This is a genomic window from Streptomyces sp. ERV7, assembly GCF_001653515.1.
Lineage (GTDB): Bacteria > Actinomycetota > Actinomycetes > Streptomycetales > Streptomycetaceae > Streptomyces.
This window is the reverse complement of record NZ_LYOY01000001.1, coordinates 282,443-340,113: the sequence shown is the minus strand read 5'-3', so window position 1 is coordinate 340,113 and position 57,671 is coordinate 282,443. Positions and strand designations below refer to the sequence as shown.

Here is a 57,671-nt window from a genome sequence, read left to right as displayed (position 1 = left end):
TGGCGCTCTCGCGGTCGAGCCGGGCGACGGTCGCGTCCAGGGTGGCGGTCGCCTTGGCGGTGCTCGCACCGAGCGGGCAGCCGGCGCCCTGGGCGGCGCAGTCCGAAAGGAAGGTGTCCAGGCCCTTCTGGAAGGCCGTGGCCTGGGCGAACGCGGACTGCGCCGCGTCGGCCGTCAGCGAGTCCACCGCGTCCAGGACCATCCGTCCGGTCCGCTGGGGGAACTGGGCCGCGTAGACCGCGCCGAGCCGGGTGCCGTAGGAGATGCCGAAGTAGTTCAGCTTCTTGTCGCCGAGCGCCTGGCGCAGCACGTCCAGGTCGCGCGAGGCGTTGATGGTGCCGACGTGCGGGAGGAGCTTCCCGGTGGCCTTGCGGCACTCCCGGGCCACCGTCCTCAGCTCCTCGACGAGCTGCCGCCGGCTCGCGGCGTCGTCGGCCGTGGCGCCGTCCGAGGAGCTCTCGATGTCCTGCTCGGCCTCGGCGCCGCAGTGCACGGGGGCGCTGCGGCCCACTCCCCGGGGGTCGAAGCTCACCAGGTCGTACGCGGGGGCGAGCCGCGCGGTCTCCGCCGTGAAGCCTCCGAGGCCCTTGAGGCCGGACTCACCGGGCCCGCCGAAGTTGAAGACCAGCGAGCCCTTCGGGGCGGTCGCCGAGGCCGGGCCGCCGGGTGAGGCCGTGCCCGCCGCGGTGCCCGTGCCGGTGGGGCCCTCGCCCGACTCGGCCGCCCGTATCCGGGCCACCGCCAGCGCGATCGTGCCGTCCTGGGGCCGGGCGTAGTCGACGGGCACGGTCAGCTCGGCGCACTCCATGGCCTTGGGAGCGTCCTTGACCGTGCAGCCGCCCCAGGTCAGGTGCTGGGTGTAGAAGCGGGTCAGATCGGGCTTGCCGCCGTCCGCCGCGGCCGGGACCGCCAGGGCGAGCAGCACCATCGCCGCACCGGCGGCGCCCGCTGTCGTACGTCCGCGCATGGCCGGACCTTTCGGTCGGGGTGCCCCCGCAGCAAACGTAAGCCGCCGAACGGAGTACCGCACGACGGATCGCCCGCTGTCGTCACTCCCTGTGAGAACAGCAGGTCATGGGGGCGGTGGCCCCGAGCGGTCCACCGCCCCGTCGGCTGGGGCCCGGCTACTTGCCGTGCGGGTCGGCCTGGGGTCGGCGCTGCTCCTCTCCGGGGTCGGCGTCCTCGCGTTCGGGGGTCGCGGGGGCCGGGCGGATCCGGGCGGCCTCGGCGCGCAGCATCGCGTTGAGCGCCGCGAAGGGGTCGATGGGCATGGCTGAACCACCTCGCTGTGCTGGTGAGTTGACGTACCGCTGAGCTCGTTCCGCGCGGAACGCTCAGCAGCGCAGCACCACACAGCGCAGGGCATCGAGGGAGGCGGGCCGGCCGAGCCGGCCGGTGCCGGGCCCGGCGGGCTCGCGCGAGGCGGGCCGGGGCAGCACCCCGCACTGTTTCTCCCCCCGGGAGACCCACGCCTCCCGCGTATGACATCCCCGCTGTTTCCGTGCTGCTTGAACGATCCGCCCTGGCGGCAGCGGACTCGCGTGGGCTGCCGGACATCCGAGGTGCGCAAGGCACCTCGAAACCCCGAGTGCTCCCCGCACCCGAAGCGCCGGACTCGTAGATCATTAATGGTTGCCTCGTGCCCAAGCAGCTGAAGCACGCACAATCTAGACCAGTGGAGGCGGTATGTAGAGGGGATGTGTGTAAATTGCGCTCAAGATTTGAGAATGACTCACTGGTCGATGAGCGCCGCTGGTGGAGGGGCCGCGGACAAGAACAGCTGGTGCTGGAGGTGCGGGGGCAAGCCTGAGCAAAATCTGTTTCTGCCCATGGGGCGCTCATCGACGCGCAGAGCTTGGCCGAAAGGCCGAAAACAGGGCCTGACCCGGGGCTTTGACCCACCGGAATCGAATGATCATTTCCGTCGCGTCAGGGAGGGCGGCCGGACGGTTCGGATGCCTGGCGCAACATTCGCCTCAGGCACCCGACTTGTGACGGGGAAGAAGCCCCGTTTCTTCGCCGAGCAGCTGACCAGCGGATTCCTCAACGCCTTTGACTGTTTCTCGGCTGTCGCCCCGTGGGGCGCACAGGCAACACCGCCGTGCGGATCGGCGATCCGCACGGCGGTGGAGGCCGACATCGTCCGGGACCGTCCGGAGCGTGTCGGTGATCGGATGGCGGCGAGGGGTGCCGCCGGCGTCAGGCGCGGTCGGTGAGGTAGCCGCCCATGGACGTGAAGTACTCGTCGGCGGGCAGCTCGCGGCCGTCCTCCGTGCGGACCCGGGTGATGGCCAGGCCGTGGTTGCGGCCGGTGCGGGCGTCGGCTCCGGCGACGATCACGACACCGGCGCCCTCGCGGTAGAAGACGCGGCCGGGGGTGCCGCCGTACACGCCCTCGGACACCACGGCGGAGAGCACCTCCAGGCGCTTGCCCTTGTGGAAGGTGAAGGCGGCCGGGTACGGGGCGGACTGCGCGCGGACCAGACGCTCCAGGACCTCGGCGGGCCAGTCCCAGTTGATCCGGATGTCCTCTTCGGCCCGCTTGTGGAAGAAGCTGGCCTGGGACCGGTCCTGCTTGGTGAACTCCGTCTCGCCGGAGGCGATCCGGTCGAGTGCGCCGATGGTGACCGGGGCGATCAGGTCGACCGTCTTGTGGAAGAGATCCGTCGCGGTGTCGGTGGGGCCCACGGGCACGGCGCGCTGGTCAACGATGTCGCCGGCGTCCAGTACCTCGTCCATCATGTGCGCCGTGACGCCGACTTCGGACTCGCCGTTGATGAGGGCCCAGATCAGCGGCGAGAAGCCGGCGTACTTGGGCAGCAGGGAGTCGTGGACATTGAGGGTGCCGTACCGCGGCAGGTCGTAGATGCGCGGGGGTATCCAGGTGCGCCAGTTGTTGGCGACGAGGATGTCCGGGTCGGCTTCCTTGAGCCGCTGGAAGAGCTCCTCGTCGTCGGGGCGGTTGCGGATGACGACCGGGACGCCGTGCTCCTCGGCGAGCTCGGCCACCGAGTCGCTCCAGATCTTCTCGTAGGCGTGCTCGCTCTTGGGGTGCGTCACGACCATCACCACGTCGTGCTCGGAGTCCAGGAGCGCCTTCAGGGTGCGATGGCCCCAGGTTTGGTAACCGAACATGACGACCCGCATCGGGGTTCCTCCTCAGAAGAGCGAAATAACCAGGGTTAAGTAAAGCAAGGCTTACCTAACGACGCAACGACCCCGATTCTAGGCTCGATTGACCCAGTGAATAGTGATATGTCCGCTATGCCTGGTCGACAGCCCCGGCTTGATGAGGTTAGCGTTACCTAAGTTCCGCTCGGCTGCCGGTCCCCGGTGCGCCTGGACTCCCCCTTTTCCCCACCCCCGACAGGACGCCTCGCAGGCGGCTGTCCCGCACGAATGGGAGTGACATGTCACAGGCTCTTCCTGGCGACGCACCACTGATCCACGATCTGATCGGTATCGGCTTCGGACCGTCGAACGTGGCCATGGCGATCGCGCTCGCCGAGCACAACGCGAGCGTCGGACGGCAGGAGGCGGTCACCGCTCACTTCTTCGAGCAGCAGCCCAGCTTCGGGTGGCACCGCGGCATGCTCATCGACGACGCGACGATGCAGGTGTCCTTCCTGAAGGACCTGGTGACGCTGCGGAACCCGTCCAGCGAATACACCTTCCTGCGGTACCTGCAGAGCAAGGACCGCCTGATCGACTTCGTCAACCACAAGAACCTGTTCCCGCTGCGGGTGGAGTTCCACGACTACTTCGAGTGGGCCGCGGCGAAGGTCGACGACATGGTCTCGTACGGCCACCAGGTCGTCGCCGTCGAACCCGTCATACGCGACGGTGTGGTGGAGTACCTCGACGTGACGGCCCGCGCCGGGGACGAGGTCGTCGTCCACCGCGCCCGCAACCTCATCATCGGTACCGGACTGCGCCCGGTCATGCCCGAGGGCGTCGAGCGGACCGACCGCGTCTGGCACAACTCCGACCTGCTGGCGAAGGTCGACGGCCTGAAGGAGACGGAGCCCACCCGCTTCGTCGTCGTCGGCGCCGGCCAGAGCGCCGCCGAGAACGTCGCCTATCTGCACCGCCGCTTCCCCGAGGCCGAGGTCTGCGCGGTCTTCTCCCGCTACGGCTACAGCCCGGCGGACGACAGCAGCTTCGCCAACCGCATCTTCGACCCCCAGGCGGTCGACGAGTACTTCACCGCGCCGGAGGACGTCAAGCGCCGGCTGATGGACTACCACGGCAACACCAACTACTCCGTGGTGGACATCGACCTCATCGACGACCTGTACCGCCAGGCGTACCAGGAGAAGGTGCTCGGCACCGAGCGGCTGCGCTTCCTGAACATCTCACGCCTCACGGACGTCAAGGAGACGGCCGAGGGAGTCCGGGCCACCATCAAGTCCCTTGTCACCGGCGAGGAGAGCCTGCTGGACGCCGACGTCGTCGTGTGCGCCACCGGGTACCTCCAGGCCGACGGCCTGGGCCTGCTCGGCGAGGTCGCCGGCCGGTGCCACCGCGACGAGCAGGGCCGGGTCCGCGTCGAGCGCGACTACCGTGTGTCGACCGACCCCGAACTGCGCTGCGGCATCTACCTCCAGGGCGGCACCGAGCACACCCACGGCATCACCTCCTCGCTGCTGTCCAACACCGCGATACGGGTCGGGGAGATCCTCGACTCGATCCTCGACCGGCACACCGCGGCCGCGCCCGGCGCGGCCGGGCCGGTCACGGGAGACGCCCGTCAGCCGGCCGTCTGACCGGTCCGCGGTCTCCCTGCCGTGCCTGTGGCGTGCTCGCGCGCGGCAGGCGCGGCGCCGCCGTGTCCGCCCCGGATCCACGAGAGCGGATCCACGAGAAAGGAACGTCCGTGTCCTTGGAATCCGCGCCCGCGCCGGTGGCCCGTCCGGCCGTCACCACGGGGTACCCGAGTGCCCCGGCGTCAGCGAGGGATAACGTACGTGATCATGGGCACGACGACAGTTGAACGCCCGGCGCTCTCCCGGGTCGCGGCGGCCCGGAGGCGACGGGTGGTGGGTTTGGGCGCCATCACGGTGGTCCTCATGGTCGCCGCCGTACTCTCCCTGGGAGTCGGCGCACGCGCGCTGAGCCCCGGTGAGGTGTGGCACGGGCTGTTCGGGGCCTCGGACCCCGACCAGAAGAGCACGGAAGTCAGACTCATCGTGCAGACCGTGCGAGTGCCCCGGACGGTGCTCGCGATCGTGGCCGGTATCGCCCTGGGCGTCGCCGGAGCGCTGATCCAGGGATACACGCGCAACCCCATCGCGGACAGCGGACTGTTGGGGGTGAACACCGGCGCCTCGTTCGCCGTCGTGTCGGCGATCTCGCTCTTCGGGCTCACCGACCCGTTCCAGTACGTCTGGTTCGCCTTCGTGGGCGCCGGGATCGCCGGCGTCGTCGTGTTCGGGCTGTCGAGCATCGGCAGAGGCGCCGGCAATCCGCTGACGCTCGCTCTGGCCGGGCAGGGGGTCACGGTGTTCCTCGCCGCGATGACGACGGCGGTCGCGCTGTCGGACAAGGCGGCGCTGAACGCCCTGCGCTTCTGGAACGTCGGATCGGTGGCCGGTGTGCGCTTCGATGTCATCTGGCCGGTGACCGTCTTCGTCGGGGCCGGACTGGTGCTGGCCGCGTTCACCCTGCCCTCCGTCAACCTGCTCAACCTGGGCGACGACGTGGCCCGCGGACTGGGCGTGAACATCACGCTGATCCGCACCGTCGGCATCCTCGCCATCACCCTGCTGGCGGGCGCCGCCACCGCGGCCTGCGGCCCCATCGCGTTCCTGGGACTGATGGTGGCGCACATCGCCCGGTATCTGGCCGGGCCCGACTACCGCTGGCTGGTGCCGTACGCGGGTCTGCTCGGCGCGGTCGTCCTTCTCGTCTGCGACATCGTCGGGCGCGTCGTGGTGCGGCCGGGCGAACTGGACGCGGGCGTCCTGGTCGCCCTTCTCGGAGCCCCCTTCTTCGCGGCCATGGTGTGGCTGGGAAAGTTCAAGAGCGCATGAACGAGACAGTCGTGAAGAAGCCGGTGGTGCCGGGTGTCCGGCTCGGCCGGGTGTCCTTCGTATGGCGCCCCAGGGTCGTGCTGGTCACGCTGCTCCTGACGGCGGCGGCCTTCCTGTTGTTCTGCCTCTCCATCGCCGTGGGGGACTTCCCCATCGGTCTGTCGCGGGTGGTCGCCACGCTCTTCGGCCGGGGTGACCAGGTCGACGAGTTCGTCATCATGGATCTGCGCCTGCCGCGCGCCGCGGCCGGTCTCGTGGTGGGCGTCGCACTCGGCGTCTCCGGGGCGATCACGCAGTCCATCGCCCGCAATCCGCTGGCCAGTCCGGACATCCTGGGAATCACCGGAGGCGCCGGCGCGGTGTCCGTGTTCCTGGTGACGGTGTCGGGCGGGACCGCCGCGGCGGTCGTCAGCACCGTCGGCCTGTCCGCGGCGGCACTGGCGGGCGGTCTCGGCACGGGGCTGCTGGTGTACTTCCTGGCGTGGCGACGCGGGATCGACGGCTTCCGCCTCATCCTCATCGGCATCTCGGTGAGTGCGGTGATGGAGGCGATCACCACCTGGCTGCTGGCCAGTGCGGACATCAGGGACGTGGCGCGGGCCCAGGCGTGGCTGGTGGGCTCGCTGGACAACCGGTCGTGGGACGAGGTCCGACTGGCCCTCTGGGGCACCGCCGTGCTGGTGGCCGTAGTGGCTTGCGTCGCCTTCCAGTTCAAGCCGCTGCACTTCGGCGACGACGTGGCCGCGGGCCTGGGCGTGCGGTACACCCGGGTGCGGGCGGTCCTGCTGCTGTGCGCGGTCCTGCTGGCCGCGATGGCGGTGAGCGCGGCCGGACCGGTCCCGTTCGTGGCCATGGTGGCGCCGCAGGTGGCGATGCGTCTGACGAAGTCCCCCACACCGCCGATGCCGGCCTCCGCCGCGGTGGGAGCCCTGCTGCTGACCGGCTCCGACCTGGTCGCGCGCACCGCGCTGCCGATCGCCCTGCCGGTCGGTGTCGTCACCGCCGCGATCGGCGGTCCCTTCCTCATCTACCTCCTGGTGCGGGCGAATCGCCGCTAGGTGATACAAAGGTTAGGCAAGCCTAAATTTAGGGGGAGCCTTGGCCGTTCAGTACACCACCGAGATCCAGGTCGGGACCGCTGACGTCCCGCGGTTGGCCGCCAGGGGCGTGACGGTCGGGTACGGCGACCGGACCGTCATCGACGGACTGGACGTGACGGTCCCTCAGGGCGTGGTGACCACCATCATCGGCCCCAACGGATGCGGCAAGTCCACCCTGCTGCGGACGCTTTCGCGGCTGCTGAAGCCGACGAGCGGATCGGTCGTGCTGGACGGTCAGGACATCGCCAAGCTGAAGACCAGGGACGTGGCGAAGAAGCTCGGCCTGCTGCCCCAGTCGCCGGTCGCGCCGGAAGGCCTGACCGTGGCCGACCTCGTCGCCAGGGGCCGGCATCCGCACCAGAGCTGGCTGCGGCAGTGGTCCTCGGACGACGCCTCCGTGGTGGAGCGCGCGCTGGCCATGACCGGCGTGTCCGATCTCGCCGACCGTCCCGTCGACACGCTCTCCGGAGGCCAGCGGCAGCGCGTCTGGATATCGATGACGCTCGCTCAGGGCACCGATCTGCTGCTGCTCGACGAGCCCACCACCTATCTGGACCTGGCGCACGCCGTCGATGTGCTCGACCTGGTCGACGATCTGCACGAGTCGGGGCGCACCGTGGTCATGGTGCTGCACGACCTCAATCTGGCCACGCGCTACAGCGACAACCTGATCGTGATGAAGGCGGGCTCGGTCCTGGCCCAGGGGCATCCGCGCGACGTGGTGACCGCCGAGCTGCTGGAGGAGGCGTTCGGCCTGCGCGCCAAGGTGATTGACGATCCGGTGGGGGAGCGGCCGCTCATCGTCCCCATCGGGCGGACCCATGTCCAGGGGCTGGGCGCCCGTGAGGGAAGCCTGCCTACTTAGGCTAGGCTAACCTCACTGCCCCACGCTAAGGTTTGCCTGCCCTTAGGTGGGGCCGCATTGGACAGCACGAAAGCAAGGGATCCCGGATGTTCCTCGACCGAACGACTCGTATGAAGCCCTGGCGGCGGCTGGCGGGGACCGTGTCCGCCGCGGCCCTCGGCGTGGGGCTCCTCGCGGGGTGCGGCTCCGACTCGGCGGACAAGGACAAGAAGGACGACGCCGCCAACACCCAGGCCGCCTCCGGTGCGTTCCCGGTCACCGTTGAGCACGCGTTCGGGTCCACCACGGTCACCAAGGCCCCCAAGCGGGTCGTGACCGTGGGCTACACCGACGACCAGGACGTCCTGGCCTTCGGCATCAAGCCGGTCGGCATGGTCGACCAGTACCCCAACCCCGAGGGCAAGAGCCCCGACATCAACACCCAGTGGTCGTGGGTGAAGGACAAGTGGGGCGACGCCCGCCCTCAGGTCATCATGAAGAACGGTGACTCCGGCCCCAACTACGAGAAGATCGCCGCCCTGCGGCCGGACCTGATCGTCGCGGTGTACTCCGAGATCGACAAGGCCGCGTACGACAAGCTCTCCAAGATCGCGCCGACGGTGGGACGCACCAAGGCCGAGAAGGAGCCGTTCAGCGCTCCGTGGCAGGACAACGCCCTCCACATCGCCAAGGCGCTCGGCAAGGCCGACGAGGGCGCCAAGATGGTCCAGGGCATCCAGGACAAGCTCGCCGCGGTCAAGAAGGCGCACCCCGAGTTCGCCAACCAGACGGCAGTCTCGCTGTCCTGGTACAAGGACGCGGTCGCGCCGTTCACCACCAAGGACGTGCGCGGACAGCTTCTGACAGGCATGGGCTTCAAGGGCCGGGCCGAGATCGACAAGATCGCGGGTGACAAGTTCTACACCGCGCTCTCCCCGGAGCGCGTGGACCTCGTCGACGTCGACCGGGTGTTCGTCATCAACGACAAGGCGGACACGGAGGCGCTGAAGAAGTTCGACCTCTTCACCAACCTCAAGGTCGCCAAGAACAACAAGGTCTCGTACCTCCTCGACAGCGAGGGCCCGGCGGCCGGCGCGGCCATGTCGCAGGCCACGCTGCTCTCCCTGCCGTACGCCATCGACGAGCTCGTCAAGTCGGTCGGCCAGGTGTGAGCACTACACACACGCGCGTCGCCCCGGCAACCCTGCGCACGACGACCGGACGTGAGGCGGCCCGATGGGTCGCGGCACACTGTCGCGAGATGCCCTGGCTGACAGCGGCCACCGTGTTCAGCACGGTGGCCGGGGCGGCGCTCCAGATGCTCCCGGTGCTCCTGCTCAGTCGAGTGGTGGACGGGGTGACCGAGGGCGAACCGGGTTCGGCCCTGGTCACGATCGGGGTGTGGATGGTGGCCGCCGCGCTGCTCGGCGCGGCGGCCACCGCGGTGTCGACCTACCTGATCGGGCGGCTCGGTGCCGACCTGCTCGCGCAGCTGCGCGAAGGCGCCGTCCGGGCCGTGCTGGGCATGCCCAGCGCCCGGGTCGAACAGGTGGGCCGCGGCGATGTGCTCTCCCGGGTCGGCGACGATGTCGCCGTGCTGTCCCGGGGCATCCGCTCGGCGATCCCCACGGTGTTCTCCGCGGGCGTGCTGGTGGCCATCGCCACGGTCGGCATGTTCGGGCTCGACTGGCGGCTCGGTCTGGCGGGTGCCTGTGCACTGCCCGCCTACGGGTTGGCGCTGCGCTGGTACCTTCCCCGGTCCGCCCCGCTCTACCAGAAGCAGCGGTCCGCCCAGGCCGACCGCGCGCAGGCGCTGATCAGCGGTCTGGACGGCATCGACACAGTACGGGCGTACCGCCTGGAGGAAGCCTTCCGCGAGAAGGTGTCCGTCGACTCCCGGCGGGTGAGGGACATCGGAATCGATGTCTTCCGCCTCTTCGGCCGGTTCGTCGGCAGGGAGAACCGCGCGGAGTTCATCGGCCTGGTCCTGATCCTCGTGGTCGGCTACGCCCTGCTGGAGACCGACTCCGCCACCCTTGGCGCGGTGTCGGCGGCTCCGCTGGTGTTCCACCGTCTGTTCACCCCGCTGGGCGCCATCATGTTCACCTTCGACGAGGCGCAGAAGTCGGGTGCGAGCCTGACCCGGCTCGTCGGGGTCCTGTCGGAGTCCACGGCGGAGCGCCTGGTGGGCGACTCGACGGCCGTGGTGGCGGACGACACCCGGTACCCGGTGGCGGTGGAAGGGCTCACCTTCACCTATCCCGGTGCCGAGGATCCGGTGCTGCGGGACGTCAGTCTGTCGATCCCGGCGGGCGGTTCGCTGGCCCTGGTGGGCGCGACGGGCGCGGGCAAGTCGACCCTGGCCGCACTCATCGCCGGCATCGGGACCCCGCAGGCCGGTTCGGTGCGCATCGGGGCGACCGACCTCGCCGACCTGGACGAGGCCGGGGCGAGGGCGTTGGTCAGCATCCTGACCCAGGAGACCCATGTGTTCTCCGGCTCACTCGCCGACGATCTGAGGCTGGCCGCACCCGGGGCGACCGACTCCCAGCTCATGGACGCGCTGCGCACCGTGGGCGCTCACGAGTGGGTCGAGGCGCTGCCCGACGGACTGCGCACCGCGGTCGGCGAGGGCGGTGAGCGCCTGGACGGCACCAAGGTCGCCCATATCGCCCTGACCCGGCTGGTGTTGGGCCGTGCCCCCGTGGTGGTGCTCGACGAGTCGACCGCCGAGGCGGGCAGCGAGGGTGCCGCCGCACTGGAACGGGCCGTCCTGGCCGCCTGTTCCGGGCGGACCACGTTGTTCGTGGCGCACCGGCTGACCCAGGCGGTGGCGGCCGACCGGATCGCCGTGCTGGACGCGGGCCGCGTCGTGGAACAGGGCACGCACGAGGAGTTGGTGGCCCTGGGCGGCCGCTACGCGCGCCTCTGGCGGGCCTGGAGAGATGGTAGTTAGGCAAACCTAACTTAGGTTAGGGTGGCCTTAGTACCTTGGAAGGGTGTTGAGTCTTCAATGATGGAACCGAGCGCTCGTCTCGTGCTGATCCCCCTTACGCGCCTGGCCGACGTGCGCCGGCGCGCCGGCGACCACTCCGACCGGACCATCGCCGGGGCGTGCGCCATCGGGCTGTCGTACTGGGCGACCGGCCGGAGCCCGGAGGGCCTGGACCTCACCCCGGGCACGCTGTTCGCGGACGTCCTCGGATGGGTCGGCAACGGCGGCGGCGCGCCCGGCGGTTGGGAGGTCGACGACGCGGCCCCGGACGGGGTGCGGATCTCGGTCCCCGAGGGTGTCCTGCTCTCCGACGCGCAGCTCGCGCTGGACGACCTGACGGACTTCCCGGACCGGCCCCTCGGCACCATCGGCCCGTCCGGTGCGGCGGAGCGGCTCAAGACCCTGGCCGAGTGGAACGACACCCGGGCCGACCGGGTCCGGCCGACCATCGTGGAGATGTTCCTGGAGCAGGCGCGCTCCCGGCCGGACGCGGTCGCCGTCGTGGACGAGCGCCGTTGTCTGACCTACCGTCAGACGGCGGAGCTCTCGGCCCAGCTGGCCCACCATCTGATCGGCCGCGGACTCGGCGCCGAGCAGGTCGTCGGGATCTCGCTGGGCCGCTCCGCCGACATGGTGATCGGTCTGCTCGGCGTGCTCCAGGCGGGCTGCGCCTTCGTTCCGCTCGATCCGCAGTGGCCGGCCGCGCGCCGTGCCGTCGTCATCGACGACGCGCGGGTCGTCCTGCAGCTCAACGGCTCCGGTGCGTACGACAGCGCCGAACCGGCCGCCGTCGCCGTCGACATCGACGACTGGGCGTACGGCGGTGAACCCGTCGAGGCCCCCGGGGTGACCGTCCGCGGCGACTCCCTGGCCTACGTGATCTTCACCTCCGGCTCCACCGGCCGCCCCAAGGGCGCCATGATCCGGCACGAGGCGATCAGCGAACGCCTGCTGTGGCAGTCCAGGGAGATCCTCGGCTTCGGCGACGACGACGCGTCGCTGTTCAAGGCGCCGCTGTCCTTCGACATATCCATCAACGAGGTCTTCCTGCCCCTGGTGTGCGGCGGAAAGCTGGTCGTCCTGCGACCCGGCGGCGAGCGCGACCCGCACCATCTGCTGAGCGTGATCGCCCAGGAGCGCGTCACCTTCACCTACCTCGTGTCGTCCATGCTCGACGTCCTGCTGGAGATGGCCGGCGACTCCGGGCGCCTGGACAGCCTGCGGCACGTGTGGTGCGGCGGCGAGGTGCTCACCCCGGAGCTGTACGAGCGGTTCCGCACCAAGCTCGACATCCCCATGTACCACGGCTACGGACCGGCCGAGACCACCATCGGCGTCTCCCACGTCATCTACCGGGGCGAGGCCGAGCGCCTGTCGACCTCCATCGGCAAGGCCAACCCCAACACCCAGCTGTACGTGCTGGACGACGAGCTGCGCCCGGTGCCGACCGGCGTCGGCGGCGAGCTCTATGCGGGCGGCTTCCTCCTGGGCCGCGGCTATGTGAACGCCCCCGGCCTGACCGCGTCCCGCTTCGTGGCGAACCCCTTCGCGGCCGACGGCTCCCGTCTGTACCGGACCGGCGACCTGGCACGGTTCGCCCCGGACGGGTCCCTGGACTTCCTCGGCCGGGCCGACAACCAGATCAAGATCCGCGGCATGCGGCTCGAACTGGAGGACGTCGAGGCCGGTCTCGCCGAACACCCCGCGGTGCGGCACACCTGCGTCGTCGCCAACAAGAACAGCGCGGGCGGCACCTACCTCGTGGGGTACGTGATCCCGGCCGCCGACAGCGAGGACCTGCGGGCGGACGACGTCAAGGCATGGGCCACCGAGCACATGGTGGAGTACATGGTGCCGGCCCACGTCGTCGTGATGCGGGAGTTCCCGCTCACCGCGAACGGCAAGCTGGACCGGCGCGCCCTGCCCGAGCCCGAGATCGTCACCGGCTCCTTCGTGAAGCCCTCCACCGACGACGAACGCGCCGTGTGCGCGGCCGTCGCGTCGGTGATGCGGCTGGAAGAGGTCGGCGTCGACCAGGACTTCTTCCAGCTCGGCGGGGACAGCATCCTCGCGATCTCGCTCCTGAGCGCACTGCGCGAGGCGGGCCTCTACGTCACCGCGGGACAGATCTTCACCCACAGCCGGCTGGGCGCACTGGCGGCGGTGGCGAGCCGCGAGGACGTGGCCCGGGTGGACCACGACGACATCGCCACCGGCCCCGTCAAGGGATCGCCCATCGTCCAGTGGCTCGGCGAGACCACACGGGCGATCGACGGCTTCGTCCAGTCGGTCGTCCTGAACACCCCGGCGGACCTCACCGCCGACGCCCTCGACGCCGTCCTCACCGCCGTCGTGGCACGGCACGACATGCTGCGCGCCAGACTCGTACGCGGGGAGCGCTGGAGCTTCGACATCCCGGCGGCCGGCACGGCGGCGGCCGGATGGCAGGAGAGCGACGGTTCGCCCGACGCGTGCGTGGCCCTCGCCACCGAGGCCCTGGACCCCGACAACGGCGTGATGCTCCGGGCCGTCTGGCGCCGTGAGGCACGCCAACTGGTCGTCGTCGTCCACCACGTGGTGATCGACGGAGTGTCCTGGCGGGTCCTGATGGAGGACCTGGCCACGGCCTGGCGCCAGTGCTCCACGGGCGAGAGCATCGAACTGCCCGCCGTGGGCACGTCGTTCCGGCGCTGGACGCAGCAGCTGGAGAGCGCGTCCTTCGACGCGGACCGCGCCCACTTCGCACGTCCGCTGCCGGGGCCGGACGCCCCGCTGGGCAGGCGGGCGCTGTGCGAGGCAGACACGGTCGAGCGGGAGCGCCAGGTGACCGTCACGGTCGGCCCCGAGGCCACGAGCGCGCTGCTGGGAGAGGTCCCGGCGAAGTTCCACGCGGGCGTCAACGACGTCCTGCTGACCGCGCTCGCCGTCGCCCTCGCCCGGTGGCGCCGCGACCGCGGCCAGGACCAGACCTTCGCTCACATCGAACTGGAGGGCCACGGACGCGAAGGGCGCCACGTGGTGGGCGCCTGTGGCATCGAGCCGGAGCTGTCGCGGACCGTCGGCTGGTTCACGACGCTGTTCCCCGTGACCGTGGACCCCGGCACATCGGGCGACCTCACCGGCCCCCAGTACCTCGCCGCCGCTCTCAAGGCGGTCAAGGAAGACCTCGCCCGCGTACCGAGCAACGGCCTCTCCTACGGCGCCCTGCGCTACCTGTCCGACGCCGCCTTCACGGCCCCCGCGCCCCAGGTCCTCTTCAACTACCTGGGTCGCTTCGACGCGGGCGCGTCCGGTGACTGGCAGCTCTCCGGAGCCACCGGACAGCTGGGCGAGAAGCGCGACCCGAGGATGCGCCTGCCGCGCGCCCTGGAGTTCAACGCGATCGCCGAACCCGCCGCCACCGGCGAGTTCGAACTGGTCACCACCATCTCCTGGCCCGAGGGGATGTTCACCGACACGGACATCGACACGATCGGCGGGTACTTCCGGGCGGCGCTCGCCGGACTGGCGGCGCTCGACGAGGGCGGCCACTCGCCGAGCGACTTCCCGCTGGTGCGGCTGACCCAGGCCGACGTCGACGCGCTGGACGGCTCCGCGCTGCGCGCCGTCCTGCCCCTGACGCCGCTCCAGGAAGGCCTGTACTTCCACTCGGTCTTCGACGACGACTCCGCGGGCAGTTACGTCGAACAGCAACTGCTGACGCTGGAGGGCGAGGTCGACGCCGCCCGGCTCGCGGCCGCGGCCACCCGGCTGCTGACGCTGTACCCGAACCTGGCCGCACGGTTCACGGCCCTCGCCGACGGCCGGGTCGTCTCCGTACTCGAAGGCGGGGTCCAGGCGCCCTTCACCACGCTCGACCGGCCCGGCATCACCGACGAGGAGATCCGCGACCACGCGGAGCGGGACCGCCGCGCCGGATTCGACCTGGCCACCGGTCCGCTGATGCGTTTCACGCTGATCCGCGACCCTGAGTCCGGCCGGAACGTCCTGGTCCAGACCGTGCACCACATCATCGCCGACGGCTGGTCGGTGCCGCCGATGCTGCGCGCACTGCTCGCCGAGTACCACGCGCCGGGGACCGTGCATCCGGTGGGCGGCTTCCCCGACTACGTCGCCTGGCTCGCGGGACGCGACGCCGACGAGAGCGACCGGGTGTGGTCCGCCGAGCTGGCCGAGCTGCCCGGCCCCTCCCTGGTGGCCGAAGGGCACACCCCCTCCGACCGGTTCGCCGACACCTCGGTGGACCCGGAGTACGACATCGACGCGGCCGCCCGGTCGGCCGGTGTCACCCTGAGCGTGGCCGTGCACAGCGCCTGGGCACTGACCCTCGGCGGCATCCTCCACCGCGACGACGTGGTGTTCGGCTCCACCGTCTCCGGCCGCGACGCGGACGTACCGGGCATCGGCGACATGGTCGGTCTGTTCATCAACACCGTTCCGCTGCGTGCGCGGTGGGCCGCCGGCACCACGGCGCGCGAACTGCTGACCTCGGTGCGCGAGCACCAGGGCGCGGTCCTGCCCCACCAGCACGTCTCGCTGGCCAGGATCGGCCGCCAGGCCGGCGTGGGCTCCCTCTTCGACACCCTCGTGGTGTTCGACGTGGCGACCGACGTGGCCGCCCTGCGCCGCCCCGGCGACACGCTGTCCATCACCGGCCTGGTCAACGAGGGAGCTCCGCACTACCCGCTGACCCTGGTCGTGGAGCGGTCCCTCGACGGGCGCCCGCGCTTCAACCTGATCTACGACGGCGAGCTGCTGCGCGAGAACACCGCCCAGGAGATCCTGCGCCGCTTCGCGCACACCCTCAGCGGTCTGCTCACCCGGCCGGACGCCCCCGTCGACGACCTGGAGCCGCAGAGTACGCGGAGCCCGGCACGGATCGCGCCGACGACCCTCGGCGGCCTGTTCGACGCCGCCGCCGACCGCAACCCGGCCGCCACCGCCGTCACCCAGTGCGCCCTCGACGGCACCACCCGGTCGCTGACCTACGGTGAACTGGCGCGGGCGAAGAACGAGTTGGCCGCCGCCCTGCGTGCGGCCGGGGTCCGGCCGGGCCAGCGCGTGGCCGTCGCCGTCCCGCGCTCCCTGGAGCAGGTCGTCGCCCTGGTGGCGATCGTCGCGGCGGGCGGTGCGTACGTACCGCTGGACATGGCCTACCCGGACGAGCGCCTGGAGTACATCCTCGCGGACGCCGCCCCGCAGGCCGTCCTCGTCGCCCCCGACCAGCGGGAGCGCTTCACGGCCCTGCTCGACCGGGCGGGCGTCGCCGCCCGCGTCCTGGTGCAGGGCGACGACATGCCGCAGGACACCGTGAACGCCGTGGCGGAGGAGGCCGGCCGGCACGACCCCGCCTACGTCATCTACACCTCCGGCTCGACCGGCCGCCCCAAGGGCGTCGTCGTCCCGCACTCCAGCGTGGTGACGCTGCTCGCCAACACCCAGCCGGACATGGACTTCGGCCCGGCCGACGTATGGGTCCAGTTCCACTCGTACTCCTTCGACTTCGCGGTCTGGGAGCTGTGGGGCGCCCTGGCGTACGGCGGCGAGCTGCTCGTCCCCGACTACGGGCTGACCCGTTCCCCGGTCGACTTCCACCGGCTGGTCCGTGAGCGCGGGGTGACGGTGCTCAACCAGACGCCGTCCGCCTTCTACCAGTTCATCGAGGCCGACCGGCTCACCGGTGAGCCGCTCACCGCCCTGCGCCGGGTCATCTTCGGCGGCGAGGCGCTGGACCTCGGACGGCTGCGCGGCTGGGTCGAGCGGCACGGCGCCTGCGCGCCCGAACTGGTCAACATGTACGGCATCACCGAGACCACCGTCCACGTCACCCACCGGGTGCTGACCGACGACGACTTCGCCTTCGGCGACGACGTCAGCCCCATCGGCGGCCCTGTTCCCGGACTGGTCACCTACCTGCTCGACGACCGGCTCGAACCGGTGCCGCCGGGCCGGGTCGGCGCCATCTACGTGGCCGGCGACCAGGTGGCGCTGGGCTACCTGGGGCGGCCGGGCCTCACCGCGGGCCGGTTCGTGGCGAACCCGTTCGCCTCCGACGGCTCCCGCATGTACCACACGGGCGACCTCGCCCGCCGGACCCTGGACGGTGAGCTGGAGTTCGCCGGCCGCGCCGACGACCAGGTGCAGCTCAAGGGCTTCCGCATCGAGCTCGGTGAGGTCGAGTCCGCGGTACGGGAACTCGACGGTGTGGTCGACGTGGCCGTCACCGTGGCGGACAGCGGGGACCACCTGGTCGCGCACATAGTGGGCCGGGTGCCGGGCGACCTCTCCGCCCTCCTCGGCGAGAAGCTGCCCGTGCACATGGTGCCGGGCCGGGTCCTGCCGGTGGACGCCCTGCCGTTGACCGTCAACGGCAAGCTGGACCGCAAGGCCCTGATCGAGCGGGCGGCGAAGGACGACGCCCCGGTGGCCGTCGCCGACTCCGTGCTCGACTCGCTGGTCGGTGTCTTCGCCGACACCCTCTCCCACCCGGCGGCCGACGCCGACACCGACTTCTTCGGTGCCGGTGGCGACAGCATCGTGGCCATCACCGTGGTCAACCGGGCCAGGGCCCTCGGTCTGCCGATCGCCCCGCGCGACGTGTTCCTGCTGAAGACGCCGCGGGCGCTCGCCGAGCACCTGGGCACCCGCGTACCCCGGGCCCAGCCGTCCGCTCCGGCGCCCGCGCGCCGCGTTGACGGCCCGGTGGCGCCCACGCCGATCGTCCTGCGCCAGCGGGAACTGGGCGGCTCCCTCGCCCGGTTCGCGCAGGCGAGGGCGATCGAGGTGCCCGAGGGCACCGGCCTCGCCGAGGTGCGGCGCGCCGCGAACGCCGTGCTGGCCGCCCACCCGGCCCTGCGGCTGCGGCTGCACGCCGAGCACGGGGTATGGAGCCTGCGCACCGAACCGGCCCGCGAGGCCACCGTCGTCCGCGCCGGCACGGGCGACGCCCAGGCCGCCGCGAACGAGGCCGCCGTACTGCTCGACCCCGAGTCGGGGGACGTCTTCGCCGTCACCTGGCTCGCCGCGGCCCGCACCTTGGTGATCACCGTGCACCACCTCGCGGTCGACGCGGTGTCCTGGCTGATCCTGCTCGACGACTTCGCGTCGGCCCTGCGCGGGGAGCCCCTCGCGCCGACGACCACGTCCTACGCCGAGTACGCCGAGGCGCTGACCCTCCGGGCCGCCGAAGGTACCGAAGGCCTCGGGCACTGGATCGACACGCTCCAGGCACCCCCGCTGCTGCCCGCGGTCGGCGCACTGCGCGACACCACCGCGGTGCTCGACCCCGGCGTCAGCGACCTGGTGACCCGTACCGCGCCCGCCGCCCTCGGCGTCGCGCTCACCGAGCTGCTGTGCGGCGCACTGCGCACCGCGCTCACCCGCGTCCAGCCGTCCCCCGCCGATCTCGCGATCGAGCTGGAGCGGCACGGCCGGGTCCACGTGCTGGAGCACCACGACTACACCCGCACGGTCGGCTGGTTCACCGCCATCGCCCCCGTCCGGCTCACCGCGCACACCGACCCGGTCGCCGCGGCCCGCGAGCTCGCCGAGCGCCAGCCCGACGAGTCCGGGCACATCGCCTACGGCCGGCTGCGGTACCTCAACCCGCAGACGGCCCCGGTGCTGACCGCCCGTCCGCAGGTGCTGTTCAACTACCTCGGCCGGGGCAGCGAGTCCCAGGCCCTGCACATCACCGGCGGCGACGCCGGAAGCCCGTACGCCGTCGAGGTCAACGCCTGGACCGACGAGGCCACGGGCAGCCTGCACGCCACCTTCACCCTCGCGGAGGAGATCCCCGACGAGATCACCGCGCACTGGCTGAACGCCCTGGAAGCCATCGCGGACGCCGCCGCGACGGCCGAGCGCACGGCGCCGGTCACTCCGCTCCAGCGGGGCCTGTACTTCCAGGCCCAGATGGCCGGCTCGGCCGGACACTACGTCGCGCAGAGCTACTTCGCCTTCGACCGGCGTCTGGACACCGACGCCCTGGCGGAGGCCATGGCCCGCGTGATGGCCCGGCACCCGGGCGTCGGCGCCGGCTTCACCACCGACGACGACGGCAACCCCGTCCAGGTCCTCAAGGCGGGCCGCCGCGTCGACGTCCACACGGTCGAGCTGTCGGGCGACGCGGAGGTCGAAGCCCTGCGCGTACAGGACCGCAACACCGGATTCGACCCGGCCGAGGCGCCGCTGATCCGGCTGACCGTCGTCCGGCTGCCCGACGGCCGCGACGGCCTCCTCCTCAGCTACCACCTGCTGCTGTGGGACGGGTGGTCACGCGAGATCGTCCTTCGGGACCTCTTCGAGGCCTATCGGTCCGTGCTCGCCGGCGAGCCGGCGGAAGCGGTCCCGGCCACGCCGAGTTTCGAGGACTACGCCCGGGAGATCGCGGCCAAGGACCCGGCTGTCTCGGAGCGCTTCTGGGCGCGGCATCTGGCCGGGCTCCCCGGCCCCACCCTGCTCGCCGGTCCGGCGCCGTCCCTCTCGGCCGACCTGCCGCCCGCGCTGGTGCACACGCTCTCCGCCGAGCAGTCCGACCGGCTGCGGAGGGTGGCAAAGGAGCACGGCGTCACGCTGAACTCGGTCCTGACCGGCGCGTTCGGCCTGCTCCTCGGCGCGCACACCGGCCGGAGCGAGGCGGTGTTCGGCGTGACCGTCTCCGGCCGCGAGGGCGAGGGCCTCTCCGACATCGTCGGCGTGCTGCTCAACACCGTGCCCATGTGGACGCGGGCCCGGCCGGGCGACACGGTGCGGGAGTACCTGACGGCCGTCCAGACGGCCCGGGTCGAGGCGATGGAGCACGAGCACCTGGGCCTCGGCGAGATCCAGCGGGCCAGCGGCCACGACACCCTCTTCGACAACCTGTTCGTGCTCCAGAACTTCCTGGACATGGACGCGTTCGACGCGATGAACGCCCGCCACGGCATCACCGCGGTGACGTCGGACGACTCCACGCACTACCCGTTCACCTGGGTCGTCACCCCCGGTGAACGGCTCACCGTGAAGCTGGAACACCGCCACGGCTCCACCGACGACGCCCGTCGCCTCCTCGACGACTACGTACGGGTGCTGGACGACGTCGCCGGTTCGACCGGACCGGTGGGCGCGCTGCGGGGCCTGGGGCCCGTGCCCGAGCCCGGTGTACGTACCGACATCGGCACCGACACCGTGGTCGACCGGTTCGACCTGGCGGCGGACCGCGCCCCCGAGCGGGTCGCGCTCGTCTCGCACGGGCGGAGCATGACCTTCGCGGAACTCCGTGACCGCAGCCGTCAACTGGCGGGAGTGCTCGCCGGGCGCGGCATCGGTCCCGAGCGGACCGTGGGCCTCGCGATCCCGCGCTCCCTCGACTCGATCGTGGCGCTCTTCGCGGTGCTGCGCACCGGGGCCGCGTACGTGCCCCTGGAGCTCGACCACCCGGACGAGCGGATCGCCTCGATCGTCGAGGACGCCCGCCCGGACGCGATCCTCACCGTCAGTGCCGTGTCGCGGCGGCTGACCGGTGACCTGATCGAGCTGGACCGCCCCCTTCCCGCGGCCGAGCCGTACGTGACGTTCGCACCGGGCGACCCGCAGCGCCTGCGGCACCCCGCGTACACGATCTACACCTCCGGTTCCACGGGCAAGCCCAAGGGCGTCGTGACCGAGTACGCCGGACTCACCAACATGCTGATCAACCACCAGCGCCGGATCTTCGAGCCGGTGCTGGCGGAGCACGGCGACCGGGTGTTCCGGATCGCCCACACCGTGTCGTTCGCGTTCGACATGTCGTGGGAGGAGCTGCTGTGGCTCGCCGACGGCCACGAGGTGCACATCTGCGACGAGGAACTGCGCCGCGACGCGCCCGCCCTGGTCGAGTACTGCGGCGAGCACGGGATCGACGTCATCAACGTGACCCCCACGTACGCGCAGCAGCTGGTGGCCGAGGGCCTGCTCGACAACCCGGCCCGGCGCCCCGCGCTGGTGCTGCTGGGCGGCGAGGCGGTCACCCCGACCCTGTGGCAGCGGCTCGCCGGCACCGAGGGAACGGTCGGCTACAACCTGTACGGACCCACCGAGTACACCATCAACACCCTGGGCGTCGGCACCTTCGAGTGCGAGGACCCGGTGGTGGGCGTGGCGATCGACAACACCGACGTGTTCGTGCTGGACCCGTGGCTGCGGCCGCTCCCGGACGGAGTTCCGGGTGAGCTCTACGTCACGGGCGTCGGCATCGCCCGCGGCTATCTGGGCCAGCACGCCCAGACCGCGCACCGGTTCGTGGCGTCCCCGTTCGGCGAGCCCGGCGAGCGCATGTACCGCACCGGCGACCTGGTGGTGCGGCGGCCCGACGGGAATCTGATGTACCTCGGCCGCACCGACCAGCAGGTCAAGATCCGCGGACACCGGGTCGAACTGGGCGAGGTCGAGGCGGCGTTCGCGGCGCACCCGGCGGTCCGGTTCACCGCCGCGGTCGCCCAGCCCGACCCGCAGGTCGACGGTGCGTACCGACTGGCCGCCTACCTCGTGCTGGACGGCGCCGAGCTGGCGACGGTCGCCGCGGAGGTGGGGAGCGCGCTCCCGGACTTCCTGCGCCCGACGCACTACGCCGAGGTCGACAGCATCCCGCTCACGGTGAACGGCAAGGCCGACACCAAGGCCCTGCCGGAGCCCAAGCCGCTGGGCGCGCTGACCACTTCGGGCGAGCGCGGCCCGGAGACCGAGACCGAGGCCGTGGTCTGCGAGTACTTCGCGGAGGCCCTGGACCTGGACGACGACGAGGTGAGCGCGGTGAGTGACTTCGTCTCCCTCGGGGGACACTCCATGCTGGCCGTACGCCTGGTCGGACTCCTCCGCCGTGAATTCGGCCCTGTGATCACGATCCGTGATCTGTTCATCCTGCGAACCCCGGAAGCGATTGCCCGCCACCTCGATGACAACTCCTGACATGAAGAGGTCCCGCAAGCCGGGATCCGAAATCCTGCGGACCGCCATACGCCGCAATGTCGGCGCCATGGTCTGGGGCACCGTCCTCATGGGCCTGTACCAGGCGGGCGAGACCGCGTTCCCGATCGCGCTCGGCCTGATCGTCGAGCACACGATGAGGGACCGGAGCCTTGAGGCGCTCGCCCTGTCGATCGCCGCCCTGGCCGTGATCATCACGACCGTGTCGCTGTCGTGGCGGTTCGGCATGCGCATCCTGCAGAAGGCCAACACGACCGAGGCGCACCGCTGGAGGGTGCAGGTCGCGGCCTGCGGCCTCCAGCCGGTGGACCGGGACGTCGACCTCAAGTCCGGCGAGGTGCTCACCATCGCCACCGAGGACGCCGACCAGACCGCCGACATCGTCGAGGTGGTGCCGATGCTGATCAGCTCCCTGGTCTCGGTGCTGATCGCGGCGATCGCGCTGAGCGTGGCGAGCGTCCGGCTGGGCCTGCTGGTCATCGTCGGAACCGTCGCGATCCTGTCGGTCCTCGGCGTGATGTCCAGGCGGATCGGCAGCAGCACCCAGGAGCAGCAGGCCAGGGTGGCGCGGGCGGGTGCGAAGGTCGCCGACCTGATCACCGGCCTGCGACCGCTGCACGGCTTCGGCGGCAACCACGCGGCCTTCCTCACGTACCGGAAGGTGAGTACGGAAGCGAAGCAGCAGGCGGTCACCGTCGCCCGGGTGAACGGCACCTACGCGGGCACCGCACTGGGCCTCAACGCGGTCCTCGCGGCCTCGGTGACCCTGATGGCCGGCTGGCTCGCCTACAACGGGCAGATCAGCATCGGCGAACTCGTCATGGCCGTGGGCCTGGCGCAGTTCATCATGGAGCCGCTCAAGCTGTTCTCGGACATGCCGAAGTACGTGATGATGGCGCGCGCGTCGGCGGAGCGGATGGCCCTGGTGCTGTCCGCCCCGCCGGTGGCGGCCCCGGGGGAGGAGCGTCCGGCCCCGGGCGGCGACCTCGACGTCGACTGCGTCCGGTACGGGTCCCTGCAAGGGGTGAAGTTCCACGTCCCGGCCGGTGAGTTCACGGCGATCGCGGCCTATCAGCCGCGTGCGGCTGCCGACCTCGCCTCGGTCCTGTCGGTCAGCGTCCCGCCGGACGGCTATGAGGGAGTGGTGCGGCTCAGCGGTCAGGAGTTCACGGAGCTCTCGGTCGAGTCGGTCCGTGAGCACCTCCTGGTGAACCCGTACGACGGGGAGATCTTCGCCGGCACGCTCCGCTCGAACATCGACCCGGCGGGGAGCAGCACGATGGTGCCCGAGGCGGTGGAGGCGTCCATGCTGACCGACGTCGTCGCCCTGCACCGGCAGGGACTGGACTACGAGGTCCGCGACCGCGGGTCGAACCTGTCCGGTGGCCAGCGGCAGAGGCTGTCACTGGCCCGGGCCCTGGCCGCGGACAGCGATGTGCTCGTCCTGCACGACCCGACCACGGCCGTGGACGCGGTCACCGAGCAGCTCGTCGCGCGCAACATCGCGGCACTGCGCAAGGGCCGTACGACCGTGGTGATCACCAGCAGTCCGGCGTTGCTCGACGCGGCCGACCGGGTGCTGGTCCTGGACGGCGGAGTGGTCACCGCCGACGGCACGCACCGCAACCTGCTGGCCAGTGACGAGGCGTACTGCCTCGCGGTGACGCGGTGACGCGATGACGAAGAGGGGCCCGGGGGCCCGGCGAAGTGCCGGGCCCCCGGGCCCCTTGTCCGTCAGGCCAGTGCCCAGGCGACGTCCCTGAGCATGGCCTGTCGCCAGCCCGCCCGGTCGTGGTCCGATGCCGACCTCGATACCCGTACGGTCGCACCGGCCTCGGCTGCCAGGGCTTCGACCCGTTCGCAGTGCGGAAGCATCCGCGTCTCGTGCTCTCCCAGGTCGAACGCGATCCGCAGCCCGGACGGGGCGGGGCGCTCCCGCAGCCGCGCGGCGATGTCGCCGCCGACCGGACCTCCGAGGGGGTCGGGCAGGTCCGCGGCGTCGGGCGTCCACCAGAAGGACCCCGACTGGCAGGCGACGCGGGACACCAACTCCGGGAATTCCAGCGCCGCGTACATCGCGCTCAGCCCACCGAGGCTCTGCCCGGCGACCACCAGGCGGTCCAGGTCCGCGGGTACGCCGCTCTCCGCCACCAGCGGCAGCAGTTCGTCCCTCACCGCCTCCCACAGCTCCGGCCTGCACCCGAACTCGGCCGACCGGTCCTTGGCCGGTACGAAGACCAGCGTGACCGGGGGGATGTCGCCGGCGGCGGCCGCCGCGTCGAACGCGGTCATGGCGGGGTGCAGATGCAGCCAGTCGTCCCCGTCGAGCAGCAGGACCACCGGCCCGCCGCCTCCCACCGGGTGGACCCGCACGGTGCGGCGCCCACCGAGCCGTTCACTGGCCCAGCGGATCCGGGTCCGCGGCAGGGGCAGGACATCGTCCGCGTCGAGGGCCGGCCAGTGCGGTTGGGGCGGAGCGTCCGGCGTGGCGGCGATGGACCGGTCGCCGCCGGCGCCGACCGGGTTGAACGGATCGGCATACGATCCGTCGTCCGTGAGGAACCGGTAGGTCACGCGGAGCCGCGCGGGCATGCGCACTTCGGCGTACCAGCAGTCCGTGTCGCGCCACCGGACCAGCGGCACCGGATCCGACCAGCTCTCGAACTCGATGACCGCCGGGGCGCCGCGCCACAGGAACAGGGCGACCCAACCGCCGTCGCCGGAAGGCTCGTACGCGGGAGTCGCCGCCGTCCAGAACGCGTCGGTTCCGGGCGCACCGGGCAGGCCGAAGGGGGCGAAGGGGTTCGCGTCGTCCGCGGCCCGGACCCGTTCTAGTACACCCATCAGTGGCTCCTTGTGAGGGGGAGAGGGAAAGGTTAAGCTCTGCAATTAGGCGAGCCTAACCTAAGTACTAGACTCTCCTCATTCCCCGCTTCATCCACGATCGATCTGCCGCCGGGCCGGCCACTGGACGGCGCCCGCCGGGCCCATCCGGCTCCAGGAGGAACTCCCATATGAGCACCAACCCGTTCGACGACGCCGACGGCCGTTTCCTGGTCCTGGTGAACGACGAGGGGCAGCACTCCCTCTGGCCGTCCTTCGCCGAAGTGCCCGGCGGGTGGACCGTCGCCCTTGAGGAGACCGGTCGCGACGCGTGCCTGGAGTTCATCGAGGCCAACTGGACGGATCTGCGCCCGCGTTCCCTCGTGACGGCCACCGACTCCTGACACCGCCGTGGTGGCCGAGAACCCCCAGCGACGGACGGACTGCCGATGCTGTGTACGAGGCTGACGAACGCCACCGTCCTCACCATGGACCCGGATCACCCGGTCGCCCATGACCTGGGCATCTGGCAGGGGCGGATCGTAGGCCTGGACGAGGCCGTGACCTCGCTCCCCGCCCGCGAGGTCATCGATCTGCAGGGCGCCACGGTGCTGCCCGGGTTCATCGACAGCCACGTGCACCTGGCGTGGACCGGGCTCAAGCAGAGCGCCCCGAGCGTCGCCCCGTGCCAACGCGTCGAGGACGTGCTGGCGGTCGTGGCGGAGGCGGCCTCCCGCAGAAGCGGGGAGCCGGGTTCCTGGGTGGACGTCATGGGCTACGACCAGCGGGCCCTGGGCCGCCATCTGACCGCCGCCGAACTGGACTCGGTCAGCCACGGGCGCAAGGTGCTCCTGATGCACGACTCGGGCCACGGGTGCGTCGTCAACAGCGCGGTCCTGGACCTGCTTCCCGCCGAAGTCCCGCACCAGGACGGCTTTCTGGCCGAGAGCGCCATGGTCGCCGCGCGACGGCTGCGGCTGCCGTACGCGCAGTCCGAGATCGCCGACGCCGTCGAGCGGGCGGCCCGGGCCTGCCTCGCCGAGGGCGTGACCGCCGTGGCCGAGGCGGGCATCGGAGGCGGCCTGCTCGGCCACAGCCCCGTGGAGCTCGGCGCCTACCAACTGCTGCGGGACCAGGGGCGGTTGCCGCTGCGGGTCCAGCTCATGGCGGCGGGCGACACACTGCGCCCGCGCGGGGCCCACGTGGACGACGGCATTCCGCGAGCCCTGGACCTCGGCCTGCGCACCGGCTTCGGCGACGACTGGCTGTCGCTGGGCGCGCTCAAGATCTACACCGACGGCGGCATGATGGCCCGCACCGCCGCGCTCACCGCCCCGTACACGGGCATGGACCACACCGGCCGGCTGCAGGACGACCCGGAGCGCCTGACCCGGCTCATCGTGGACGGCCACCTCGCCGGATGGCAGCTCGCCGTGCACGCCATCGGCGACCGTGCCGCCGACCTCGCACTCGACGCGCTGGAGCGGGCGCAGGGACTGCGGCCCAGGCCGGACGCGCGGCACCGGATCGAGCACGCCGGGCTGATCCGCCCCGACCAGCTCCCTCGCTTCGCGAAGCTCGGCGTCAGCGCGGTCGTCCAGCCCACTTTCCTGTACTCCTTCGGGGACGACTACGCGGAAGTGATGGGCGGGGAGCGGGCGCCCTGGATGTACCGGGGCCGGGGATTCCTGGACCACGGAGTGATGCTCGTCGGCAGCTCGGACCGTCCCGTGACGGACGGCGCGCCGCTGCGGGCCGTCCAGTTCATGGTCGAGCGGGCCTCCGCTTCCGGCCGGCTGGTGGGGCCGGATGAGGCGATCACCGTAGAAGAGGCGCTCCGCGCGTACACGGTCGCGGGAGCGTACGCCTGCCGGTGGGAGGACAGCGCCGGCAGCCTCGCTCCGGGAAAACGCGCGGACCTGGTCGTCCTGGGGGACGACCCGCGGCACGTCGACCCCTCCCGGATCGGCGGCATCGAGATCGTGGCGACTTACGTCGACGGACACGAAGTAACGGAAGTGGGAAAGCTGTGAGTGGACAGACGCCGACCCTGGAGCGCTTCTCCCCCCTGTGGGAGGCGCCTGCGGCCCCGCCGCGCTGGGTGATCTGGCACGCGGGGGAGGGTGAATCCCTCGTCTTCGACCGGAAGTTCAATGTTCCGTTCGACGTGGACGACGTGCTCCTGGGAGAGGTCCTGCGCCGGATGCGCGAGGCGGGCGCTCCGGAGGGAGACGCCTATCCGGGCCGCCCGTGCGGGTAGCGGCCTCGCCGGACCTCCGGGTGCGTCGCGGTACGGAGGGCCTCCGTGACCTCCGTACCGCCCCCGGCCGTCTGCCGGACGACCCGTCATCGACGGGTCCACAGAGCCCAGTTGTGGCGCACGGTTCACACGAGCCGACTTGGATACCTAGCTAGGTAAGGCTAACCTTACTTCCGTGGTTCCGTCGGGGGTACGCGGCCATCACGCCCCGGACCCCGACCGGGAGACCCCGCACCCGCGCACGGCGGAACCAAGGAAGGAACGTCTTGACCACGGCCACACTGCCCCCTGCCCGGCTCGTCACCCTGCCGCACCGCACTCCGACCGCCTGGGGGCACAACACCCCCGTGTTCTCGGTGAGGCCGGCTCGCCAGGACGAGGGCGCCGCGCTCGCCGCGCTCTCCCGGCCGTTCGTGGAAACGGGAGCACTGCGGCAGCGTCCGCTCTCCCTCTATCTCTCGCGGGCATCCGACTTCCTCGTCGCGCAGGCCCCGGACGGAACCCTCGAAGGCTGCGTGGGGCTGCATGAGCACCCCGCGGCCGGAGTGCTGTACAACTTCTGCGTCGCCGGACGGCGGCAGGGCACCGGGATGGGGGCCCGCTTGCTGCACACGGCGTTCGCCAGGGCGCGGAACCGCTCGCTGACGACCCTGTTCACCGCGACGACCGGCAGCGGCCGCCTCTTCCTCCGCCACGGGTTCGTGCCGGTCAGCCCGAGCCAGGCGCCGACCGCATGGGCACGGTCCTTGGACCCCGCGCGCGACGCCCGGATCCTGGCCCGGCCCGTGTAGACGTCAACCGGACACCGTGGACGACGAGGGGGCGGGCCCCGTGAGGAGCCCGCCCCTGCATTTCGCCCCTGCCTTTCGCTACCGCGACGGCGGACGGTGCCCGCGGTGCCAGGCCGGGTGGCCCCGCCACCCGGCCTGGGCCGTCATGCGTGCGCGAGATCGCTGTCGTCGTACGCGGAGTCGAGGATCGCGGACAGTGCCGCCACCAGGGCATCGGCCTGTTCCGTCCGCAGCGTGAGGGCAGGGGCCAGCCGGATGACGCCCGGGCCCGCGGCGTTCACCAGGAACCCGGCGTCCTGCGCCGCTCGCTGCACCCGCGCTGCCACCGGCTCGGCGAGCACGATGCCCAGCAGCAGCCCCGCGCCCCGCACTTCGCGGACCAGGGGGTGCCGCACTGCCTCGATACCGCGTCCCAGCCGCTCGCCCACGCGCGCGGCGCGGGCCAGCAGGCCCTCCTTCTCGATGGTCTCCAGGACGGCGAGCCCGGCCGCGCAGGCGATCGGATTGCCGCCGAAGGTGGAGCCGTGCTGACCGGGGGTCAGGAGGTCGGCGGCGGCACCGCAGGCGACCACGGCGCCGATCGGCAGGCCGCCGCCCAGCCCCTTGGCCAGAGCGATCACGTCCGGGTCCACGCCGTCGTCCGCCTGGTGCGCGAACCAGTGGCCGGTGCGTCCGATCCCGGTCTGCACCTCGTCCAGGACGAGCAGGCTGCCCGTCGCCCGGGTGATCTCACGGGCGGCCCGCAGATACCCCTCGGGCGCCGGAACGACCCCTGCCTCACCCTGCACCGGTTCCAGGACGACGGCCGCGGTCCGTTCCGTGACGGCCGCGCGGAGCGCCGCCGCGTCGCCGTACGGGACGTGCGTCACCTCCGCCGCCAGCGGCAGGAACGGGGCGCGCTTGGCCGGCTGACCCGTGAGGGCCAGTGCCCCCATGGTGCGCCCGTGGAACCCGCCCTCGGACGCGACCAGGTGCGGACGCCCGGTGCGGCGGGCGATCTTGAAAGCGGCCTCCATGGCCTCCGTGCCGGAGTTCGCGAAGAACACCCTGCCCGGCCTGCCCAGCAGGTCCAGCAGCCGCTCCGCGAGCGTGACGGACGGTTCCGTGATGAACAGGTTCGACGTGTGGCCGAGCCGTCCGGCCTGCTCCCGTACGGCCGTGACCAGGGCCGGATGCGCGTGCCCGAGGGCATTGACGGCGATCCCGCCGGTGAAGTCCGTGTATGCGCGGCCGTCCTCGTCCCACACCGTGCTGCCCTCGCCCTTGACCAGCGCCAGTGGGGGAGTGCCATACGTATCCATCATCACCGCGCGCCAGCGGTCGGTGAGGGGGGTCGTGCTGTCGGGGGTCACGCGTCGTCCTCCATGCCGCCGAGCCTTTCGGACCCGGATTTCTCATCGGGTACCACCGTGGTGCCGGGTCCGTGTTCGGTGAACACCCCGCGCAGCAGCGCGTGCGGCACCCGGCCGTCGACGACCTGCGCCCGGGGGACGCCCGCTCGTACGGCCCGCAGACAGCCCTCCATCTTGGGGAGCATGCCGCTCGCCAGACCGGGCAGCAGGGCGTCCAGTTCACCGGCCGTCAGACGGCCGATGACCTCGGTGCTGTGCGGCCAGTCCGCGTACAGCCCCTCGACGTCGGTCATCATGACCAGCCGGTCCGCCCCGAGGGCCACGGCCAGTGCCGACGCCGCGAGATCGGCGTTGATGTTGTACACCTGGCCGTCCTCGCCCCGGGCGACAGGGGAGACCACGGGGATGCGGCCCTGCTCCAGGAGCGCGCCGATGGTGGCGGCTTCCACGGCCACGATGTCACCGACCAGCCCGATGTCCACCGGTCGGCCGTCCACCCAGGCCGGGCGCCGCACCGCGGTCATCGTGTGCGCGTCCTCGCCCGACAGGCCCACGGCGAACGGCCCGTGGGCGTTGATGGCCCCCACCAGCTCCCGCTGGACCCGGCCGGTAAGCACCATGCGTACGACGTCCATCGTCTCCGGCGTGGTCACCCGCAGCCCGGCCTCGAAGCGCGTCTCCAGACCGAGCCGGTCGAGCAGCGAGCTGATCTGCGGGCCGCCACCGTGTACGACGACGGGCCGCAGCCCCGCCTGCCGCAGCTCCACCACGTCCTGGGCGAACGTCCGGTGCAGCGAAGGGTCCACCATGGCGTTGCCGCCGAACTTGACGACGACCGTACGGCCCTGGAGCTCCTCGCGCCACGGCGGTTCGGCTGCCTCGGGCCGAGTGGTCGCGCGCTTCGTCTCCGTCGCCCCCGCCCCGCTCATGAGCTGTACGCGCTGTTCTCGTGGACGTACTCGGCCGTCAGGTCATTGGTCCAGACGACGGCGGAGGAGTCACCGGAGCGCAGGTCCACGGTGATGGTGATCCGGCGGTCCGACAGGGCGACCTCGTCCCGGGACTCGCCCTCGGCGCCGTCCCGGCACACCCACACGCCGTTGATCGCCACATCCAGACGATCGGGGTCGAAGGCGGCGGACGTCGTGCCGATCGCCGACAGCACCCGGCCCCAGTTCGGGTCCTCGCCGTGCAGCGCGCACTTGAGGAGGTTGTTGCGGGCGATGGAGCGGCCCACCTCGACGGCGTCCGCCTCCGAGGCCGCGCCGACGACCGCCACCTCGATCTCCTTGGAGGCGCCCTCGGCGTCGCCGATGAGCTGGCGGGCCAGGTCGTCGCAGACGGTCCGGACGGCGGCGGCGAACTCGGCGGCGGCGGGCGTGATGTCCGAGGCGCCCGAGGCCAGCAGCAGCACGGTGTCGTTGGTGGACATGCAGCCGTCCGAGTCCACCCGGTCGAAGGTGGTGCGTACCGCCTCGCGCAGTGCCGAGTCGAGCACGTCGGCGCTGACGTCGGCGTCCGTGGTCAGGACGACGAGCATGGTGGCCAGGCCGGGGGCGAGCATGCCCGCGCCCTTCGCCATACCGCCCACCGTCCAGCCGGACCCGGTGGCGACCGCCGTCTTGTGGACCGAGTCGGTCGTCTTGATGGCGATCGCCGCGTCCTCGCCCCCTTCGGGCGAAAGCCGGTCCGCGGCCGCGGCGATGCCGGCCGTCACCCGGTCCATCGGCAGCCGGACCCCGATCAGGCCGGTGGAGCACACGGCGACCTCGTCCACGGCCACGTCCACGCCGCGTGCGGTGCGCTCGGCCATCTCCCGGGTGTCGTCGGCGCCCCCGGGCCCCGTACAGGCGTTGGCGCCACCGGAGTTGAGGACGACGGCGGAGATCCGGCCGTCGGCGAGCGCGCGACGGGACCAGCGTACGGGTGCGGCCTGCACACGGTTCGAGGTGAAGACACCGGCGGCGGCGCGCGACGGCCCCCGGTTCACCACCAGGGCCAGGTCCGGGTCACCGGACTCCTTGATACCGGCGGCCAGTCCGCAGGCGAGGAATCCCCGGGCGGCGGTCACACTCACGGAGCCACTCCATTCGTGGGCAGGCCCAGCCGTTCAGGCAGGCCGAGGGCGATGTTCATGCTCTGCACCGCGCCACCCGCGGTGCCCTTGGTCAGGTTGTCGATGGCGCTCACGCAGATCAGCCTGCGGGCCTCGGGGTCCACGGCGATCTGCACCTGGACGCTGTTCGAGCCGAGGACGGCGGCGGTGGCGGGCCACTGCCCGGGCGGCAGCAGCCGTACGAACGGCTCGTCCTTGTATGCGGCTTCGTACACGGCGCGCACCTCGTCCTCGGACGCGGTGGCCAAGGCCCCCGCCGCCGGGCGGAGGCGGGCCGAGCAGGTCGCGAGGATGCCGCGGGGCATGGGCGCCAGGGTCGGTGTGAAGGAGACCGTGACGTGCTCGCCCGCCGCTCGGGACAGGTTCTGGGCGATCTCGGGGGTGTGCCGGTGGCCGCCCCCGACGCCGTACGGGCTCATGGACCCCATCACTTCGGCCCCGAGGAGGTGCGGTTTGAGCGAGCGCCCGGCGCCGGAGGTCCCGCTGGCGGCGACGATCACGGCCTCGGATTCGACGAGACCGGCGGCGTGGGCGGGGAACAGCGCCAGGGTGACCGCGGTGGGATAGCAACCGGGCACTGCGATCCGGGAGGCCCCCTCCAACTCGTCCCGGGTTCCCGGCAGTTCCGGAAGTCCGTACGGCCAGGTACCGGCATGCGCGGAGCCGTAGAACCGCTTCCAGGCGGCCGGGTCCCGCAGCCGGAAGTCGGCGCCGCAGTCCACGACGAGCGTGCCGGGCTCCAACTCCTGGGCCAGGGCCGCCGACTGTCCGTGGGGCAGGGCCAGGAACACCACGTCATGGCCGCGCAGGGAAGCGGCGGAGGTGTCCTGCAGAATCCGGCCGGCGAGCGTCGGCAGCTGCGGTTGTACGGAACCCAGCGGGCGGCCCGCACTCGTGTGCGCGGTCACCGCGCCGATCTCGACGGCGGGATGCGAAGCCAGCAGGCGGAGCAGTTCACCGCCCGCGTAGCCGCTGGCACCGGCCACCGCGACCCGTACGGTCATGTTCTTCCGTTCTCTTTGTTCGTGTGGGGGTTGTCGACACGGGTCGGTGCCGTGGCTGTCGTCGGCGTGCGGCGCTCACACTTCCTGGCGGGTGTTGTGCTGCTCGGCCCCGGTCACTGTCCCGGTCGCGCATTCCACTGCACTGCGGGCGGCCATCATTAGCTTAGCCTAACCTAAGCTACCTCTCGCTTGGTCCCGCCTGCGCGGCCCGTCGGCAACCGGGTGCGCGCGGCCGCCGCTTGGGTGCGGCCACGTGACTGCTTGCCGCGGACCGGGCCCGGTGGGCGCGCGGCCAGGGTGGCTCAGGGGCAGCGGCACAAGCCCCTGGGGGTGTTCGCGCCGACGGGACTACACCCGAGTCGATCGACTCCAGGGGGAGTGCTGCAGGTTCGCGCACCGGCGAGGAGCCGTGAGGAGCTGCCGGACCTGCTCGCCGGCCTCCGCCGTGTCACGGGCCGTAGCCGGGAACGGGAAACGCAGGTCGCAGTGACCCCGGCGGTATTCGCAGCGCAGGGTGATGCCGTGGCGGTCCAGGGCGAGCGGAGCGGTACGGAGGATGCCGGGCGGCAGCTGTGATCCGGCGCGGATCACGAGCTCCGCCACCATGTCCCCGTGCGCATCGGCCAGATGTGTCAGCATCGCGGCCTCGTCGACGGCGAGTGGATCCGGCTCGGCGAGGGCGACCTCGTCGAGCCCGACGTCCAACGAACCCGCCGTGGTCCGCAGTGTCACACGCGCGGTGTCGAGGCGCAGCCGCCCCTCGTCATGCCCTCCGCCGGCCGGGGTGAGCCAGCCGGAGATCGTCACCTTCGCCCGGATCCGGTCGCGCACCGCGGTCGCCGCGACGTCGGTGAACTCCAGCAGCGTGGCGAGATTGCCGTGAGGGGCCATGGCGACCTGGGCCGACAGCGGGCTGTCCGCCGGGGGGTGAAGGCAGATCCGTCCCTTCGGGCCGACGGAGTGCATGCCGATCAGGTCGTAGTCCTGCCCCTCCGTGGTGAGGGACAGGGATACGGCCTGGGCCAGCAGGGAGCGGACGCGTTCGGCGGGGGTGAGCTCGGCCGGCGCGGCGTCTGCGGCAGCACTCAAGGCAACTCCTCGTGAGGCGGGGGTCTCAGATCAATGCGAGTGAGGTAAGGCTAACCTAACTAACTGCCACTGGCGTGTCCAGGGCCGCGCTGGAGCGGCGAGTGCGGAGTGCTGGTCAGGAGCGGGGTAACGGTGGGAGGGAACGGGAGGTTCGCCATAGTGCGGTTCGGCTCCGAGTGGGCGCAGCAAAGGTGCCTGACCTGCAAGAGCGCAGGTCAGGCACCTTTGCTTGTGCCCCTAGAAGAAGCCCAGCTTCTTCGCCGAGTAGCTCACCAGCAAGTTCTTCGTCTGCTGGTGGTACAGCACATGCGCCCCTATTGACCTGGGGAAATGGCACCCTGTAAGGCTCACGGGCGGAGACTGGTCCGGGGGTGGTCCGGATCTTGGTAGCTGCTGGCCCGGGCGGCAGGGGCGGTTGGGAGTGGGAAGTCGTGGGAGCGATCGGGAGAATGGAGGACGCTCTCGCGGGTGGCCCGTCCTATCAACTACGGCGGGTGGTGGCGCTGGCCTTTCCCAGGGCGGGCCTGAGCGCCAAGACCATCAAGGTGTCCGGACTCCCGCCGGACACCAGGGCGCCGTGTGAGCCTGGCTGCTGTCATCGGCAGGGGGACTTTCGACCACCTGCACCGCGTGGTTCGAGTCCGCCGGGAAAGCGTGAGCAGCTCAATCGCCGCTGAGCCTCATGCTGACAGCGGAAGCGGAGACGACCTGGGAAAGTAGCCGCCAACCGAACTCGTCTTCCCGGGCGAGTGCCGCCGCGTCGAGACCATTGAGGACCTCGTGGATTTCGCGAATTGCGTCGTGCTCCCGGTCGCACACGGCTTCCAGGAGGCGCAGCGTCTGCATCTTGAAGGGCATGCAGGTCACCCCTGCTTGGAGACTGAGATGTTCAACCGCCATGCGCGCCGTGATGCTGACGAGAAGTGATAGCAGCTGCTGGCACTCGGGGGAGGGTGGTGTGTCGGCTTCGCCGATGAGGATCATGAATGCGGTGCGGCATTCGGGCACGCCGCAGGCGGCAGCCAGCCCCACTCGCAGCCCCACGTTGTGCAGGGTCTTGGCGATCACCTGCGGGTGCATCGTCTGCTCGACCGCGTACGCGTGAATGGTTTGAAGGTGTTCCAGGGCATCGTTCCATCGATGCTGAGAGGCCAGGGACTCGGTGAGGAGTCCTGTCAGTTCGAGGCGTTGTGGGCCGCGAAGGCCGTTATCCTCAAGTAGCGTTCGGCAGCGCTGCTCGACTTCCTCGTCGGTCATGAGCCCGGTCGTGAGGGCGTCATTGATCTGGCCGATCTCGCGCTGAATACGCAAGGGCTCAGTGGCCGGCATTCGTTGGCGCAGGGAGGCGAAATCGGCTGTGAGGGCTTGCACCTCTGGTTCCAGGACGCCACGGCCGGTGTGACTGCTGAGCACCGTCAGGCAGTTGGTGACGGCCATGGACACGTCCTCGGGCCGGGAGTCGGCCAGTTGGAAGGCGAGGTCTCGGGCGCGTTGTAGATGGGGCAGCCACACCGCCGATGCTTCTCCGGTGTTTCTCAGTACGTCCGCGAGCTGGGAACGGGTCTTCAGTTCGAGGCCGGGGGCCGGTTCCTTGCGGTTCAGCAGGTACTCCAGCTCGTTCTCGAATGCCTGCCGGGCGTCGTCCAATTTCCCCCGCAGCACGTAGGTACCGGCCAGGTTGCCCCACATGACCGCCAGCGTATCCGTGGCAATGCCCAGTCGGCTGGCATGGCTGGCCAGGCTCTGCACGTGCGGCAGGATCGCCAGGAGATGCTTGTCGTCATTCGCCTCAATGAACGCCGTCAGCCATCCCTGAGCGTGGTACGCAGCTCGGCTCAGGATCTCGGACACGTCAGTGCGGCCTTCCGCCAGCGAGCGGATGATGTGCTGCACGATCTCGTTGACGTTGATCGTGTCGTCGACGCCTTCACAGTGTGCGGTGGACCATTTCTGCTGAGGCAGCGTGCACAGGGGTTCATCACGCCGGGCCAGTGACTCGGCACGAAGCGCACGATGCATCTCGTGGGCGGTGAAAGGGACCTTGGCCTGCGGGCCGAAGACCGCCGGATGGCGAAGCCCCGACCGGACGGCGTTGTCGCTGGACATCAGGGTGGAGAAGTAGAGGAGCCAGATCGGAATCTGCCGGGAGGCGAAATAGGCTGCGGGGAAGAGCGCGTGGGCTGCGCCTTCGGATGCCGGCTGCAGCTCTTCCTTGCCCATCAGGCGTTCCAGAGCCAACCGGATGGCTCCGACCAACGTCTCGGGGTACCCGTGCGGGATGGCGGCTCGGTCATTCAGTGCCAGATCACGGATCTGCTCCAGATAGCGGCCCGCTTCCTTGAGCCCGAACTCGTAACCGGCAAGGTGACCGCAGGCGAGCTCTATCGCCAGTGGCCAGCACTCAAGCTGTTCTGCGAGGGCCGCAGCAGTCCGCTCGCTGACGGTATCCCAATCTCCCTCGTGGTGCAGGCGCATCCTGATCAGCTCCGTGGCCTGATCGGGAGTCATGCTCTGGATGGCTACCTTGGCTCGCTGGGTTGCCCAACTGACCTGGTTGGTCGATGTAATGAGGACGTGGCCGCGCCCGCTTGTCGGGACCCAAGGATCCACCAAACGGCGGTCGACGACATTATCGATGATCATGAGCCAGGGGCGTGCTGAGGAGCTGAGTAGCGTGCGCACCCGGTCACGGAGTCGACTGCTGTCCGTATCTGGGCCGTTGCCCGTGCGACGGAGCAGCCAATCGTGAATGCTCTGGAACGAGGAGTGCAAGGAGGTGCTGCTCTCGCCGTTCACCCAGAAGATGTGGTCGTAGGAGTCGGCCATGTCGTAGGCGTAGTCGGCGGCGGTACTCGTTTTGCCGATGCCGGAGGGGCCAAGCAGCGCGCAGGTGGGAACCGTGCGTTCCCGTCCGCCACTTGTTAGTGACGCGCGGATACGGTCGATGAGATCCGGGCGGGGGACATCTGGTGCGGTGGGCACTGCCCCCACCATGATCCCCCAGTCGAACCCGCCGAGTTCATAGGCCAGATGGCGACCGGGAGTCAGGAGCTCCTCGCGGAACTCCGCCAGGGGGAATACGCCGTCGAACTCGCCTGAAGCGCGACGGTGGATCTCGAATGCCAGATAGTTCGTAAGTCGGCCGGCAGACTCATGGCCAAGACCGCGGCAATGCTCGTTGCGGAGTCGCCGCATGCGTTCCCGCAGCTGTTCCCGCAGTTGATATCGCTGCCTGGAATCCACCGAGATTCGTGCGCGCCCCAGTCGGTGTAGCTCGTCATCGCTCATGCCCGCCGGCTCGTCTCGCCAGCGTCCGCGCTCCATCAACCGCTGAAGGTGCTCGCGGAGCTCGTGTGGATCGTGGACGCTCAAGGTCTGGTTCAGCTGCACCGCCTTGGGGTGGAGCCGCATGTTCGTGATCAGTCGATACGACCCTGCCCGCGGCCGTGCGCGGATCATCCGAAGCAGGATTCCGAACGCATCAGGAGCAGACATCTCCGTGCCTGGACCGCCGGACTTCACCTGGGTTGCATGGATGCTGCCGCGGTGCTGGTCGACGAGTTCGAAGTCGATTGCGTCGGGGTCCGCCGAGTCCTCATCCGGGGTGATTGCGGGTTCGATCAGCGCTGCAGCCACTCCGAAGTAGCGGTCTTCTGCGGCATCGAGAAGCGCTTCCAGTGTCACGAGGTACTGGTATTGGAACCCATCTGCTGCCGCCTGCCCCCCTCGCTCCGCCACCCGTTGCCCTCCCGCTCGTATGAAGGTAACCAACCTATCGGGCACCTCGGACATAGGTCGCCTGAGACCGTACGGCGGTGGGCCGGCCTAGGCATGGTGTGCTGCGGTCTAACCACTGAGCTTGACTCTGTCGGCGATCTTGGGGTTTCTCGGTGCGGCAGCATGGTCAACGGGCATGCTCGGGTAGCTCCGCCGACCTACGAAGTTGTCGAGGTGCTCGTTGTCCCTCCCGCCCCACTCCGTTGAGCAAGTCCCGTCTCTGACCGTGCAGATCGCGCGGGCGAGCAACCCAGGCGGTACGACGGTGATGGGGGGGGTGAGAGACCGCCGACGGGTTGTGGCACGACGAGGACTTCGCCGGCCGGTGCCCATGCCACGGACGCCCCGCTCTCTCGCCCGCCCAGCCGGCCACCGTCCGTGTGCTGCAGACCCTGCTCGGCCTGTCGGACCGGCAGGCAGCGGAAGCGGTCGGTTGCCGCATCGACCGCCCTGGCCATGGAGCTGGACGACCCCGATTTCCACCACAGTGTCCATATCCCTGCATGACGCCCTGCACCGGCGTGAAAATTGAGCCGGCGGCTGTAGCGTCGGCGGCCGCTGCTGACTTCCATCCGCGTCGTCGCGGGTCCCGCGGGTGCGGGGATCGCCATCAAGGCGGACAGGCGTACTTGCGGCTGCACCTAGGGGCAGCGGGGGCGCAGTCCCCCGTCGCGGGCCAGGGCGTCCAGTTCGACGGCGAGTAGGGCCGGCAGCTGGGTCTGCGCCGGGGACATGACCCCGACGAGGCAATTGTCGGGTTGGCAGGCCGACGCGGAAAGGGTGGCTGCCTTGGTACAGGTGTAGCGGGATCTCCCCGCCGCCAGTTGTAACGCGGGCGCCCCCTAGCGCAACTGGCGTCACCGCCCCGAGGGGACCCTGGGTGGCGAGGCCGAGGTGGCAGCAGTGTCACGTCACCCTGCGTACAGCCGACCAGGTCAAAACCATCCTGCGCTTCTGCCCACCCGACCAGACTGTTGCACTCCGCTACGCCCGCTACATGTAGTGGGCGTAGCGGAGGTGACGCCGACTAGCCGGGGCCGGTGCCGATGCAAGGCGCAGCGGCACAGAGGCTGGCGGTTACTTCGAGCCGGACGGTCGAGGCCATTCGGAGCCCGACACGATGCGCTGTGCAGTACGGGGCACGAAAGCTACGAAGCCCGATAGGCATGAGCTTGGATGCCGTACAGCTCCGCGTAACGGCCTCCTATGTCCATGAGCTCGGCGTGAGTGCCGCGTTCGCTCAGGTGGCCTTTTTCCAGTACCAGGATGAGGTCGGCGCCTGTGACGGTGGAGAATCGGTGCGAGACGATCACTGTGATGGCACCGGTGCGAGTCGCGAGATCGCGAGCGCGCTTCATGTAGCGCTGGAAGATTGCCTGTTCGCTGGGTGCGTCGAGGGATGCCGTCGGTTCGTCGAGGATGAACAGTAGCGGGTCGGTCCGCATCGAGGCCCGGGCCAGCGCGGAGCGCTGCCACTGCCCTTCGGACAGATCCGTTCCACCGAGCTCCCGGCCCAGCAGGGTGTCCAGGCCTGCTGGCAGCTGCTCGAGAATGTCGTCTGCCGCTGCTTCACGCAGAGCGTCCGCGATGCGGTCCCGGTCTTCCAGGTGGGCTAGGTCGCCCAAGCCCACGGTGTTGGCGAGGGTGGTGTGGAATCGTCCGAAGTCCTGGAACGCTGCCGTGGAACGGGCGCGCCAGGCCGCTGTGTCGATCTTGTCCAGGTTCTCGCCGTCGACGAGTATGTGGCCCCCGTCCGGTCCGTAGAACTTGCAGAGCATCTTCACCAGCGTTGTCTTGCCGGAGCCGTATTCGCCCACGATGGCCACAATGGATCCGGCCGGTAGCGTCACGCTGATGTTAGTAAGTGCTTGGCGGTCCGTTCCCGGATAGGTGTAGGAGACGTTCTCCAGCTCGATGCCACGGGTCAGTCGCGGCGCGGGTTCGCGGGGCGAACGGCCGGCGGAGTGCTGGGCGGCGTACTCACGCAGCCACAGGAACGGTTCGATGTACTGGCCCGCTCCGGCCGCAGTGGTGGTGCTGTCCACCGCGGACTGGACCGTCTGCCGGAAGGTCGCTGCGACGGTCACCAGGAGTACGAGATCCCCGACGGTGCCGTGTCCCTGGGCCGTTCGGTGGACGACGAGGACGAGGCCGCCGATGAAGGCGGCGGTGAAGAGCGTCCAGCCCGCGAGCTTCCAGGCTGCTGCCACCACCTGGGCGTTGAGCCGCCGGCGCATAGCCGAGTCCCAGGCGGCCGCCTGTCGGCGGACGATGTCACTGGCGGCGCCGGACACCCGGATCTCCTTCCCGCTAGCCGGTCGCGTAGCCAGGTCGAATAGATGCTGCTGCAGGCGGTACGGCTCGGCCGTGGCCAGCTCCGCGTGCGTGATAGCCCTCAGCCCCCGGCGGTCGCACACCACGGGTATCGCTGCGGCTGGCAGGAGCAACAGGAGCCACGGGCTGATGCTGCCCAGCAGCAGGAGGGTGACGACCAAACGCAGCAGGCTGGACACCGAGCGCAGGGCGCTCCACATGCCGCCGACGAGGCGGCCGCCCGCCTTACGCACCACGGTGACGCGGTCCAGGTAGTCCGTACGTTCCAGGTGCTCCAAGCCGTCCAGTGTCGCGAGCTCCCGGTGGACCCAGGGATGGACTTCGAGTCTTCCGACTTGGTCTGAGGCCGTCAGTATCAGGCTGTCGGTGAGTTCCTGCACCACCAGCATCAGGGCGTAGGCCACCGCCGCGCCGATCGCTGACAGCACCGCCGCAGTTACCGCGCCCCGGGAGGTGGCGTTCACCACTGCCCGCAGCGTGAGGGCCGTGGCTGCGACGGTGACCACCTGACCGGCCAGTGCTGCCAGCGCGCCGGCGGTCAGACCGGGGACGCGGCGCCAGGACATACGAAACAGCTCGGCCCACAAGGCGATGTAGCGCCTCACAGCAGGCTCCCTTCGGTGGGCAGGCCGTCTGCAGAATCGTCGAGATCCTGCTGAAAGCGTTCGGACTGGATAGCGAACAAGTCCGCGTAGGCGCCGCCTAGGGCGATCAGCTCATCGTGAGTGCCGGTCTCGGTGATGCGGCCTCCGTCGAGCAGGACGATCCGGTCGGCCTGCCGCACGGTCGACAGACGGTGCGAGATCAGTACGACACTGGTGTTGCCGCGGTGCTGGGCGAGTCGATGAAAGACGTCGAACTCGGTCCGTACATCGAGGTGAGCAGTCGGTTCGTCGAGAACAAGCAATCGTGCGCCCTTGCGCACTGAGTACAGCGCCCGGGCAAGGACGACCTGCTGCCACTGGCCGCCTGATAGGTCGACTCCTCCGGTGCGGCTGCGCGCCAAAGGGGTGTCCCAGCCGTCGGGCAACCGCTCCAGGACGTCGTCGAATCCTGCTTCCGTCGCGGCGGCCTGCACTGCGGCCAGGTCGGCTGGCTCGCTCGCCTGGCCAAGGGCGACATTGTCGGCCGCCGGTAGTTCGTAGCGGACGAAGTCCTGGAAGACCACAGAGACGTGGGTGCGCCAGGCCTCCCAGCCCAAAGTCCGCACCTCCGTGTCATCGGCGGTGATGCGGCCAGAGTCGGGTTCGTACAGACCTGCCAGCAGTTTGATCAGGGTGGACTTCCCCGCGCCGTTCAGGCCGACTACGGCGAGCAACTCGCCGGGGTGAATCTCAAGATCGAGCCGGTCGAGGATCCTTCGGTCGGTCCCTGGATACGTGAATGAGACGTTCTCGAATCGGACATGAGGCGGATTGGCGTACACGTTCGCCGCTGGCGGGAGGTCAACCGGCGTAGGCTTCTGCGGTTCGGGAAGAGCCATGTGGTCCCGCAATTCCTCCCTGGCGCGCAGCACACGGCCGGCGCTGACCATTCGGTACACCTCCTCGCCAGTGCCCAGTGCCTGGAACAGCGACCAGGCGGCGACCAGCACGGCGGTCTGTACATCGATGGGGGTTCGGCCGTGGGCCGCGTCGTAGGTGACCGCGACATAGACGGGCAGCAGACCGATGAGGGCGAGGCCGAACTGCAGCCAGGACTGCCGCGCCACCCGAATCACATGCCCCCAGAAGGGCGCATTGCCCTTGTGGATGTGGCTTTGCATACGCTCCACCATCCAGTCGGCGAAACCGAAGACGCGCACGTCCTTGCCCTCGGCAGCGGAAGTCGCCGCGCTGCGCCACACATCAGCGTGCAGTTCCTCTTGGAGCGCAGCTCCGAGCGCGCGGATCGCCGCAAAGTACTGTCGACTGCGGATGTACAGGCCGGCCGCCGCAGGGATCAGGAGCGTCGGGGCGAGCCACCAGCTGTACCGGGCCAGGACGGCCGCCGCTGCCGCTGCGCCGATCAGCCGGGTGAGCCAGCGCAGTTGTGTGAGAGCTCCCTGGGAAGGCGGGGTCACACCATGGTCCGGTTCCGCCCCGGCCTCACGGATCAGCGCCTGGACACTGGGGGTCTCCAGCGGCGCGATCGAGGGGTGCCCCGTAGTCAGACGCATGATCTCAGCCCGGTGGCGGCCGTCGATGCGCGCTGCGGCGACGAACTCCAGGGGTTTGAGGAAAACCTCCGCCACATAGCCGACGAAGAGCGTCGCGCCGTAGGCGGCCAGAGGCAGTGCGACGGCGGAGGTCAGCTCATCGATGTTCGTCGTGTCCAGACGGTCCACGATTGTGCCGACGCCGAGGGCTACGGCCGCCGGTACCACGGCGTCGACAACGAGCAGGACGGTGAGCGCGAGCACGACCGGCAGGCCCGCCGTCCTCAGGGCGCGTAGCAGGAGCACCCCGTTGCCGGGAGTGCGTGCCGGAGTCATCGGATCTCTCCTTGCAGAATGCGATCGGTTTGCGAGGCTGCCAAGGCGGCCGTGAGTCTGCGCGCCCAGAGCCGCAGCATCAGCGCGTGGTCGTCGGCCGGGCCCACCTCGTCGATGATCCGAAGGTATGTTCCTACCTGGTGAGCGGCGCCCAGGATCGGCGAGGCGGCGCGGACGACCGCTAGGTCGTGCGGCGGCACGCGTGTGGCCCAAGCCTGGTAGAAGTCTGCTTCGACGGTACGGCTCAGCCGGTCGTCGGCGCCCAGGAGTGGTTGGGCGAGGTCAACGCATGGATGGGCTAGGCAGGCGTCCGTCCAGTCGATGTGCATCCAGCCGTGGGCTGTCCAGCGGGAGTTCTCCCCATTGACGTCACCATGTATCAGCGTAGCGGGCATGGCGCGCCTGTCGATGGCCTGGCAGAGCCGATCCAGCAACCCCAGTTGTGCGGCCAGTTCATGGCGGTCGGTGACTGGCAGCAGGTCGGTTCGCCGCACGAGTCCCGTGATGTCGGCAAGCAGCACTGGAAGCCTGCGGTCGGGGCAGCCAAGAGCCAGGATCTCGTCCTCCTGGCCGACGGTCGCCAGCTGGAGGTCGGCCACGGCGTCCAGGGGGTGGCCGATCGGGTTCCCGAGCTCAGCCGGGAGCGGGGTGGTGAGCAACCAGCCGGGTCCGAAGGCAACGACCTCCGGTACGAGTCCGGGGAGCAGATGCGAGATCCAGTGCGTTACGCGTCCCTCATGGGCGAACAGTGGTGGCACTGCTTTGAACCACAGAGGCCCCCGGTCGGTCGGGACTTCAAGGACCAGAGACACACTCCAGCACTTGACGGTGATGGGGGTCCCGGTGCGCGTCCCGCCGAGTCGGCTGAGCTGCCGGTCGATGATGCCCAGGGCGTGGTCCAGGTCGAGGTAGGCGAACCCGTTGCCGTGCGCCGTGTTGGCGCTGGGCATGTGCTGTCCGGTGGGGGTGGTCATGACTGCCCGGCCTCGCTTTCGTGGTGCCCATAGCCGCTGTCCAAGAACCGGGCCAACCGGCTTGCCGTCGGGTGGAGGTACAACTGCCGTAGAGGGACGGTGGGCAGGCCCCGTTCGCGCAGCGCGGTCGAGACGCGCATGACGTGCAGTGAGTTCGCGCCGGTCTCGAAGAAGTTGTCGTGTGGCCCGATCGGTACCTGCAGTACGTCCTCCCAGACGGTCAGAAGGTCACGGAGCAGCCATCCTCCGTCTGCCGCGGCCCGGCCGCGCCCACCAGACTCCGCCCGCTGGGCGGCTGTGAAGGGGAGCCGCTTGCGATCGAGCTTGCCGTTGAGTGTGAGAGGGAGGGCGTCAAGGGCAGTTACGCTGGCCGGCACCATGAACTCCGGCAGTACGGCGGCCAGCCGTCGGCGGACATCACTCGCCTCTCCCCTCGACAACACTACGTAGGCAGCGATCTGGCGGCCGGCGGGGTCGCGGGGGATGGTTTCTTCGAGTACTACGGCAGCCGAGACGACGGCAGGGTCGGCCAGTAGCGCGGCACTGATTTCGTCCGGTTCGATGCGGAAACCCCGAAGTTTCACCTGGTCGTCCAGTCGGCCAAGGTGCTCGAGGACGCCGTCAGGACGCAGCCGCCCCCGGTCGCCACTGCGGTACATCAGTCCGCCCGCCCAGGGATCGGGCAGAAAGCGGTCGCGGGTGAGTTGAGGGCGGTCCAGGTATTCCAGGGCCACCCCCGCACCCGCGACGTAGATCTCTCCTGGCGCACCGAAGGGGACGGGCCGCAGCCGCTTGTCCAGTACGTACACCCGCCAGCCGGGAAGCACGCGGCCCACCGACCGGGTGCCGTTCTGGACGTCGTGCCGGGTGAGGGTGTGGGCGGTGACGTGGACGGTCGTCTCGGTGATGCCGTACATGTTCACCAGACGGCACTCGGCTGCTGGGTGGCGGTCGAGCCATCCGCCCAGCGACCGGGCGTCCAGCGGTTCACCTCCGAAGATGACCAGGCGCAGCGCGAGGTCCGCACCGCCGAGCCAACGGTCCGCCTCCGCCAACTGCATGAAGGCGGTGGGGGTCTGGCTGACCACCGTGGCCCTTTCGTCGACCAGCAAGCGGTGGAACTCCTCGGGCGAGCGCGATACCCAGTACGGCACCACGACGAGGGTTCCGCCAGTGAGCAGAGCCCCCCAGATCTCCCAGACCGAGAAGTCGAAGGCACTGGAGTGGAAGAGCGTCCACACGTCGTCCGGCGACAGGGCGAAGTCCTCCTGGGTCGCGGCGATCAGGGACACCACGCCGCGGTGCGGGACCACTACGCCCTTGGGCTGGCCGGTGGAGCCGGAAGTGTAGATGACGTAAGCAGGCGAATCGGCGCCGCCCCGCGGTGCGGGAAGGCTCGCCGAGGGCACCTGTGCGGTGATTTCCGCAGGGCGAACGACAGGTATGCCCGGGACATCGGGGCCGTCGTCGCGGTCGGACACAACGACCCGGACACCCGCATCCGCCATAGTGTGCGCGAGTCGGTCGGCCGGATAGGCCGGATCCATCGGCACGTAAACGGCGTCAGCCTGGAGCACTGCCAAGATGGTGACGATCAGATCTGGCGATCTGCCAAGCAGCAGTCCCACGCGGTCGCCAGGTACGACGCCCAGCGCCCGCAACCCGGCGGCGCAGCGGCGGGCGCGTTCTTGCAGCTGCGCATAGGTCAGTGAGCGGCCCTCACTGCGTAGGGCTACGGCGTCGGGGCGTTCAGCAGCCTGGGCGGCGAACATCGTGTCGATGCGCTCGGCGATTGAGAGGGCGGACGCACGGCTCCCGCCAGCGGCCACCACGGCCCGCCGCTCGTCCGAGTCGAGTAGCTCGACGTCGTCCGGTGTCGGCGACCCGGTGGTCTGAGTGATTTGCTCGTAAACGTGTGCGGCATGTCGGACGAACCGCTCAGCCGTGTCTGGGTCCACATCACGCAGCCGGTAGTGGGCCTCCAGTTCGAGCGAATCGTCGGAATGTCGCCGAGGTACGAGAGTGAGCGGGAAAGGGGCCGTCTGGCAAGGCAGTTCACCGGTCCGGGCTTCAGGGAGGAACCCCACCATTACCCGGCCGACGTCTGCCTCGGCCGCAGTCCGGAAGCGGGTGGGATCCCAGTGGTCGTCCGGGGCGGCCAAACGGTGGCGGGCCTCGACGATCAGCTCGGCCGTGTCGGTGGCAGCATCCAGGTCGAAGTCCAGGAGCATGGCAAAATCCGCCCCGCCCAGGGAGTACCGCTGACGGGGGGCTGCGCCAGGTACGGCGCCGATAACGGGGTGCCGCTGATCCTCGTACCGGCCCAGCGCGATGCCGGCGGCCACGGCCAGCGGCGCAAGGACATCGCGGGATTCGCCCTTCAGAGAGGTACGGATGACGCCGGTGCGGTCAGTCGCGGCTGGGTTCGATGCCGCCCATTGCCCGCTTCCGAAGCCTGCCGCGAAATCCCGCCGCCCTCGGACGGCCGAGCAGGTAGGTGTGCGCAGCACTCGCTGCGCAGGTGCGGGCTCCAGAGCTTCGGGTGCCACGACACCGGTGGTGGCGTCGGCCAGGGCACGTAGCGAGGGCGCGTCCAGCACGGCCCGGCAGGCAATCAGGACCATATCTGTGGGGCCGTCGGCATAGCGGAGCAGCACACCGTCCACCATCGAGCCCGTTGGAAGTGGCCGATACAACTCCTCGTTGCGACAGCGCAGCCCGGTGTGGGATTCGGCATCGGCAGCTATGTCCACTTGGCGCATGGCGTGGCCACCTCTGCCCGGCAGTGCCTTTTGCACAGCTTCCCGCCAGGCAGTGGGCAGCACGGTGGTGTCCGTGGTCGCAGGCAGCCGGACGCATACGGCGTGGGTGTGCTCCGTAGGGGGGCCGTCACCCGGTATCGCCGGTGGGACGGCAGGGACAGTCACAGAGATCGTTCTCCAGAAAGGCGAGGGTTACTGCTGGGGCCGGTCGGCCGGATCCAGGGAGGGGGCGTCCAACGATGTGGTGAGAGCCGCGACATAGTCCGCGAACAGTGGATAGTCGAAGAGCAGCTGTGTCTCAGTGCGTGTCTGCAACGCCTCATCGAGTAGCACGGTGATGCGCATCGCCGCGAACGAATGGCCGCCCGACTCGAAAAAGTCCGTGGTGTCGTCGACGTCGGTACTGAGAACTTTGGCCCAGACTGCCTGCGCGTGGGTGCGGATGCGGCTGCTGTGCATGGACTCCTCCGGGGTCGCGCGTCGGCGCGGGGTCATGAGGCAAAGGTGGTGACGGTCTCCGTGAACGCCGCCAGATAGGCCGCGACGTTTCCTCGTGTGGCCTCGACATCCGGAAGGCGGGCTCGTACGCTCAGGCCGGCCTCTGTCCGGTTCAGGAAGAGGTCGATGCCTGTACCGGACCGGTTTCCGGTCAGTAGCTGTGCCTCCACAGGCTTTTGGTGACGGGTGCCGGGTAGCGGCCGGAAGTCGAGGTACGACGTCCAGAAGGCGGACTGCACGATCAGCTCCCCGTCCAGCTCGTACTCGACGCGTTCGAAAGGGACACCCAGGTGGTGCAGGGCCGCCCGGGTGGCCGTCCCGGCGTCCGCCAGGGTCGATTCGAATGAGTCCCTCGACGAGACGGTGAACCGGATGGGAGCCGCATTGATGTACCAGCCCAGCGATGGCGCGGCCGGATCCTTCCGCGTTTGCAGAGGGACGATGGTTCGGAAGACGCTGCGCCCGGCGATGGCGAAGGACGCTTGGCCCAGGGCCGCAAGAAGCCCGGTGAACAGGGTCTGACCATTTCGTCGGCACCACTTCTCGAAGGCCGCCACGATCGAGTGGTTCAGGAACTCGAATTCTTGGTTGACCAGCGTAGGCGTTGGCCCCGAGGCGACGTCCGGCTCGATGGGGGCCTGTGGGAGCAGTCCGTCGGAGAGGAACGCGGCCCAGTGTGAGACGGCGGCGGCAACTTCCTCACCGGGAATTGGGTCCTGCCGCTGGGCAGCGCAAAAGTCGAGGTAGCTGGCAGCCGGTTCGAGGGCGGGAGGACGGTCCTCGACGTGCGCTGTGTACAGCTCGTGGACTTCCCGCATCGCGGTCGCCACCGAGTACGCGTCACTGTTCAAGTGATCGAAGGCGGCCAAGAGTGTGGCCGAGGAGTCCCGCAGTACCGCGGCGAAGGTGTAGGCGGGCCATTCCAGGGTGCGGATGGCATCGTCGAAGTAGCTCGCCAGGTGCTCACACAGCGCGGCAGAGGTGTCGAATTCTCCGGCGTCCTCGGTGACCAGTGCGATGACGTGCGGCGCCATCAGGAAGCGGTGTATGCGGGTGCCGTCTGTCCGGAAGCCGCTGCGCAGGGTGTCGTGGCGCTCCAGTAGCCCGGTGAGGGCATGTTCCAGTGCTGCGGGCGCGACCGTTCCGGCGATCTCGACCGCTCCGGCGTGCCAGCGCGGCTGTCTGCGGCCGTGGCTGCGGCGGACGAGAGCCTGGCGCAGATGCTCCTCCTGAACGAAGGACGGCGGTGCGGGGTGTTCGGGGGCCTCCTGGGCCGCAGCGACGGTGCCGGGGGCCACCCGCCACAGGACCAGGCGGCCGGGAGGGACGTCGGACTCCAGCAGCATGCGCATGCGCATGTCGTCGTCTCCTGTCTGGGTGTTCCGTAGTGCTCAGCGTGGCGCGGAGGGGTTCTGGAGCAGTGCAAGGATCTCCGCGCGCACCGCATCCGCAGTGCTGTGGTCCACGACGGTGGGACGGTGGTAGATGGTTGCTCTGAATCCGGCACCGTCGTGCAGCCACAGCACCGCGAAACTTCTCCAGGACTGCAACTTCGTGGTGACTGGCACGGGCGTGACCGTCGATCCCACCAGGGTGAGACCGGTGGCGTACTGCGCCTCCCACTCCGGGGAGAGGCTCGGCATCTGCACCGGGATGAAGTGCGTGGTCCCGGTCGCCTGCAGGACGCGGTCGCTGTAGACGTCGGCATGCCGAGCGGCGGCGAACCACGGCTCGCGCAGCGCTTGGACCAGCTCCGCCAGTGACTGTCCGGCCTGGGGCTGTACGCGGGTGAGACGGGTGTTGAGGAGATGGCCGATGAGGTGTTGGAGTAGAGGGTCTTCGCGACTGGCTGTGTCGGTGCCGAGCACGAGGTCACGTTGGCCGGTCACCCGGGCAATGGCGCTGGCGGTGGCGGCCAGGAGTACCAGGAAGGGGGATACTCGCTCTTCTCGTGCCGTTCGGCGAAGGGCCTGCAGGCCGGTGGAGTCGACGGTGAAGGGGATCCGTTCGTACTCCAGGGGCGAGTTCCTGGGGGGATTTTGTGGGAGCGGCCAGGCGACCTCCCCCGTGCAATCAGCCAGCAGTTCCCTCCAGTGGGGAATCTGCCGGGCGGCGGCCTCGGGCCACGCCGCATGTTGCTGGCGGGCGAATTCGGCGTAGTCGAAGGACAGGGCAGGCAGGTCGGCTGCCCGGCGGCCTAGCCGCGCCGCGTATAGCTCGGACAGGTCGCGCCACAGCAGCACGATCGACCATCCGTCATGCACAAGATGGTGGATGGTGACGGAGAAGAGCAGCGTGGAGTCCAGCCGGTGCAGACGCGGGCGAAACAGCGGGCGTCCCTCCAGCGCCGCCACGGTCGCGTAACGGTTGTCGAGTAACTCTCGTATGACGTCATCGAGCGAACTGTGCGCGTGCTCCGTCTCGCTGAGGGAGATGACCCCGGGTTGCTGGACGACCTGTTGCCCTTCCTGACCGTGGTAGGCAATGGTGGAGCGCAGTACCCCATGGCGCTCGGCCAGGCCGGCGACGGCAGCGGCCAGGCAGCCCAGGTCCACGTCGCCACCGAGGCGGAAGACGAAGACATCGTCGTACTTGGCCGCCACGGCCGGGTATCGGTCAATGTTGCGCAGCATCTCCTCCTGCTGGAAGGAGAGCGGTGCTTGGTCCAGCCCTGCGGAGGCGGGGCGGGCATCCAAGGTCATAGCGGGTTGTCCGAGGTCATGGCCGAAGCACGGAGGTCGCCGGCATTGCGTTGGACTTTGACGATGGCTTCGGCCAGATCCGTCATGCGCCCGGGGTCGGCCAGCAGCGCTGAGTGGTGCAGGGTCACGTGCTCGCGGTGCGCCGTCTCGGCTCCTGGCAGTGACTGGCCCGTGATCTTCTCGATGCCCGGGATGGCGTCGTAGCGCCGCTTGGTCGCCGGCCGGAGCAAGGGGTGCCGGGGCAAGGGAGGGTAGACCGGTTGGAAGGGGGCTGAGGTCTCAGCCTGGAGCGCTGCCGCGACCGTTTCGGCGCTGTGTCCGGCGAAAGCGTCCGGGGTGATGCGGAAGGTGTAGTAGTAGTAGGTGCGTTGGGTTACCTGCGGCAGCGCGGCGACGGGCGTTACGCCAGGGATAGCTTCCAAGAGCGTGTCGAGGGCGCGGGCGTTGCTGGCGCGATGCTCGTTCTGGGCAGGCAGCTCCCGTAGTTGTCCGGAGAGTACGGCGGCGGCCAGCTCCGACATGCAGTAGTTGGAGCCCATCACTTCGCCGGTCATGGAGAGTTCCATCTCGTTTGGCCGGGGGTTCGTCACACGGGAGCGCCCGTCGGACCGAAGCTGGTACATGCGGCGGTACAGCTCAGGGTCGCGGGTGACGGCCGAGCCGCCTTCGCCTGCGGTCAGTAGCTTGACCTGCTGCATGCTGAAGGTGCCGACATCGCCCCACCCACCGACCTTGCGCCCGTTCCACTCCGCCCCGTGCGCCTGGGCGCAGTCCTCGATCAGCGCGAGGCCGTGGCGCTGGCACAGGTCGCGCAGCGCGTCAAGGTCGCTGACGCTGCTGTAGAGGTGGACGATGGATATGGCCCGGGTCTTGGGGCCGATGGCGGCGCGAACAGCTTCGGGGTCGATGCACATGGTCTGCGGATCGACGTCGACGATCACCGGGAATGCGTTTACCGCCATCACGGTGGAGGCGGAGGCGACCCAGGTCAGTCCCGGGACGATCACCTCGTCGCCAGCGCCGATGCCGAGGGCTTCCAGCGCGATCAGGAGGCTGGAGGTCCCGTTGGCGGTCGGCACGCAGTGCTCCACGTCGAGGTAGCGAGCGAACTCTCCGGCGAATCTCTCCTCGAAGCCAGGGTGGTCGAGCCGTGGCCCGGAGATGGCCCACCGGGGGTTGCCGAGGACGGCTAGCACGTTGTCCACGGTGGTCGGCGTCTGCTCCGGCCAGTGGGGCCAGTCGTCGGAGCTGATGCGCGGTCCGCCGTTGATGGCGAGTTCAGCCATGGCTGCCGCCTCCCAGCAGGTCGAACACGACGCGGATGGTGCCCGGCTTCCTCTCGACAGCGCGGGCCAGGGCAGCCTCGTGTCCCTCCAGGGCGACGAAGTCGGTGAGGAGGGGTTTGGTGTCGATGCCTCCGCGAGTCAGCAGGGAGATGGCTTCCCGGTACTTGCCACCCGGGCCCATGACACCGATCAGACTCGCGTAGAGCAGGGGGAGCTTGGCTGTTTCGATGGGGTGGCTGGCGCCGACCCGGTAGCCGACGGAGATCACTCGACCGCCGGGACGGAGAAGGCCGAGGGCTTGTGCCACGGACTGGGGAGCCCCCGAGGCCTCGAAGACCACATCGAACCGTTCGTCCGAGAGCTGCGCATACGCAGCGGCGTCCGTGTTACTGGTGCGGCTTGCTCCTACGGTGAGGGCCGCACCGCGCCGGAACTCAATTGGATCTGTGGCGAGCTCGACGGCGGCGCCCGCGTACTGCGCGGCCTGGATGATCAGGAGGCCGATGCCGCCGCAGCCGAGCACTGCGACGCGCTCACCCGGCTGAATCCCCGCGCGGGCCACGCTGTGCAGTGCGACCGCGGTCGGCTCCACCTGGCAGGCAGTGGCAAGGTCCAGTTCGTCGGGGAGGCTGTATAGGTTCTCAGTCGGTACGTCCACGTACTCGGCACATCCGCCGTTGACGGTGAACCCCAGTTCCGTCAGGGACTCGCACATCACGGGCAGTCCGTCACGGCAGGGAGGGCAGACGCGGCAGGCGTGGATGAGATCGCCGATCACCCGCTGGCCGACCCAGTGATCCCCGGGGCCGTTCACCTCGGTGACGATGCCTGACCATTCGTGGCCGGGCACGATGGGGTAGCGGTGGCCGTGCCAATTGCCGGCGTACAGGGCAAGATCGCTGCCGCACACGCTGTTGTAGTGCACCTGGACGCGTGCCCAGCCGACCTGGAGCGGGCCGAGTTCGAGGTTGACGAGTTTTGCTTGCGAACTTCCCGAGAACTGAAGAGCTTTCATGCTCACTTTCCTGATATGCCTGGTGATGCGGGATGATCCGAGTTGGGAGCCTGGTACGGCTACGACAGTGTGAACACCGAATGCGCGTGCCGCAGGGCCTCGACCGGATCGGCGCGCGGAATGAACTCGTGTGCCACGTAGTCGGTGTAGCCGTGGTCGCGCAGTGCGTTGGCTATGGCCCTGTAGTTGACTTCCTGCCGGTCGTCGATGTCGTGGCGGCCGGGGACGCCAGCCGTGTGGAAGTGACCGATCTTGGGGAGGTTGGCCTCAACCGTCCGCAGCAGGTCACCCTCCATGATCTGCGCGTGGTAGAAGTCGTAGAGGATGCGCAGGGCTGGCGAGCCGACACGGTCGACGACCTCCGCGGCCCACGCTGTGCGGTCGCACTCGTGTCCGGGGTGGTCGACCTTAGTGTTCAGCGGTTCCAGGAGCAGCCCGACACCTGCGGCCTCTGCTTCGGCGGCCAGCGGGACGAGCCCTTCGACGCATGCGGAAAGGGCGTCCTCGGCGGTGTTCGGGCCGCGGTCGCCCGAGGCCACCGAAAGGTTGCGTACGCCGTTCGTCGCTGCTGCGTCGAGAGCACGACGCACCTGGTCTTGCAGCTGGCCGTGATGGGAGCGGTCGATGAACCCCACTTCCAGGGGCTCGTGCCCGTCGATGATGACCAGTTCCAGGCCGAGGTCGTGCGCTTGGGGCCACAGCTCGGACGGCAGGAAGTCGACGCCGGAATAGCCGATGCCGGCGGCTGCCGCAAGGAGGCCGGGCTGAGGCGCGCGGTCCTGGGTGAACGACCAGTGAGCGAAACTCTGTTTGTACGTCATCGATGCAGCACTCCGTTCGTTGGGGTTTCTTGGGTCGGCCAGGGTGGGGCGTCGTGTTCGAGCAGGTCGGTGAGTACGTCCTCGACCACGGCCAGATCGACCGCGACCAGTGGGTTGCGCGGCTCTCCCATAGGTGCGCCCGGCGCGCTCAGCAGGACCATGGCCGTCTCGTGGTCCTGGAGCGCGAGGTAGCCGCGCTTGTTGTCGGCGCGGACGACCGCCATGATGTCCGCGAGGCGCAGCCCCTGGGGCACGCGCAAGGGTGCTCCAAGGGCGCCCACCAGCTCCTCGTGCAGGGCGACGCCGTCGGCGTCAAGGCCGCCGAGTCGGGCGGAGACACGGGCCGCTGCGATCATGCCGAACGCCACAGCCTCGCCGTGCGAAATGCCTCGGGAGCGACGAAGCCGCTGATCGCAGAGCTCCACGGCGTGGCCCACCGTGTGTCCGTACTCCAGGACGAGGCCGGGCCCCTGTTCCTTGGTGTCTTTCGACATGGCGAATGCCTTGGCGTCCAGACTCACTTCAAGCAGCCACTGCAGGGTCCCGGGCGAGTGCAGCTGTCCTTGGGTGATCCGGTCACGCAGTTCCGGTATGGACCGGGGGCGGATCGCCAGGCAGTTCTTGGTGGCCTCGGACAGACCCGACCTGAGTTCCCGGGCCGGCAGGGTCTGAAGGAACTGCACGTCGGTGAGGATGGCCTCGGGGCGGTGGTAAGTGCCGAAATGGTTCTTTCCCTGTCGGCTGTTGACGGCCTGCTTCAGGGAGAGGGTGGAGTCCATCGCGGCGACGGTGGTGGTCGGAACATGGGCCAGGCGCACTCCCCGGAACAGGAGAGCGGCCAGCAGGCCGCCGAGGTTGCCGGGTACTCCGCCGCCGAAGGCCACGACGACCGAGCGGCGCGAGGCGCCGGCCCGGACGGCCTGCTCCAGGTGGGCTTCGAGCGTGACGAGGGACTTCATCTCTTCGCCGGCCGGTCTGCTCAGGATCTCCACTGGTGCCGAACGGGCCAGCTCGCGAAGAAACCCCTCGCCATGCGTCTGCAGGACCGTGTCATCGGTCACCACGAGGAATCTGTCGGCGTCGTAGCTGCCAAGGACATGCGCGATGCGATCCGCGCAGTCGTAACCGTAGTAGTAGGGGTACTTGGCCGAACCCAGCGCGACATTGCGAACATTCCAGCCTGTTTCGTTCATAATTGCATCACCCTTCCCATAGGGCGGTCTTCTTGCTGATCGGGTGTCCCGGTTCTGGTCATTGCGGGCACTGCCAATCGGGCCCGACCATGCGCCCGGAGAACTGAGCGACCTGGGGCAGGTCGACTGCCGGGTTCACCGAGCCCTGCAGACGAGCGTCCCGCTCCCTGATCTTGGTCTGCATCCGTTCGTACTGGCCTCTGCGACGCAGGTACTCGTCGTGCGTCAGGCTGTTGAAGACCAGCGTCGGCCAGGCGAATCTGCGGGCCCAGCGCGAGGCCGCGGGATGCAGTCCGACGACGAAGAACGGGCGGCCGGAGAAGACGAACCCCTCGTCCTGTTCGGTCACGCGAACCGGCTCAGTCACCGTCGCGCCCGGACGGGACCCGTCCAGCCGGCGCATGCCCTGTAGCTGAGCCCACAGGGACCGCTCGAAGCCTTCCTCGTCGATGTGTACAGGACCGTCGAAAACTGCCACCAGCGCCGCCACGGGATGGCTGGCCGCGGGATGCTCGTCGAGGAACCCCATGAGGTCCTCCGTGCAGCGCGCGACCGCCTCTGCCGACCCGAGCGACGAGTACACTCCCAGGGCGTAGTTGCCCTGGCGGACGGCCGCGCTGCCACCGAGGCAAGGGTAAGGCTCGCTCAGCATCAGCGTGCGGAACTGGTTGTGCACGAGATGGGCCACCGCGTCGGCGTCCTTGCCTGCCGGGTGAATCTGTGTGAGGCGCCCGTCCACGAGCTTGTTGTAGGAGCTCCCAACGACATCAGCCGGAGTGGGGGCCATGAGCACTGGTTCCTTTCGTGGCATGGGCGGCAACCTTCGTCATGCCGAGTCAGCCAGGTGGGCGGCGAGCCGGTGGGACAGTGCCAGCGTGGTCAGTGCAGGGTTGGCCGCACCCGCGCGAGGGAAGACAGCCGGCCCAGCAGCGAACAGCCCCTGGACGCCCTTGAGTTCCTGCTGCTCGGTCAGCACGGTGCCCAGCGGCAGGGTGCCGCCCTCGTGGTCCTCGAAACCCAGCGAACTCGACCAGGTGACTGCCTCGCCCTCCACCGCAGCTCCGATGGCTTCTGGGAGCACATGGGCGTTAGTGCGCAAGGGGTTGTCGAAGTCGCCGAATTCCAGCAGGGATCCGCGACAGCCGGCCTTCACCGCAAGGTCGTCCCACACCGCCTGAAGCACCGTACGCTGCGCCGCGATCAGCGACCGGTCGTCGGCGGACGTGGCCGCGTGGACCCGGTATGCCCACGGATACTGCGAGCCGGGGGTGACCTCCACGTGACTGTGCGACGAGGGCAGTTGCTCGCCGGACACCCGGACATCGACCAACACCTCGCCCTCGGGCAGCTGCACTGCTTCGTAGAAGAGGTTCGAGCGTGGTTCGCAAGGCGCGAAGTAGTTGCCGAGACGGCTGACGGCCAACAGTTGCTCGGCCCGCAGCCGACCGAGGCGGAGGAAGAACCCCTGGACGATGTGGTCGTTGAGGCCGGAAAGCCGCGGTTCGCCGACGGCTGAGCCGTCCTCGTTCAGGGTCTGCAGGGCCAGCCGACTGTTCTCAAGGGTTCCTGCTGCGAGCACGACGTGTGATGCCTTGACGGAGAACTGTGTACCGGAGGTCCGGCACCTCGCCAGGACACGGTGCACCGCACCGTTGCGGGAGTGCACGTGCAGGACCTCGGTGTCGCTGTAGATTCTGACTCGCTCGGGTGAGCGGTGACTCTCGCCAGTATCAGGGTCGCGCCAGACGTCCAGGGGGGAGTACGCGTACCAGCGGTCCGGATTGAGCGCACTGGGACGGATCGCCGCGGGCGTGGCACGGAGCGTGAGACCTGCGATCTCGCCGACTGGGAGTAACTCGGTCTGGGCGGCCTCGGAACCGGCCGTCCGCCATGCGGCGAGGTTCCGCTCGACACGGGTGTAGAGAGACTCCCCGCCCCGCCACGATTCGCGCAAATCCGCGATCACCTCGGCGGGCCACCAGGGTTCGGTGAGTGCCCAGGGCTCGATGGGGAGCGTCACGCCGTACCAGTAGAGGGACCTGCCGCCGAGCCGACGGCGCAGCCCCGCGCCCAACGTGAAGTGCGGGGGAGTCAGTGGCGTCCACGGCCGGGTGAAGGACGGGTCGCTGTGCGGTTCGAGCCACATGCGTAGTGCGGCCTCGGGTGGCTCGGCTGTGTTGACGTGGCGCAGGTCGTCCGCCGGGCCTGCGTCCAGGACGATGACGTCGCCGATGCCCCGGCTGTCCAAGACCTTCGCTAGTTCGAGCCCTGCCAGGCCACCGCCCACGACCACCGCGTAGCAGTGTGCGGGCAGGTCACGGTCGACGAGTAACAGGCGCGAATCGTGTGCTCGCTGAGCGGTGACGCCGTTCCGGCTGCCGCCTGACACGGTCAGCTCCCCTCCTTGCATTTATCAGAATCCACCGGTGTCCACCCGGGACTAGCGGTAGGTTTCGAGGGCTCCGGCCCGTCGTACGTCGAGTGATACGCAGTGGAATCCGCCGCCCAGGGTGCGTGAATGCGTGAGCTTGGCTGGAAGCACGTCGATGCCGCGCTTCTCCAAGGACCTGAGCAGCTCCGGCTGCCGCGCGTCGGCGACGACCAGGTCGGGGCGGATGACCAGGAGGTTCATGCCGATCCAGGGCGACGCGTGGGCCCTGGGGCCGGTGTAGCCGATGTCGACCATTTCTGGCGCCCAGATGTGGTCCCAGCTCCGCAGGACTTCAGGCATGTTGCGCTCGTTGACTCGCTCCGGGTTGAGCAGGACCAGCCCGGGCCGCAGCGGCACGATCGTCGAGTCCACGTGCGTAGAGGCGTAGATGTCCCGGCAGGGGTGGACGGTATAGGCAGGGCCGAGCGCAGACTGCAGCCACTGCCAGCCCTTCTCGTTACCGCTGTCGGAGACCAAGTAGAGGATGTCGGTGCCCAGGCGGAGCACGTTGGCAGCGTCGAAGGCGGGTTCACCGTTTCCGAGTCTCTCGCCGGCTGGCCGCGCGGGGCGGTACATGTCGTCGAGGAGGCGCGGCTTGGGCGCAGAGATCCAGCGAGACCCGCTCTCGAAGTACTCCAGGAGCAAATCCCGGTAGGCCAGGGGCTCATGGAAGCGCGAACGCAGCACCATCGGAGTCTCGATGATGGTCTGCCCCACTGTCAGCAGGCCGTCCCTGGGGCAGTAGTCGTAGAAGCCGTCCGTCTCCCAGTCCGGGGTGGAGAACACCGCCGAGTGGTCGCGGGGGGCCGGCCGCCGCACGGTGATGCCCAGGCCTTCGAGGGCATCACACAGCTCGGTCAGCTCCGCCTCTGTTTCTTCGATCACCTGCCGCGGGAAGGGACCGGACGGAATATTTTCCAGGGACCCAAAAGAAGTGTACTCGATTGCGAAAAGGCCTCTGTCTGCTCTGGAGATCTGTGCGCCGACGGCAGTCCCGATGACAACCTCCTCTAGTGGGTCCCATTCGTTGTGAGCGCTCACCAGGCTCATTGTCTCCCACTTCCAGTGAATGGCGTCAATTTCAAAGCAGACCAAGATCAGCTTTGTGGAGCGTACCCCTCTCCCGTCGATCACTCGGTCAAGTGGGGGTAAAGTTTACATTGTTAAAAAACCGTGAACTCGGTTTATGAACGTCATGTGAATCCTGCGCGCGAGCTCGTTGCGTACCGGGTGGGCGGCGTGTACTGTCGATCATCGAATTTGCGTTTTGCCTGTTCATGTAGGCACTCTGAGGCCTCTGGCCCCAGTCCGCAGGCCGTGCAGGCAGGTTGGACCAGCCGCCGCTAAGCGAAACCGGGAGCGGGTAATTGACGAACATCCATCGAACCGATCAGTCGACGAAAGACCTGATAGGAATAGGGTTCGGGCCTGCAAATCTGGCATTAGCGACGGCGATCGACGAGCTTACGAGCGCGTCGGAGCAGGTGACTGGAACGGATACTCTCTTCTTCGAGAAGCAGCCAATGTTCGGTTGGCATCGCGGCATGCTTATCGACGGGGCAACCCTGCAGGTATCCTTTCTCAAGGACCTTGTGACGCTGCGCAACCCGACAAGCCAGTACAGCTTCACGTCGTACCTTCACCGCAAGAACAGACTTGTCGATTTCATTAACAGTAAGACGTTCTACCCTTTGCGTACCGAGTTTCACGAATATCTGGAATGGGTGGCGGGGAACTTCGCCTCATCTGTGGCCTACGGCCATCAAGTGCTGGCCGTGCGCCCCGTGCGGGTTGGGGAAGCGGTGCAGTACCTCGACGTCGAAGCACGTGGCGCCGACGGCACACTGACCACGCACCGAACCCGTAATGTCGTGTTGGGTACCGGCCTGACGCCCCATCTGCCTGATGGCGTCGTGTCGTCCCGGCGCATCTGGCACAGCGGCGAACTGCTGGAGCGGACGCGATCCCTGTCGCCCGGCGACGCGAAGGCCTTCGCGGTTGTTGGCGCCGGCCAGAGCGCGGCCGAAGTGGCGGAATACCTCCACCAGAGCTTCC

General features: G+C 69.5%; 37 protein-coding genes (2 of these 37 running past the window's edge). 13 read left to right on the top strand and 24 right to left on the bottom strand.

Annotation, left to right across the window (positions count from 1 at the left end):
- The 3 genes from A8W25_RS01420 to A8W25_RS01415 form a co-directional block, all read right to left on the bottom strand.
- On the bottom strand, positions 1–967 hold the 5' portion of the coding sequence (locus A8W25_RS01420; RefSeq protein WP_067154437.1) for an alpha/beta hydrolase. 632 nt of this gene lie to the left of the window's left edge; only the first 967 of its 1,599 coding nucleotides appear in the window; it begins with the start codon at positions 965–967; its stop codon lies off the left edge, out of view.
- A gap of 157 nt (positions 968–1,124) precedes the next feature.
- Positions 1,125–1,271 carry a hypothetical protein gene (locus A8W25_RS34240; RefSeq protein ID WP_199831644.1) on the bottom strand — a complete coding sequence of 49 codons (147 nt, stop codon included), beginning with the start codon at positions 1,269–1,271 and terminating at the stop codon, positions 1,125–1,127.
- Between the two features lie 928 nt (positions 1,272–2,199).
- On the bottom strand, positions 2,200–3,147 hold the full coding sequence (locus A8W25_RS01415; protein ID WP_067154434.1) for a methionyl-tRNA formyltransferase: 948 nt from the start codon (positions 3,145–3,147) through the stop codon (positions 2,200–2,202).
- 263 nt (positions 3,148–3,410) lie between these two features.
- On the opposite strand from A8W25_RS01415, the gene A8W25_RS01410 reads away from it, so the two are divergent.
- The 8 genes from A8W25_RS01410 (at position 3,411) to A8W25_RS01375 (ending at position 23,587) form a co-directional block, all read left to right on the top strand.
- Positions 3,411–4,766 carry a lysine N(6)-hydroxylase/L-ornithine N(5)-oxygenase family protein gene (locus A8W25_RS01410; RefSeq protein WP_067154431.1) on the top strand — a complete coding sequence of 452 codons (1,356 nt, stop codon included), beginning with the start codon at positions 3,411–3,413 and terminating at the stop codon, positions 4,764–4,766.
- Positions 4,767–4,973: 207 nt separating this feature from the next.
- Positions 4,974–6,032, top strand: coding sequence for a FecCD family ABC transporter permease (locus A8W25_RS01405; RefSeq protein ID WP_067156553.1), 1,059 nt, complete (start codon positions 4,974–4,976; stop codon positions 6,030–6,032).
- Positions 6,029–7,090, top strand: coding sequence for a FecCD family ABC transporter permease (locus A8W25_RS01400; protein ID WP_067154428.1), 1,062 nt, complete (start codon positions 6,029–6,031; stop codon positions 7,088–7,090). Before A8W25_RS01405 ends, A8W25_RS01400 begins: the two co-directional genes overlap by 4 nt.
- Positions 7,091–7,130: 40 nt before the next feature.
- Entirely contained in the window at positions 7,131–7,997 is an 867-nt protein-coding gene (locus A8W25_RS01395; RefSeq protein ID WP_067154425.1) for an ABC transporter ATP-binding protein, read from the top strand.
- Positions 7,998–8,083: 86 nt separating this feature from the next.
- Positions 8,084–9,148 carry an iron-siderophore ABC transporter substrate-binding protein gene (locus A8W25_RS01390; RefSeq protein WP_067154422.1) on the top strand — a complete coding sequence of 355 codons (1,065 nt, stop codon included), beginning with the start codon at positions 8,084–8,086 and terminating at the stop codon, positions 9,146–9,148.
- Entirely contained in the window at positions 9,145–10,932 is a 1,788-nt protein-coding gene (locus A8W25_RS01385) for an ABC transporter ATP-binding protein (protein ID WP_067154419.1), read from the top strand. Before A8W25_RS01390 ends, A8W25_RS01385 begins: the two co-directional genes overlap by 4 nt.
- 57 nt (positions 10,933–10,989) lie before the next feature.
- On the top strand, positions 10,990–21,897 hold the full coding sequence (locus tag A8W25_RS01380; RefSeq protein WP_067154416.1) for a non-ribosomal peptide synthetase: 10,908 nt from the start codon (positions 10,990–10,992) through the stop codon (positions 21,895–21,897).
- Positions 21,884–23,587, top strand: coding sequence for an ABC transporter ATP-binding protein (locus A8W25_RS01375; protein WP_067156550.1), 1,704 nt, complete (start codon positions 21,884–21,886; stop codon positions 23,585–23,587). Before A8W25_RS01380 ends, A8W25_RS01375 begins: the two co-directional genes overlap by 14 nt.
- Before the next feature lie 62 nt (positions 23,588–23,649).
- Here the strand turns inward: A8W25_RS01375 and A8W25_RS01370 are convergent, their stop codons facing one another.
- Entirely contained in the window at positions 23,650–24,759 is a 1,110-nt protein-coding gene (locus A8W25_RS01370) for an alpha/beta hydrolase-fold protein (protein WP_067154413.1), read from the bottom strand.
- A 170-nt stretch (positions 24,760–24,929) separates the two neighbouring features.
- Between A8W25_RS01370 and A8W25_RS01365 the strand changes: the two genes are divergently transcribed.
- From A8W25_RS01365 to A8W25_RS01350, 4 genes are all read left to right on the top strand, one after another.
- Complete coding sequence (locus A8W25_RS01365; protein WP_067154410.1) at positions 24,930–25,142, top strand: MbtH family protein; 213 nt, start codon at positions 24,930–24,932, stop codon at positions 25,140–25,142.
- Between the two features lie 45 nt (positions 25,143–25,187).
- Positions 25,188–26,771: an amidohydrolase gene (locus tag A8W25_RS01360; protein WP_067154408.1), complete on the top strand. Its 1,584-nt coding sequence runs from the start codon at positions 25,188–25,190 to the stop codon at positions 26,769–26,771.
- Positions 26,768–26,998 carry a hypothetical protein gene (locus A8W25_RS01355; protein ID WP_067154405.1) on the top strand — a complete coding sequence of 77 codons (231 nt, stop codon included), beginning with the start codon at positions 26,768–26,770 and terminating at the stop codon, positions 26,996–26,998. Before A8W25_RS01360 ends, A8W25_RS01355 begins: the two co-directional genes overlap by 4 nt.
- Positions 26,999–27,303: 305 nt before the next feature.
- Positions 27,304–27,789, top strand: coding sequence for a GNAT family N-acetyltransferase (locus tag A8W25_RS01350; RefSeq protein WP_420708404.1), 486 nt, complete (start codon positions 27,304–27,306; stop codon positions 27,787–27,789).
- A gap of 143 nt (positions 27,790–27,932) precedes the next feature.
- Here A8W25_RS01350 and A8W25_RS01345 read toward each other — a convergent pair whose 3' ends face one another.
- The 20 genes from A8W25_RS01345 to A8W25_RS01250 form a co-directional block, all read right to left on the bottom strand.
- Positions 27,933–29,141, bottom strand: a complete 1,209-nt coding sequence (locus tag A8W25_RS01345) for an acetylornithine transaminase (RefSeq protein ID WP_267890359.1) — start codon at positions 29,139–29,141, stop codon at positions 27,933–27,935.
- Positions 29,138–30,070, bottom strand: coding sequence for an acetylglutamate kinase (argB, locus tag A8W25_RS01340; protein ID WP_079125738.1), 933 nt, complete (start codon positions 30,068–30,070; stop codon positions 29,138–29,140). The genes A8W25_RS01345 and argB overlap by 4 nt, the downstream gene beginning before the upstream one ends.
- Positions 30,067–31,218, bottom strand: coding sequence for a bifunctional glutamate N-acetyltransferase/amino-acid acetyltransferase ArgJ (gene argJ / locus A8W25_RS01335; RefSeq protein WP_067154399.1), 1,152 nt, complete (start codon positions 31,216–31,218; stop codon positions 30,067–30,069). Before argJ ends, argB begins: the two co-directional genes overlap by 4 nt.
- The gene (argC, locus tag A8W25_RS01330) at positions 31,215–32,261 is read right to left on the bottom strand and encodes an N-acetyl-gamma-glutamyl-phosphate reductase (protein ID WP_067154396.1); all 1,047 of its coding nucleotides are present in this window, start codon (positions 32,259–32,261) and stop codon (positions 31,215–31,217) included. The genes argJ and argC overlap by 4 nt, the downstream gene beginning before the upstream one ends.
- A gap of 348 nt (positions 32,262–32,609) precedes the next feature.
- Positions 32,610–33,350 (bottom strand): DUF2470 domain-containing protein, encoded by a 741-nt coding sequence (locus A8W25_RS01325; RefSeq protein ID WP_067154392.1) that lies wholly within the window; start codon positions 33,348–33,350, stop codon positions 32,610–32,612.
- A 663-nt stretch (positions 33,351–34,013) separates the two neighbouring features.
- A complete protein-coding gene (locus A8W25_RS01320; protein ID WP_158942357.1) occupies positions 34,014–37,034 on the bottom strand; it encodes an NB-ARC domain-containing protein in 3,021 nt (1,006 codons plus the stop codon).
- Between the two features lie 1,241 nt (positions 37,035–38,275).
- Positions 38,276–40,066 carry an ABC transporter ATP-binding protein gene (locus tag A8W25_RS01315; RefSeq protein ID WP_067154386.1) on the bottom strand — a complete coding sequence of 597 codons (1,791 nt, stop codon included), beginning with the start codon at positions 40,064–40,066 and terminating at the stop codon, positions 38,276–38,278.
- On the bottom strand, positions 40,063–41,934 hold the full coding sequence (locus A8W25_RS01310; protein ID WP_067154383.1) for an ABC transporter ATP-binding protein: 1,872 nt from the start codon (positions 41,932–41,934) through the stop codon (positions 40,063–40,065). Before A8W25_RS01310 ends, A8W25_RS01315 begins: the two co-directional genes overlap by 4 nt.
- Positions 41,931–42,908 (bottom strand): phosphotransferase, encoded by a 978-nt coding sequence (locus tag A8W25_RS01305; RefSeq protein ID WP_067154380.1) that lies wholly within the window; start codon positions 42,906–42,908, stop codon positions 41,931–41,933. The genes A8W25_RS01310 and A8W25_RS01305 overlap by 4 nt, the downstream gene beginning before the upstream one ends.
- Positions 42,905–45,670, bottom strand: coding sequence for an amino acid adenylation domain-containing protein (locus A8W25_RS01300; RefSeq protein ID WP_234386094.1), 2,766 nt, complete (start codon positions 45,668–45,670; stop codon positions 42,905–42,907). The genes A8W25_RS01305 and A8W25_RS01300 overlap by 4 nt, the downstream gene beginning before the upstream one ends.
- Before the next feature lie 192 nt (positions 45,671–45,862).
- Positions 45,863–46,129 carry a phosphopantetheine-binding protein gene (locus tag A8W25_RS01295; protein ID WP_158942355.1) on the bottom strand — a complete coding sequence of 89 codons (267 nt, stop codon included), beginning with the start codon at positions 46,127–46,129 and terminating at the stop codon, positions 45,863–45,865.
- Between the two features lie 32 nt (positions 46,130–46,161).
- A complete protein-coding gene (locus tag A8W25_RS01290; protein WP_067154371.1) occupies positions 46,162–47,526 on the bottom strand; it encodes a condensation domain-containing protein in 1,365 nt (454 codons plus the stop codon).
- Between the two features lie 33 nt (positions 47,527–47,559).
- On the bottom strand, positions 47,560–48,870 hold the full coding sequence (locus A8W25_RS01285; protein ID WP_067154368.1) for a condensation domain-containing protein: 1,311 nt from the start codon (positions 48,868–48,870) through the stop codon (positions 47,560–47,562).
- Positions 48,867–50,156: a DegT/DnrJ/EryC1/StrS family aminotransferase gene (locus tag A8W25_RS01280; RefSeq protein WP_067154365.1), complete on the bottom strand. Its 1,290-nt coding sequence runs from the start codon at positions 50,154–50,156 to the stop codon at positions 48,867–48,869. Before A8W25_RS01280 ends, A8W25_RS01285 begins: the two co-directional genes overlap by 4 nt.
- Entirely contained in the window at positions 50,149–51,171 is a 1,023-nt protein-coding gene (locus A8W25_RS01275) for a zinc-dependent alcohol dehydrogenase (RefSeq protein ID WP_067154362.1), read from the bottom strand. Before A8W25_RS01275 ends, A8W25_RS01280 begins: the two co-directional genes overlap by 8 nt.
- 59 nt (positions 51,172–51,230) lie before the next feature.
- On the bottom strand, positions 51,231–51,992 hold the full coding sequence (locus tag A8W25_RS01270; RefSeq protein WP_067154359.1) for a TIM barrel protein: 762 nt from the start codon (positions 51,990–51,992) through the stop codon (positions 51,231–51,233).
- Positions 51,989–53,185 carry an iron-containing alcohol dehydrogenase gene (locus A8W25_RS01265; RefSeq protein ID WP_067154356.1) on the bottom strand — a complete coding sequence of 399 codons (1,197 nt, stop codon included), beginning with the start codon at positions 53,183–53,185 and terminating at the stop codon, positions 51,989–51,991. Before A8W25_RS01265 ends, A8W25_RS01270 begins: the two co-directional genes overlap by 4 nt.
- A gap of 58 nt (positions 53,186–53,243) precedes the next feature.
- Positions 53,244–53,972, bottom strand: coding sequence for a guanitoxin biosynthesis heme-dependent pre-guanitoxin N-hydroxylase GntA (gene gntA / locus A8W25_RS01260; protein ID WP_158942353.1), 729 nt, complete (start codon positions 53,970–53,972; stop codon positions 53,244–53,246).
- Between the two features lie 39 nt (positions 53,973–54,011).
- The gene (locus A8W25_RS01255; protein ID WP_158942351.1) at positions 54,012–55,574 is read right to left on the bottom strand and encodes a GMC oxidoreductase; all 1,563 of its coding nucleotides are present in this window, start codon (positions 55,572–55,574) and stop codon (positions 54,012–54,014) included.
- A 51-nt stretch (positions 55,575–55,625) separates the two neighbouring features.
- Complete coding sequence (locus A8W25_RS01250) at positions 55,626–56,666, bottom strand: inosamine-phosphate amidinotransferase 1 (RefSeq protein WP_067156539.1); 1,041 nt, start codon at positions 56,664–56,666, stop codon at positions 55,626–55,628.
- 317 nt (positions 56,667–56,983) lie between these two features.
- Between A8W25_RS01250 and A8W25_RS01245 the strand changes: the two genes are divergently transcribed.
- A protein-coding gene (locus A8W25_RS01245; RefSeq protein ID WP_067154349.1) for a lysine N(6)-hydroxylase/L-ornithine N(5)-oxygenase family protein crosses the window boundary here: on the top strand, positions 56,984–57,671 show its 5' portion. Its footprint extends 617 nt past the window's final position; only the first 688 of its 1,305 coding nucleotides appear in the window; it begins with the start codon at positions 56,984–56,986; its stop codon lies off the right edge, out of view.

Bases quoted from the DNA above. Each gene is read 5' to 3' on its own strand.
- A8W25_RS34240 (WP_199831644.1), bottom strand. From the start codon at position 1,271: ATGCCCATCGACCCCTTCGCGGCGCTCAACGCGATGCTGCGCGCCGAG.
- A8W25_RS01415 (WP_067154434.1), bottom strand. From the start codon at position 3,147: ATGCGGGTCGTCATGTTCGGTTACCAAACCTGGGGCCATCGCACCCTG.
- A8W25_RS01410 (WP_067154431.1), top strand. From the start codon at position 3,411: ATGTCACAGGCTCTTCCTGGCGACGCACCACTGATCCACGATCTGATC.
- A8W25_RS01405 (WP_067156553.1), top strand. From the start codon at position 4,974: ATGGGCACGACGACAGTTGAACGCCCGGCGCTCTCCCGGGTCGCGGCG.
- A8W25_RS01400 (WP_067154428.1), top strand. From the start codon at position 6,029: ATGAACGAGACAGTCGTGAAGAAGCCGGTGGTGCCGGGTGTCCGGCTC.
- A8W25_RS01390 (WP_067154422.1), top strand. From the start codon at position 8,084: ATGTTCCTCGACCGAACGACTCGTATGAAGCCCTGGCGGCGGCTGGCG.
- A8W25_RS01380 (WP_067154416.1), top strand. From the start codon at position 10,990: ATGATGGAACCGAGCGCTCGTCTCGTGCTGATCCCCCTTACGCGCCTG.
- A8W25_RS01375 (WP_067156550.1), top strand. From the start codon at position 21,884: ATGACAACTCCTGACATGAAGAGGTCCCGCAAGCCGGGATCCGAAATC.
- A8W25_RS01370 (WP_067154413.1), bottom strand. From the start codon at position 24,759: ATGGGTGTACTAGAACGGGTCCGGGCCGCGGACGACGCGAACCCCTTC.
- A8W25_RS01365 (WP_067154410.1), top strand. From the start codon at position 24,930: ATGAGCACCAACCCGTTCGACGACGCCGACGGCCGTTTCCTGGTCCTG.
- A8W25_RS01360 (WP_067154408.1), top strand. From the start codon at position 25,188: ATGCTGTGTACGAGGCTGACGAACGCCACCGTCCTCACCATGGACCCG.
- argB (WP_079125738.1), bottom strand. From the start codon at position 30,070: ATGAGCGGGGCGGGGGCGACGGAGACGAAGCGCGCGACCACTCGGCCC.
- argC (WP_067154396.1), bottom strand. From the start codon at position 32,261: ATGACCGTACGGGTCGCGGTGGCCGGTGCCAGCGGCTACGCGGGCGGT.
- A8W25_RS01310 (WP_067154383.1), bottom strand. From the start codon at position 41,934: ATGACTCCGGCACGCACTCCCGGCAACGGGGTGCTCCTGCTACGCGCC.
- A8W25_RS01305 (WP_067154380.1), bottom strand. From the start codon at position 42,908: ATGACCACCCCCACCGGACAGCACATGCCCAGCGCCAACACGGCGCAC.
- A8W25_RS01300 (WP_234386094.1), bottom strand. From the start codon at position 45,670: ATGCGCCAAGTGGACATAGCTGCCGATGCCGAATCCCACACCGGGCTG.
- A8W25_RS01295 (WP_158942355.1), bottom strand. From the start codon at position 46,129: ATGCACAGCAGCCGCATCCGCACCCACGCGCAGGCAGTCTGGGCCAAA.
- A8W25_RS01290 (WP_067154371.1), bottom strand. From the start codon at position 47,526: ATGCGCATGCGCATGCTGCTGGAGTCCGACGTCCCTCCCGGCCGCCTG.
- A8W25_RS01285 (WP_067154368.1), bottom strand. From the start codon at position 48,870: ATGACCTTGGATGCCCGCCCCGCCTCCGCAGGGCTGGACCAAGCACCG.
- A8W25_RS01280 (WP_067154365.1), bottom strand. From the start codon at position 50,156: ATGGCTGAACTCGCCATCAACGGCGGACCGCGCATCAGCTCCGACGAC.
- A8W25_RS01275 (WP_067154362.1), bottom strand. From the start codon at position 51,171: ATGAAAGCTCTTCAGTTCTCGGGAAGTTCGCAAGCAAAACTCGTCAAC.
- A8W25_RS01270 (WP_067154359.1), bottom strand. From the start codon at position 51,992: ATGACGTACAAACAGAGTTTCGCTCACTGGTCGTTCACCCAGGACCGC.
- A8W25_RS01265 (WP_067154356.1), bottom strand. From the start codon at position 53,185: ATGAACGAAACAGGCTGGAATGTTCGCAATGTCGCGCTGGGTTCGGCC.
- gntA (WP_158942353.1), bottom strand. From the start codon at position 53,972: ATGGCCCCCACTCCGGCTGATGTCGTTGGGAGCTCCTACAACAAGCTC.
- A8W25_RS01250 (WP_067156539.1), bottom strand. From the start codon at position 56,666: ATGAGCCTGGTGAGCGCTCACAACGAATGGGACCCACTAGAGGAGGTT.